General features: G+C 51.9%; 54 protein-coding genes (1 of these 54 only partly in view). 37 read left to right on the top strand and 17 right to left on the bottom strand.

Translation table 11 applies throughout. The features are described 5' to 3' along the window. The 3 genes in view from uvrC to CO251_RS02400 are tightly spaced (at most 48 nt apart) and all read left to right on the top strand, a layout consistent with a single transcriptional unit that may run on beyond the window. Window positions 1–1,366: the 3' portion of an excinuclease ABC subunit UvrC gene (gene uvrC / locus CO251_RS02410; protein WP_103374209.1), read on the top strand. The gene continues 503 nt to the left of window position 1, outside the view; the window shows 1,366 of its 1,869 coding nt (coding positions 504–1,869); its start codon lies off the left edge, out of view; it ends in the stop codon at window positions 1,364–1,366. A 48-nt stretch (window positions 1,367–1,414) separates the two neighbouring features. Continuing rightward, window positions 1,415–1,756 carry a phage holin family protein gene (locus CO251_RS02405; RefSeq protein WP_103374208.1) on the top strand — a complete coding sequence of 114 codons (342 nt, stop codon included), beginning with the start codon at window positions 1,415–1,417 and terminating at the stop codon, window positions 1,754–1,756. Continuing rightward, window positions 1,735–2,562, top strand: a complete 828-nt coding sequence (locus tag CO251_RS02400; RefSeq protein ID WP_103374207.1) for a Cof-type HAD-IIB family hydrolase — start codon at window positions 1,735–1,737, stop codon at window positions 2,560–2,562. Before CO251_RS02405 ends, CO251_RS02400 begins: the two co-directional genes overlap by 22 nt. Here the strand turns inward: CO251_RS02400 and CO251_RS02395 are convergent. Next, entirely contained in the window at window positions 2,559–2,783 is a 225-nt protein-coding gene (locus tag CO251_RS02395) for a hypothetical protein (protein ID WP_103374206.1), read from the bottom strand. The genes CO251_RS02400 and CO251_RS02395 overlap by 4 nt on opposite strands. A 154-nt stretch (window positions 2,784–2,937) precedes the next feature. Here CO251_RS02395 and rapZ point away from each other — a divergent pair, with 154 nt between their 5' ends. From rapZ to CO251_RS02295, 20 genes are all read left to right on the top strand, one after another. Continuing rightward, window positions 2,938–3,807: an RNase adapter RapZ gene (rapZ, locus tag CO251_RS02390; protein ID WP_103374205.1), complete on the top strand. Its 870-nt coding sequence runs from the start codon at window positions 2,938–2,940 to the stop codon at window positions 3,805–3,807. A gap of 1 nt (window position 3,808) precedes the next feature. Then, window positions 3,809–5,134, top strand: coding sequence for a YvcK family protein (yvcK, locus tag CO251_RS02385; protein WP_103374204.1), 1,326 nt, complete (start codon window positions 3,809–3,811; stop codon window positions 5,132–5,134). After that, window positions 5,095–5,949, top strand: a complete 855-nt coding sequence (gene whiA / locus CO251_RS02380; RefSeq protein ID WP_103374203.1) for a DNA-binding protein WhiA — start codon at window positions 5,095–5,097, stop codon at window positions 5,947–5,949. The genes yvcK and whiA overlap by 40 nt, the downstream gene beginning before the upstream one ends. A 209-nt stretch (window positions 5,950–6,158) precedes the next feature. Then, a complete protein-coding gene (locus tag CO251_RS02375) occupies window positions 6,159–6,512 on the top strand; it encodes an NADH-quinone oxidoreductase subunit A (RefSeq protein WP_103374202.1) in 354 nt (117 codons plus the stop codon). Then, window positions 6,503–7,018: an NADH-quinone oxidoreductase subunit B gene (locus CO251_RS02370; RefSeq protein WP_103374201.1), complete on the top strand. Its 516-nt coding sequence runs from the start codon at window positions 6,503–6,505 to the stop codon at window positions 7,016–7,018. Before CO251_RS02375 ends, CO251_RS02370 begins: the two co-directional genes overlap by 10 nt. Further along, window positions 7,015–7,476, top strand: coding sequence for an NADH-quinone oxidoreductase subunit C (locus CO251_RS02365; protein WP_103374200.1), 462 nt, complete (start codon window positions 7,015–7,017; stop codon window positions 7,474–7,476). Before CO251_RS02370 ends, CO251_RS02365 begins: the two co-directional genes overlap by 4 nt. Before the next feature lie 6 nt (window positions 7,477–7,482). After that, window positions 7,483–8,697 carry an NADH dehydrogenase (quinone) subunit D gene (gene nuoD / locus CO251_RS02360; RefSeq protein ID WP_369825226.1) on the top strand — a complete coding sequence of 405 codons (1,215 nt, stop codon included), beginning with the start codon at window positions 7,483–7,485 and terminating at the stop codon, window positions 8,695–8,697. Then, on the top strand, window positions 8,694–9,176 hold the full coding sequence (gene nuoE, locus CO251_RS02355; protein ID WP_103374198.1) for an NADH-quinone oxidoreductase subunit NuoE: 483 nt from the start codon (window positions 8,694–8,696) through the stop codon (window positions 9,174–9,176). Before nuoD ends, nuoE begins: the two co-directional genes overlap by 4 nt. Further along, entirely contained in the window at window positions 9,173–10,465 is a 1,293-nt protein-coding gene (gene nuoF, locus CO251_RS02350) for an NADH-quinone oxidoreductase subunit NuoF (RefSeq protein WP_103374197.1), read from the top strand. The genes nuoE and nuoF overlap by 4 nt, the downstream gene beginning before the upstream one ends. Further along, window positions 10,446–12,764, top strand: coding sequence for a 2Fe-2S iron-sulfur cluster-binding protein (locus CO251_RS02345; protein ID WP_103374196.1), 2,319 nt, complete (start codon window positions 10,446–10,448; stop codon window positions 12,762–12,764). The genes nuoF and CO251_RS02345 overlap by 20 nt, the downstream gene beginning before the upstream one ends. After that, the gene (gene nuoH / locus CO251_RS02340) at window positions 12,761–13,750 is read left to right on the top strand and encodes an NADH-quinone oxidoreductase subunit NuoH (protein ID WP_103374195.1); all 990 of its coding nucleotides are present in this window, start codon (window positions 12,761–12,763) and stop codon (window positions 13,748–13,750) included. Before CO251_RS02345 ends, nuoH begins: the two co-directional genes overlap by 4 nt. Before the next feature lie 14 nt (window positions 13,751–13,764). Continuing rightward, window positions 13,765–14,202 carry an NADH-quinone oxidoreductase subunit I gene (locus CO251_RS02335; RefSeq protein WP_103374194.1) on the top strand — a complete coding sequence of 146 codons (438 nt, stop codon included), beginning with the start codon at window positions 13,765–13,767 and terminating at the stop codon, window positions 14,200–14,202. 14 nt (window positions 14,203–14,216) lie between these two features. Continuing rightward, window positions 14,217–14,804 (top strand): NADH-quinone oxidoreductase subunit J, encoded by a 588-nt coding sequence (locus CO251_RS02330; RefSeq protein WP_103374193.1) that lies wholly within the window; start codon window positions 14,217–14,219, stop codon window positions 14,802–14,804. Continuing rightward, complete coding sequence (nuoK, locus tag CO251_RS02325) at window positions 14,801–15,103, top strand: NADH-quinone oxidoreductase subunit NuoK (protein ID WP_173677054.1); 303 nt, start codon at window positions 14,801–14,803, stop codon at window positions 15,101–15,103. Before CO251_RS02330 ends, nuoK begins: the two co-directional genes overlap by 4 nt. Window positions 15,104–15,155: 52 nt before the next feature. Next, window positions 15,156–17,021: an NADH-quinone oxidoreductase subunit L gene (gene nuoL / locus CO251_RS02320; RefSeq protein ID WP_103374192.1), complete on the top strand. Its 1,866-nt coding sequence runs from the start codon at window positions 15,156–15,158 to the stop codon at window positions 17,019–17,021. Between the two features lie 43 nt (window positions 17,022–17,064). Continuing rightward, window positions 17,065–18,507, top strand: a complete 1,443-nt coding sequence (locus tag CO251_RS02315; RefSeq protein WP_103374191.1) for a NuoM family protein — start codon at window positions 17,065–17,067, stop codon at window positions 18,505–18,507. Next, complete coding sequence (locus CO251_RS02310) at window positions 18,504–19,925, top strand: NADH-quinone oxidoreductase subunit N (protein ID WP_103374190.1); 1,422 nt, start codon at window positions 18,504–18,506, stop codon at window positions 19,923–19,925. The genes CO251_RS02315 and CO251_RS02310 overlap by 4 nt, the downstream gene beginning before the upstream one ends. A gap of 95 nt (window positions 19,926–20,020) precedes the next feature. After that, window positions 20,021–20,986, top strand: coding sequence for a polyprenyl synthetase family protein (locus CO251_RS02305; protein WP_103374189.1), 966 nt, complete (start codon window positions 20,021–20,023; stop codon window positions 20,984–20,986). A gap of 25 nt (window positions 20,987–21,011) precedes the next feature. Further along, on the top strand, window positions 21,012–21,641 hold the full coding sequence (locus tag CO251_RS02300; RefSeq protein WP_103374229.1) for a redox-sensing transcriptional repressor Rex: 630 nt from the start codon (window positions 21,012–21,014) through the stop codon (window positions 21,639–21,641). Beyond that, window positions 21,638–22,513 (top strand): DMT family transporter, encoded by an 876-nt coding sequence (locus CO251_RS02295; protein WP_103374188.1) that lies wholly within the window; start codon window positions 21,638–21,640, stop codon window positions 22,511–22,513. Before CO251_RS02300 ends, CO251_RS02295 begins: the two co-directional genes overlap by 4 nt. A gap of 10 nt (window positions 22,514–22,523) precedes the next feature. Here CO251_RS02295 and CO251_RS02290 read toward each other — a convergent pair whose 3' ends face one another. After that, window positions 22,524–23,990: an FMN-binding glutamate synthase family protein gene (locus CO251_RS02290; RefSeq protein WP_146038953.1), complete on the bottom strand. Its 1,467-nt coding sequence runs from the start codon at window positions 23,988–23,990 to the stop codon at window positions 22,524–22,526. A gap of 73 nt (window positions 23,991–24,063) precedes the next feature. Further along, window positions 24,064–25,734 carry an AarF/ABC1/UbiB kinase family protein gene (locus CO251_RS02285; protein ID WP_103374186.1) on the bottom strand — a complete coding sequence of 557 codons (1,671 nt, stop codon included), beginning with the start codon at window positions 25,732–25,734 and terminating at the stop codon, window positions 24,064–24,066. Between the two features lie 152 nt (window positions 25,735–25,886). On the opposite strand from CO251_RS02285, the gene cdaA reads away from it, so the two are divergent. The 4 genes from cdaA to glmS all read left to right on the top strand — a co-directional run bounded on the left by cdaA (window position 25,887) and on the right by glmS (window position 31,044). Continuing rightward, window positions 25,887–26,708, top strand: a complete 822-nt coding sequence (cdaA, locus tag CO251_RS02280; protein ID WP_103374228.1) for a diadenylate cyclase CdaA — start codon at window positions 25,887–25,889, stop codon at window positions 26,706–26,708. Then, window positions 26,705–27,646, top strand: a complete 942-nt coding sequence (locus CO251_RS02275; protein WP_103374185.1) for a YbbR-like domain-containing protein — start codon at window positions 26,705–26,707, stop codon at window positions 27,644–27,646. The genes cdaA and CO251_RS02275 overlap by 4 nt, the downstream gene beginning before the upstream one ends. Window positions 27,647–27,696: 50 nt before the next feature. Then, window positions 27,697–29,037, top strand: a complete 1,341-nt coding sequence (gene glmM / locus CO251_RS02270; protein ID WP_103374184.1) for a phosphoglucosamine mutase — start codon at window positions 27,697–27,699, stop codon at window positions 29,035–29,037. A gap of 192 nt (window positions 29,038–29,229) precedes the next feature. Further along, window positions 29,230–31,044, top strand: a complete 1,815-nt coding sequence (gene glmS / locus CO251_RS02265; RefSeq protein ID WP_103374183.1) for a glutamine--fructose-6-phosphate transaminase (isomerizing) — start codon at window positions 29,230–29,232, stop codon at window positions 31,042–31,044. 705 nt (window positions 31,045–31,749) lie between these two features. Here glmS and CO251_RS02260 read toward each other — a convergent pair. Beyond that, the gene (locus CO251_RS02260; protein ID WP_158246133.1) at window positions 31,750–33,165 is read right to left on the bottom strand and encodes a PLP-dependent aminotransferase family protein; all 1,416 of its coding nucleotides are present in this window, start codon (window positions 33,163–33,165) and stop codon (window positions 31,750–31,752) included. A gap of 270 nt (window positions 33,166–33,435) precedes the next feature. On the opposite strand from CO251_RS02260, the gene CO251_RS02255 reads away from it, so the two are divergent. Then, window positions 33,436–34,107 (top strand): YitT family protein, encoded by a 672-nt coding sequence (locus CO251_RS02255; protein WP_207654602.1) that lies wholly within the window; start codon window positions 33,436–33,438, stop codon window positions 34,105–34,107. A 165-nt stretch (window positions 34,108–34,272) separates the two neighbouring features. Then, on the top strand, window positions 34,273–34,416 hold the full coding sequence (locus CO251_RS17335) for a hypothetical protein (RefSeq protein WP_158246132.1): 144 nt from the start codon (window positions 34,273–34,275) through the stop codon (window positions 34,414–34,416). A 393-nt stretch (window positions 34,417–34,809) separates the two neighbouring features. Here the strand turns inward: CO251_RS17335 and CO251_RS02240 are convergent, their stop codons facing one another. The 6 genes from CO251_RS02240 to CO251_RS02215 all read right to left on the bottom strand — a co-directional run bounded on the left by CO251_RS02240 (window position 34,810) and on the right by CO251_RS02215 (window position 42,052). Next, a complete protein-coding gene (locus CO251_RS02240) occupies window positions 34,810–35,442 on the bottom strand; it encodes a cation transporter (protein ID WP_103374180.1) in 633 nt (210 codons plus the stop codon). Between the two features lie 313 nt (window positions 35,443–35,755). Then, window positions 35,756–36,427: a CatB-related O-acetyltransferase gene (locus CO251_RS02235; RefSeq protein WP_103374179.1), complete on the bottom strand. Its 672-nt coding sequence runs from the start codon at window positions 36,425–36,427 to the stop codon at window positions 35,756–35,758. A 413-nt stretch (window positions 36,428–36,840) separates the two neighbouring features. Next, window positions 36,841–37,797, bottom strand: coding sequence for a S9 family peptidase (locus CO251_RS02230; protein ID WP_103374178.1), 957 nt, complete (start codon window positions 37,795–37,797; stop codon window positions 36,841–36,843). A 174-nt stretch (window positions 37,798–37,971) separates the two neighbouring features. Then, window positions 37,972–39,858: an ABC transporter ATP-binding protein gene (locus CO251_RS02225; RefSeq protein WP_103374177.1), complete on the bottom strand. Its 1,887-nt coding sequence runs from the start codon at window positions 39,856–39,858 to the stop codon at window positions 37,972–37,974. Next, on the bottom strand, window positions 39,855–41,582 hold the full coding sequence (locus CO251_RS02220) for an ABC transporter ATP-binding protein (protein WP_103374176.1): 1,728 nt from the start codon (window positions 41,580–41,582) through the stop codon (window positions 39,855–39,857). The genes CO251_RS02225 and CO251_RS02220 overlap by 4 nt, the downstream gene beginning before the upstream one ends. Continuing rightward, window positions 41,582–42,052, bottom strand: a complete 471-nt coding sequence (locus CO251_RS02215) for a MarR family winged helix-turn-helix transcriptional regulator (protein ID WP_103374175.1) — start codon at window positions 42,050–42,052, stop codon at window positions 41,582–41,584. Before CO251_RS02215 ends, CO251_RS02220 begins: the two co-directional genes overlap by 1 nt. A gap of 141 nt (window positions 42,053–42,193) precedes the next feature. Between CO251_RS02215 and CO251_RS02210 the strand changes: the two genes are divergently transcribed. Continuing rightward, window positions 42,194–42,559, top strand: coding sequence for a hypothetical protein (locus CO251_RS02210; RefSeq protein ID WP_103374174.1), 366 nt, complete (start codon window positions 42,194–42,196; stop codon window positions 42,557–42,559). Between the two features lie 110 nt (window positions 42,560–42,669). Here the strand turns inward: CO251_RS02210 and CO251_RS02205 are convergent, their stop codons facing one another. Continuing rightward, window positions 42,670–43,272 (bottom strand): MerR family transcriptional regulator, encoded by a 603-nt coding sequence (locus tag CO251_RS02205; protein WP_158246131.1) that lies wholly within the window; start codon window positions 43,270–43,272, stop codon window positions 42,670–42,672. A gap of 243 nt (window positions 43,273–43,515) precedes the next feature. Between CO251_RS02205 and CO251_RS02200 the strand changes: the two genes are divergently transcribed. From CO251_RS02200 to mctP, 5 genes are all read left to right on the top strand, one after another. Further along, a complete protein-coding gene (locus CO251_RS02200) occupies window positions 43,516–44,802 on the top strand; it encodes a helix-turn-helix domain-containing protein (protein ID WP_103374172.1) in 1,287 nt (428 codons plus the stop codon). After that, window positions 44,803–45,531 carry an AzlC family ABC transporter permease gene (locus CO251_RS02195; RefSeq protein WP_103374171.1) on the top strand — a complete coding sequence of 243 codons (729 nt, stop codon included), beginning with the start codon at window positions 44,803–44,805 and terminating at the stop codon, window positions 45,529–45,531. Further along, a complete protein-coding gene (locus tag CO251_RS02190) occupies window positions 45,528–45,845 on the top strand; it encodes an AzlD domain-containing protein (protein ID WP_103374170.1) in 318 nt (105 codons plus the stop codon). The genes CO251_RS02195 and CO251_RS02190 overlap by 4 nt, the downstream gene beginning before the upstream one ends. A gap of 119 nt (window positions 45,846–45,964) precedes the next feature. Further along, on the top strand, window positions 45,965–46,156 hold the full coding sequence (locus CO251_RS02185; protein ID WP_103374169.1) for a DUF3311 domain-containing protein: 192 nt from the start codon (window positions 45,965–45,967) through the stop codon (window positions 46,154–46,156). 27 nt (window positions 46,157–46,183) lie between these two features. After that, window positions 46,184–47,698: a monocarboxylate uptake permease MctP gene (gene mctP / locus CO251_RS02180; protein ID WP_103374168.1), complete on the top strand. Its 1,515-nt coding sequence runs from the start codon at window positions 46,184–46,186 to the stop codon at window positions 47,696–47,698. Between the two features lie 101 nt (window positions 47,699–47,799). On the opposite strand, the gene CO251_RS02175 is transcribed toward mctP, so the two are convergent. The 3 genes from CO251_RS02175 to CO251_RS02165 form a co-directional block, all read right to left on the bottom strand. Then, on the bottom strand, window positions 47,800–49,014 hold the full coding sequence (locus tag CO251_RS02175) for an MFS transporter (protein WP_158246130.1): 1,215 nt from the start codon (window positions 49,012–49,014) through the stop codon (window positions 47,800–47,802). Between the two features lie 198 nt (window positions 49,015–49,212). Further along, entirely contained in the window at window positions 49,213–50,442 is a 1,230-nt protein-coding gene (odhB, locus tag CO251_RS02170) for a 2-oxoglutarate dehydrogenase complex dihydrolipoyllysine-residue succinyltransferase (RefSeq protein ID WP_103374166.1), read from the bottom strand. Window positions 50,443–50,453: 11 nt separating this feature from the next. Then, window positions 50,454–53,252, bottom strand: a complete 2,799-nt coding sequence (locus tag CO251_RS02165; protein WP_242968234.1) for a 2-oxoglutarate dehydrogenase E1 component — start codon at window positions 53,250–53,252, stop codon at window positions 50,454–50,456. A 281-nt stretch (window positions 53,253–53,533) separates the two neighbouring features. On the opposite strand from CO251_RS02165, the gene CO251_RS02160 reads away from it, so the two are divergent. After that, a complete protein-coding gene (locus tag CO251_RS02160) occupies window positions 53,534–54,274 on the top strand; it encodes a sulfite exporter TauE/SafE family protein (protein ID WP_103374165.1) in 741 nt (246 codons plus the stop codon). A gap of 24 nt (window positions 54,275–54,298) precedes the next feature. After that, window positions 54,299–55,207 (top strand): DMT family transporter, encoded by a 909-nt coding sequence (locus CO251_RS02155; protein ID WP_103374164.1) that lies wholly within the window; start codon window positions 54,299–54,301, stop codon window positions 55,205–55,207. A gap of 57 nt (window positions 55,208–55,264) precedes the next feature. Here the strand turns inward: CO251_RS02155 and leuD are convergent, their stop codons facing one another. The 3 genes from leuD to CO251_RS17330 form a co-directional block, all read right to left on the bottom strand. Continuing rightward, window positions 55,265–55,849 (bottom strand): 3-isopropylmalate dehydratase small subunit, encoded by a 585-nt coding sequence (gene leuD, locus CO251_RS02150; RefSeq protein WP_103374163.1) that lies wholly within the window; start codon window positions 55,847–55,849, stop codon window positions 55,265–55,267. Beyond that, window positions 55,846–57,318, bottom strand: coding sequence for a 3-isopropylmalate dehydratase large subunit (gene leuC, locus CO251_RS02145; RefSeq protein WP_173677052.1), 1,473 nt, complete (start codon window positions 57,316–57,318; stop codon window positions 55,846–55,848). Before leuC ends, leuD begins: the two co-directional genes overlap by 4 nt. A gap of 161 nt (window positions 57,319–57,479) precedes the next feature. Next, a complete protein-coding gene (locus CO251_RS17330; protein ID WP_158246129.1) occupies window positions 57,480–57,626 on the bottom strand; it encodes a hypothetical protein in 147 nt (48 codons plus the stop codon). Window positions 57,627–57,671: the final 45 nt, after the last annotated feature.

Here is a 57,671-nt window from a genome sequence, read left to right as displayed (position 1 = left end):
GGAATACCATATTGAAAGGTGTCCGGCACCGTGTCAAGGCTTAATTGACAAAGACAGCTACCGTAGCATGATGAAAAATGTTGAGCTATTTTTAGACGGAAAAGTTGATGCGGTAGAAAAGACGTTGGTGCAGCAACTGAATGACGCCGCTGCTCATTTGGAGTTTGAAAAGGCAGCGCGTTTTCGTGATCAAGTGAAGGCTGTGCGAGAGATTACTGCCCAGCAAAAAGTGTCGGCGGAGGCGGGACGCCAGCTTGATGCCATCAGCTGGGTGGTCAGCGCAGACGATGCCTACGTTCAAGTTTTTATGGTGCGCGAAGGGCGGTTGATTGGCCGGGAGTCATTCACTCTGACGGGCGTAGACGAAAACAATGAACACGAGATTGCCAAGGCCTTTCTCATGCAATATTATGACCGGGCCCGAGATATTCCGCCTGAAATTCTTATTGAACATTTACCGCCCGAGGTGGATGGCATTGATCAATGGCTGCGGGAAAAACGGGGAGGACGGGTGGAGTTAAAAGTTCCACAGCGTGGAGAAAAACAACGATTGTTGGCGATGGTGCGGCAAAATGCGGCATTGGCACGCGATGAAGCGTTGAGGCGTCTGGAAATTAAAGAGCGCGAACGCGATACAGCGCTATTGGAAATTCAGCATAGTTTAGGATTGCCTAAGTTGCCTGTGCGGATGGAGTGTTATGATATTTCGAATACGCAGGGAACGGAATCCGTGGCATCGATGGTGGTGTTTACCAACGGAAAGCCGGATAAGAGCCAGTACCGACGATTCCGCATTCAAACCGTTGAAGGACCGAATGATTTTTTGTCTATGAAAGAAGTTATTAGACGTCGTTTTCACCATCAAGCGGAGGATGCCAAACTCTTAGGAAAGAGTCGGTTTGCGACGACGCCGGAATTGGTTATCATCGATGGGGGGCGAGGGCAACTGGGATATGCCTATCAAGCGATGCAAGAGTTGGGTGTAGAAGATATCCCGGTATTTGGATTAGCGAAGCAGCATGAATGGCTGTTTGAACCCCAATCAGCGCAACCTATCATTCTCGACCGCGACTCTGCCGCATTGAAATTGATTATGCATCTGCGGGACGAGGCACATCGCTTCGCGATTACGTATCATCGTCAGTTGCGGACGAAACGCAACTTAGCATCGGTTTTGGATAGTATTCCAGGGGTGGGGCCGGCGCGTAAGAAGGTATTGCGTCAGACTTATGCTGATCTCCACGCCATGCGGCAAGCCACTGTGGAAGAGCTCGCTGCATTGCCTGCGATGACGCGTCCGGTGGCCCTAGCCGTGTATCAATATTTACATGAAGAACGGAGCACAACCGAGGACTCGACGTCGTAGCAGTGGCGGGGTACAACACTCGATGGCGACACAGAGGAGGTATGCGTCATGCGTTGGCTTACGGTATGGATTGCATCCGCTGTGGGGCTCGCGGTGGTCACGCATTTACATCTTGGCGTGCAAGCCGTCAGTGCGGAAAGTATTATTGTAGCGGCCTTGGTACTAGGGCTTGTTAACACAATTATTCGACCGGTCGTCAAGTTGTTAACATTGCCCATTAATCTTCTCACCTTTGGGTTGTTCGGATTAGTGATCAATGCGTTGATGCTATGGTTGGTGTCGGCGGTAGTTCCAGGCTTTATGGTCCATGGATTTGGCGCGGCGTTTTGGGGGGCGTTAATTCTTTCTATTGTATCGGGGGTTGTAGGATGGGTGATCAAGTACGGATAAAATTGTTGGTGTTGGACTTAGACGGCACCGCGCTGCGCCCCGATGGTTCTTTATCGACAGAACTTATTGAGCGTGTCGCGCAGTGCCGGGCTATGGGGGTTCAGGTGATGCTAGCGACGGGGCGTATGCTACGCTCGGCTATTCCTTATTGGATGCGCCTAGATCTTGGCAACGGCCCACTTATTGCCTATAACGGAAGCTTGGTCGCCGAAATCCCGAGTGAAACCCCTTGGTTTGCGTGGCAGCTCAATTCCCAAGTGGCGCATTTCGTGGTGCGGCGGGCGCTTGAGTGGGGGATTTTGGCGCAAGTGTATGTGGGCAATGAATTGTGGTTGTCGCGCGAAGATGAACGAGCTCAACACTATATCACGGTGAATCATATTCCCGGGGAAGTGAAACTGGGCGATGATATTCTGCGCTGGCCAGAACCTCCCATTAAAATTTTGCTGCAGGATGATCCGGAACGCCTGGATGAATTTCGCGTAGAAATTACTCCCGAGGTGCTGGGCCTTCAAGGACGGTTATTCAAATCGCAACAAGATTACCTAGAAATTGTACCTGCGGGTGTGGGCAAAGGGCCAGCTTTGGAAAAGGTCGCGCATCGATTAGGGATTGAGCGCGAAGCCATTATGGCCGTGGGGGATGCCGAGAATGATATCGACATGATACGGTACGCGGGCATTGGCGTCGCCATGGGCCAAGCGTCAGACATGGTCAAACACGCAGCAGACTATGTCACTAAACCCGTACAAGAAGATGGTGCCGCGTATGCTATCACTCATTGGATCTTACGCGATAACGACTAATGCCAACGGCTTAGGATCTGATGCCCCCAGGGCAAGCGCCAAATCAGGTAGAGAGTGGTTAGGGTCACAGTAATGATAAAGGCCCAGGCGAACTGCCGTTCCATTTGCCGTTCCCGGGCTGCTCGTTTCAAATCGGCTCGAGAGGTGCCCGTATTGAGATCGATTGGGTCTGTTTGAGTGGTTTGGTGTCGGCGCTTGCGCGACCATGCTTCTGTCGCCATGGACAAAGCCTCCTTGTTCTCCTTACCATCGCCTTTTGATGGGTAATTCGACATCATCTGGCGAATTTCCTGTATTAGAACGCAAAATATCGTGAAGAGCAAGAGGGTATTCGGTAGTTGGCGTGTAATCATTGAAAACGAGGGAGGTGACATGATGGAACCACCACGGCTAGTAGTCATTACGGGGTTATCAGGAGCAGGACGCAGTGAAGCGATGCGTGTGTTCGAAGATTTAGGCTATTTTTGTGTGGACAATCTGCCCCCAAATCTCATCAGCAAGTTTGCAGAACTACTGCATAAGAGCCCTGAGGTGCAAGGAGCGGCGTTAGTGATGGATATTCGGGGTGGAGTTTTCTTTCACCAATTGACCGCATCATTACGCGAATTAGAAGTGGTGGGATTGCCTTATCAGGTGCTTTATTTAGAGGCGGATGAGGAGACCTTAATTCGCCGATATAAGCTGTCCAGACGGCGCCATCCCTTAGAGGCCCAAGGCCGACTTGTCGAAGCTTTGCGGAAAGAAAAAAGGGCGCTCCAAGAAATTCGGGGCAAGGCGGATGTTGTTATTGACACTTCTGGCTTGACCCCATTGCAATTGCGTCAAAGAATTTCTGACATTTTTCGTTTGGATGCGGGTGCCTCATCGTTTCAGGTGCGCTTAGTATCTTTTGGGTTCAAACATGGCTTGCCTAAGGATGCCGACTTGGTCTTTGATGTCCGTTTCTTGCCTAACCCCTATTATGTAGACGATTTGCGAAGCAAGACGGGTAACGACGCCGCGGTCGATCAATATGTGATGCGCTTTCCCCAGGCCAAGGAGACGCTTGCACATCTTGATAACCTACTGACCTTTCTCATTCCTCAATTTCAGCAAGAGGGAAAACCCCAGATAACCGTGGGCATTGGCTGTACTGGCGGCCAACATCGGTCAGTGGTTTTTGCCAACCATTTAAAGGAATTGCTGCTTGAGCATGGCAGCCAAGCCTTGGTCGAACACCGCGATCTTGAGCTGCGGGAGGATTAACATGTGGCGTTTGTTGATTCCGGGTTTAAAGCTTAAACGCTTTATGGCGCTTATGGCCTTAGGGTTTATGACGTTGGGCATGGCATTGGCGCTCTGGGTCTTGCCTGCCTTGTTGTCCGGATGGCATCGGCCGGCGGTTGAGGGGACGCTTTTGCTAGTCGGTATCGTCAGCATTGTGCTCGGAGTCTATGGCTTGTGGCAATCTCTCAATGAGATGCTGGGATCTGATAGATGGGCCGGCCTGTTATATTCGAAAAGACAACTGGCGCGAGGACCGCATGTGGCCGCTTTAGGTGGGGGAACCGGCATGCCGTCGGTCTTACGTGGGTTAAAACATTACAGTTCCAACTTGACCGCCATAGTCACGGTGGCGGATGATGGGGGCAGCTCTGGGCGTCTGCGCGGCGATATGGGAATGCTTCCCCCAGGCGATATTCGGAACTGCATGGTGGCATTGGCCGATACGGAACCTTTAATGGAACAACTGTTCCAACATCGATTTCCCGCAGGAGAATTAAAAGGGCATAGCTTTGGTAACTTATTTTTGGCAGCCATGGAACAGGTATCTGGTGATTTTGTGACGGCTTTGCGCGAGTCAAGCCGTGTGCTTGCGGTACGGGGAACGGTGCTGCCAGCGACCTTAGAACATGTCACACTCGAAGCTCAATTGGTTGATGGAACGCATGTCACGGGAGAAAGTGCTATTGGCCATAGTGAAAAGCCGATCGAAAGAGTGTGGATGGAGCCCTCTGATGCAACACCGCTACGGGAAGCCGTTGAGGCAATTTTATCGGCCAACATGGTCGTGTTGGGGCCGGGGAGTCTCTATACGTCCATATTGCCCAATCTTTTGATTCCGGCGATTGCCGACGCTATTCGGCAAACCCAAGCCATTCGGGTATATGTCGCCAATATTATGACGCAGCCAGGGGAGACGGCGAACTTCTCCGTTCGTGACCACCTTGCGGCGATTGACAAGCATGTGGGGCCTGGCCTTATTGATATCGTGCTAGTCAATAGTCAGCCTGTCCCCGAAGACTTGTTGGCTCGCTACCGCAAAGAGGGGGCTGACCAAGTCGGAGGTGCTATTGACGGCTTGTCAGGTGCTGAACCGCTGGTGATCTATGATAATCTACTATTAGCAGGGCAAGTGGTTCGCCACGATCCGGAGAAATTGGCAACCGCACTCTTGCGAATTTTAATAAAATTTCGGCCTAAATGGGCTGAAGGCCGTTTAATGGACGCGGCTTGGTTGGAAAATCGTTTACGGGAGCGTCACCAGCCACGATGGGATGGTCTTATGCGCGACAAGTTAAGGCAGAGATAGCGCGGGAGACCATTGAATCTCTCCCCGCTTGCATGTGGGCGGAGTTGTGGGGTCTTGGCGGCTTTTCGCAACCTGACCAATGGCGCGATGGCCTAAAAATAGGCAGTGCTCTCATTGCGCGACGGGCATACCGATTGATGAAAACATTAAATCTTTCTCCGCGCATTATGGTTTACCGGGCGTCGCGCCGCATGCATTTTGTCATTAAGCCAAATCTTAACGTTGATAGCGTCAACGAGCAGAGCTTAATTTTGGGATGTGGACCCAGTTATTTGCGGGGCATGTTCTTAGCGCGTGGATATTTGGCCGATCCTGAGCGGGGAATTCATTTGGAATTCGGGCTTGATAGCGAAGCCCAAAGGGCCTTGCTTCTTCATGTGTTACTCCCGTTGCATCTGCGCCCCAAAGAAACGGTTCGCCGCGGGCGTACGGTGTTGTATTGGAAAGACCGCCAGCAGATTATTCGCTTATTAGCGCAGATGGGCGCGCATCAGGCGGTGCTGGAGTGGGAAAGTGCGCAAGTCATGAAAACCGTAAAAAACCGCGTCAACCGTCTTGTCAATTCGGAAACCGCTAACTTGCGGCGTTCAGTCGAATCGGGCATGGAGCAGGCGCGGATTTTACAAAAAAAGGTTTCCGATCCAAGCCTTCCACCGGCGTTGCGGGAACTAGCTTTATTGCGTATTGCCCATCCGGATTGGTCATTAAAGGAGTTGGGATTGGCGTTATCCCCACCTATTTCCAAATCTGCCGTGAATCATCGTATGCGGCGCCTGCTAAAAGGGCAAAATTTCGAAACGGACGGACAAAATTAGACGATGTGTGCTTTTTTTCACGAGAAAAGGCTACCGTTTTTTCGTGCAGTTTGCCATAATGGTGAATTGTTAGAGAAGTAAGACGATACGGGGATCCCGGTCGACGACGTTGTGACAAGAGCGTATAATCTGTTTGTGAATCCAAGAACGTTCCGTATTAGTTCCTTATAGTGGGAAACTGTGAATCGAAGACAGCGGGGGTGGCGGAGATGTTCACGAATTACACCGCACTATTGATCTATTTCATTGTCGCATTCTTGGTTGCGTTTGGCATGTCGTACACTTCGAATTTATTAGGACCGCAAGCGCCTGGCGGATTGAAAAAGGCGACCTATGAATCAGGTATCGCTCCTGAAGCGCCGGTTGGGTATTTCTCCGTGCGATTTTATCGGGTAGCGATGTTTTTTATGATTTTTGATGTTGGAGTCATGGCTTTATATCCGTGGGCGGTGAGTTTAACGACCTTGCGGCAAATAGGGTTTGAGAAGGCGCTATTCTTCCTGATTATCATCGCGTTTGCGTTTGCGTATGTGTGGAACAGGGGGGGATTCCAATGGGATTAAGTTCGGAGCAGAAAGAGGCTGAAAAGTCGCTATTGCTGACAACGGTTGAGAAAATGGGGCGCTGGGCCCAGAAATCTTCCGTATGGCCGGCGACCTTTGGATTGGCGTGTTGTGCGATTGAAATGATGAGTGTCACGAACTCTCGTTATGATTTAGCGCGGTTTGGTGCTGAGGTGTTTCGGGCCTCGCCGCGACAAGCTGACTTGATGATTGTTGCGGGGCGAGTCAGTCAAAAGATGGCGCCAGTTCTTCGGACGATTTGGGAGCAGATGCCTGAGCCAAAATGGGTCATTTCCATGGGCGCATGCGCCTCGTCAGGAGGTGTCTTTGATAATTATGCTATTGTGCAAGGAGTCGACCACATTGTACCGGTTGACATCTATGTCCCGGGGTGTCCCCCCAATCCGGAAGCTTTAATGTTTGGAATTCTCAAATTGCAAGAACAGATTATCAAGGGCATTCCCCCAAAGTATCAACGAATGGCAATGGAGGCTGAGACCCTGTGAATCAGAACGATCCCGACATTATGGCGCGACTGCATGACCAATTTGCCGACAAGATTGAAGACGTGAACGCGGTGGATCAACCAACCTTAATGGTGGCGCTAGATGATTTAATTCCCGTCTTGACCTTTCTCAAGACCCAGGAAAATTATGCGATGTGCCTCGATGTATTAGCCGTGGACTATCTACCCAGCCGACCGCGGTTTGAATTGGTCTATCACTTATATCAACCGTGGAAGCGTGCCCGAATCCGTGTAAAGACGCGGGTGGCCATCGATCAAAGCGTGCCGACCGTAACCACGTTGTGGCCGGGAGCCAATTGGCCAGAACGCGAAGCGTTTGATTTGTTTGGCATCGTGTTTTCCGGACATCCAGATTTAAAGCGCATTTATTTGCCAGAAGACTGGGATGGGCATCCCCTGCGTAAGGATTATCCGCTGACAGGAACTCGTATCGACTGAGAGGTGATGGGAATGGCTGCCGACAAGTTAGAATCGACACAGACAGTGGACCCCGGGCAAACGATGATCATCAATCTGGGGCCGCAACATCCAAGTACGCACGGAGTACTGCGGGTGCGTTTAGAATTGGACGGAGAGCGCGTGGTTCATGCAGAGCCTGTGGTGGGTTATCTTCACACGGGATTTGAGAAGACAGCGGAAAACCTTACGTATCAGCAGTGCAATACCATTACCGATCGTCTCGACTACTTAGCTCCTATGACCAACAACTTGGCGTATGTATTAGCCGTTGAAAAACTGTTAGGGGTTGAAGTCCCCAAACGGGCGCAATATATTCGCGTCTTATTTGCAGAATTAACGCGCGTGGCTAGCCATCTAGTGTGGTTGGGTACGCATGTGATGGACTTGGGCGCGATGAGTCTTTTTTTCTATACGATGCGAGAACGTGAGGTAATTCTGGACCTGATTGAAGATGCGGCGGGAGTGCGTATGAACCCTAGTTATTTTCGCATCGGGGGCTTGGCGTATGATTTGCCTGCGGGTTTTCACGAAAAAGTGCATGAATTTGTGAAGGATTTCCCTCGCTGGATGAAATCATACCGCCATCTGTTTGAAGGGAACCCGCTGATTAATGAACGGCTGGAAGGGATTGCGACGATAACCCAAGAACAGGCCCTTGCGTGGTCTGTTACGGGGCCGAACTTGCGGGCTACGGGATTGCCCATTGACTTACGGAAAGACGAGCCGTACTCCTCCTACGAAGATTTTGACTTTGATGTTCCCGTACGTACAGGTGCTGATGCGTATGCGCGCTTCTGGGTGCGTGTGGATGAGATTTACGAAGCGATGAAAATTATTGAGCAAGCCATCGATAAAATTACCCCGACCGGTCCTTACACGTCCAGCGATCGCAAGATTAGCTTGCCTCCCCGTGATGAAATTTACGGCAATATGGAGGCCTTGATTCATCAATTCAAATTGGTCACCCAGGGATTTGTGGTACCCGCTGGCGAAGTTTATCAAGCCGTTGAAGGTCCTCGTGGCGAGATGGGGTTTTATATCGTCTCGGATGGGGGGACGAAACCTTATCGGTGGCGCGCCCGTACGCCGTCTTTTTACAATCTGCAGACGATGCCCTTGATGTGCAAAGATGGATTAGTGGCCGATGTAATTACTGCGATTGGGAGTATTGACATTATGTTAGGGGATGTCGACAAATGAAGCCGGAGTGGAAAGAGTGGGCTCGGGAATTCAAAGAACAATATCCGGGTGCAAACTCGGCGTTAATGCCATTATTGCATCGCATTCAGGCCCACGAGGGTTGGCTGTCCGATGAAACAATCCATGATGTGGCAACTTTATTTGATTTACCAGAGTCCTATGTGGAATCCGTGGCGTCATTCTACTCATTGTTCTATCGCCACAAAGTAGGCAAAAATGTCGTTCACGTTTGTGTGGGCTTATCTTGCGCACTGGCTGGATCAGACCATTTAATGGAGAAATTAGAGCACCATTTGGGCATTAAAGAAGGACAGACAACAGCAGACGGTGAATACACCTTGCTCGAAGCCGAATGCCTTGCGGCGTGCAACGCAGCGCCAGTTGCCCAAGTCAATTTGCGGTATTTCGAGCGGGTTGACTTGGAACGACCGGAAGAAACACTGCTGGGCACATCGTCTGAAAAAGAGGTGACGCCATGAGTCAGAAATATTACCTCTTACGCAATCGTGAGATACCGAATATTGACCAAATGGCGGTCTACCAGGCACATGGCGGCTATGAAGCGCTGAAAAAAGCGTTAAACGAGTATAAGCCGGAGGAACTGGTCGATCTGGTTAAAAAGTCCGGCTTGCGTGGCAGAGGTGGCGCCGGGTTTCCGACCGGCATGAAATGGGGATTTCTTCCCAACGACGGGCGCAAGCGATATCTTGTAGTAAATTCCGACGAAGCAGAGCCCGGCACTTATAAAGATCGCGAAATCATTGAAAAAAATCCGCATCAACTCATTGAAGGCATTATTATTTCCAGTTATGCCACCAAAGCGCGTGAAGCCTACATTTATTGCCGCGGGGAATTCTTGTTCGGTGCGGAGCAGTTACAGCGGGCGGTCGCTGAAGCTTATGCCGCAGGCTATTTAGGGGAAAACATTCTCGGCTCAGGATTCTCGGTAGATTTGAAGGTGTACCGGGGGGCTGGCGCTTACATTTGTGGCGAAGAGTCTGCCCTTCTCGAGTCGCTGGAAGGGCGCCGGGGCAATCCTCGGTTGAAGCCGCCTTTTCCCGCCGTTGCGGGTCTGTATGGGGGTCCCACCGTGGTGAACAATGTCGAGACGATCACCAATGTGCCGGCGATCGTGACGTATGGTGCGGATTGGTACACCTCGATGGGGACGGCGAAAAGTCCAGGTTTGAAGATTTTCAGTGTCAGTGGACGGGTAGTGCGCCCGGACAATTACGAAATTCCTTTGGCTACGCCCTTGCGCACGCTGATTGATGACTATGCTGGGGGTGTATTGCCTGGCCGACGTATCAAGGCCGTTATTCCCGGGGGAAGTTCGGTGCCCTTGCTCTTGCCCGACAAACTGGATACACCGCTGGATTATGAGTCGGTATTGCAAGCGGGGTCCATGCTGGGCTCTGGTGGCTGCATTGTATTGGATGATTCTGTATGCATTGTGGGTGCGACGGCCCGCTTGGTGAAGTTCTACCGAGAAGAGTCGTGTGGTAAGTGCACGCCCTGCCGTGAAGGCACGTATTGGATGACGGATGTGCTCGAGCGGATTGAGCACGGATTAGGCACGGAAGAAGACCTCGATACGCTGATGGATATTGCCGATAACATTGGCGGCAAGTGTTTTTGCCCGCTCGGCGATGCGTCGCTTGGCGTGTTGGTGAGCGCAATGAAATTCTTCCGGGATGAGTTCGAGGCACATGTGCGTGAACATGCATGTCCGATGGGAGCGAAGTTATATGATACGGTTAACCATTGATGGTCAGGAAGTCACAGTGCCTGAAGGCACGATGATCGTAGATGCAGCAGCTCGACTGGGCATTGACGTCCCCGTCTACTGCTATCACCAGGCATTAGGTCCTTTGGGAGCTTGCCGCATGTGTCTGGTTCAAGTGGAGAAAATGCCCAAGTTAGTGACGGGCTGTACGACCGCGGTGACAGAAGGCATGGTCGTGCATACGCAAGGGGAAGCAGTGGAGAAAGGCCGCAAGGGTGTCTTGGAGTTTCTCTTGATCAATCATCCCTTGGATTGTCCCGTGTGTGACAAAGGGGGAGAGTGTTATCTCCAGGATTACACTTTTGAATATGGACCGGGGCGTGGACGGTTTCAAGAGCCGAAAATCCAAAAGGTGAAAAATGGACCGATTAACGACCTGGTTTTGATTGACCAGGAGCGTTGTGTGCTCTGTCAACGTTGTGTGCGGTTTATGGGGGAATACGTGGGCGAGCCGCATTTGCTGTTGGAAGGGCGTGGTGTAGAAACCGTTGTCACGACAGTAGAGCATCAACCGGCCACGAGCCAGTTTACGGGTAACGTCATTGACCTCTGCCCGGTGGGCGCGCTCTTGTCGGCCCCTTATTATCACAAAGGGCGACCATGGAACATTGAGCGCCATAGCACCATTTGCCCGCATTGCCCAGTCGGGTGCTCAAGCCTTGCAACGACCAGAGAGAGCCATATTATTCGGATGGAAGGGCGTCCCGTGCCCGATAGAGATTGGGGTTGGCTGTGCGATCGTGGGCGCTTTGGATATGATTTTGGATACCATCCCGAGCGCATTACAGACTCGTGGGTTCAACAAAAGACCACGTCGGCGGCGCAAGCCACGCGAGATGTGGCGGAATGGATGCAGCGTACTTTGACGCAGTATGGGTCTGGAAGTATTGGGTTTGTCTTAGGAGGCCATTTTACTGCGGAAGAAGCGCATTTGTTGCGCCGCTTTGCCCATGATGTGGCGCATACCGATCATATTGCAATGGTGCGTGATGTGAAGGGCTATCTACCCCTATCCCTTAATGGAACATTTGAGGATGTGGCGCAAGCGGACGCGGTTATCTTTGTGGGGGTTGACCCCTACGAAGCGGTACCCGTTGTTCACCTTAAGCTGCGGGATCGCCTGCACCATTTTCCCCAACTGCAAGTGATGGGCGTGGGGCCACGGCGTCTGACTCGCGAAACCATGCCAGGACAGGATTATCTGATAGACGCCGAAGACGAGGCTATTTTCTTTGCGAAAGCCTTAGCCTCCAGACTTCCCAACGACTCTAGGGTGCAAGCGTTAATCGCGTCTATTCAAGACTACTCGTTGCCCGTGAGCGATGCGGACTTAGAGGTCTTCGGACAAAAGCTTCTCGACGCGCAGCACCTGACATTGTTATGGGATGGAGAAAATTCCGATATGGCCACGGTCTTAAGCGTCTTGGCGGACGTACGAGAAAATCCGACCGCCGTGCTTCCGACCTACGGCCCGGTGAATTGGCGTGGGTATGAACAGGCGGGGATTGACCCGCAGTATGCGGCTGTCGAGGACCTTCTGATCAAAGTACGCAACGGCGACATTCATATGTTGGTGCTGTGGGGGGCTGATTTGTTGCGCGAGTTTCCGGACCGGAAGCTGGCCCAGCAAGCCTTAGAGAAGGCGGACTATGTGGTGTCAGCCCAAGTGGTGCCGCCTTTAGATATGCCCTATATTGACGCTTTATTGCCGGTGGCGACGTGGGGTGAAGTCGAAGGCACGTACGTCAATATGGAAGGCCGACTGAGTATCGGAGCGGCGGGGGTGCAGCCTCCGGGTCAAGCCCGTCCTACTCGGAGTTATGTGGTCAACTGGGCGCGTTTATTCCGCCAAGAATGGCAAGACGACGCATGGGATGTGTTTGATAATGCGGAGGGGGACGTATTAATCCGCGCAGATGCAGCGGTTGCATCTGAGATTACATTGACACGTCCAGCAACCAAGCCAGCCGATGGCGTTTGGACCGTGATTCAAGGGGCATGGGTGGTCGAAAACGGATTGCCTTCCGAAATTTTGGAGCCTCGTGAAACCGAATTTGTCGGGCGTATCAGTCCAGACGATGCCGCTCGTTTGCAAATCGGTGCCGAGGGGGGGTATGTGCAGGCCCAAACCTCGGAGGGAAGCGTTTTAATAGCGGTTCGGCCTGATCCCGCGATAATGGAACACACCCTATGGATTCCTCGTGGAAGCCGCCATGACTGGGCCCAACATCTAGAAGGGGTGCTGACATTGATGCGTCCTGAGGAGGTGCCAAGCGTATGATTTTGCAGCTCGTCATTCTAATTGTGAAAATCATTTTGTTAATTGCGCTGTTGATGTTAGGGTTTGCCTATACCACGTTATTCGAACGACGGTTGCTGGGATTCTTCCAGCTACGTCTAGGCCCCAATCGGGTAGGTCCTTTTGGACTCATGCAACCCTTGGCCGATGGATTGAAAATGGCCCTAAAAGAGGATTTAATGCCGGCATTGGCGGACAAGTCGGTATTCCGCTTGGCGCCCGTGTTTTCGCTCTTTGCCGCCCTGTGTGTCGATGCTGTGATTCCCTTTGGGGCTCCGATTCATCTCTTTGGAACGACGATTACCCTGGATATTGCGAATCCCTCAATAGGGCTATTAATTGCCTTCGCCTTTAGTTCTTTAGGGATTTACGGCATTGTGCTAGGCGGATGGGCTTCACAGAATAAGTATTCGCTTTTGGGAGGAATCCGAGCATCCGCTCAGATGATTTCCTATGAACTGGCCATGGGTCTTTCTGTCATGGGCGTATTGATGCTAGCGCACACGGCCAATATGGAAGACATTGTTCTCGCCCAAAAAGCGCATGGATGGTTTTTTGTACCGGAAATTATTCCGTTTCTCATCTATTACATTACCGCATTTGCCGAAACCAACCGTACCCCATTTGACTTGCCTGAGGCGGAGTCTGAATTGGTGGCCGGCTATCATACGGAGTATTCCGGGTTTCGCTTTGCGATGTACTACATTGCTGAATATATCAACATGATTACGGTTAGTGGCATTGCTGTGACGCTCTTCTTTGGAGGCTGGTTGGGACCTAGTTTCTTACCGCCGATTGTTTGGTTTTTGCTGAAGGTCGGGGTGTCGATGTTTGTGTTTGTCTGGGTGCGGGCAACATTTCCACGGTTTCGTTATGACAAACTTATGTCCTTTGGGTGGAAATACTTAGTGCCGGCTGCGTTGATCTATTTTGTCGCGACTGCAGCTTTTGTCTCGGGTGTCATTTGAAAGGAGGGGTTTCGATGTTTGAAGGCATCAAGGCTATGGCTCAAGGCTTGGGCTCCACATTCAAGGCATTGGGAGCGCCACGCGATACCATTGAATATCCAGAGAAACGCCGAGAGTATTCGCCCCGGTTTCGAGGCAAACACATGTTGGCGAAAGACGCCGATGGGCACGAATTGTGTGTCGGTTGTGGATTATGTGAGGCGGTGTGCCCCGCTCATGCCATCCGCGTCGTCGCGGCCGAAGCGGAGGAAGGCAAGGCTGTCTCATGGACCAATCGTTACGCGGTGGATTATGAAGTCGATCTGATTCGCTGCATTTTTTGTGGCATGTGTGAGGAAGCATGTCCGACCAATGCAGTGCGGTTGACGCCCTTTAATGAACTGGCAGCCAGCGACCGGTTGGACATGATTGCCGATAAAGAAGAATTACTCCATCCCCCTGTTAGGAAATGAGGTGACCATGGATTATGGTCGGAATAGGCATATTGGGCGTATTGGCGATTGCGGCGGCCATTGGCGTGATTACCGCTCGGCAGCCGGTACACAGTGCATTGTACCTCGTAGCCAACTTGTTATCGCTGGCGCTATTGTATCTTGACTTAAAAGCCGAATTTTTGGCCGCTGCGCAAGTTATTGTCTACGCTGGAGCCATCATGGTGTTGTTCTTGTTCGTGGTGACCTTGTTGACAGCGGGAAAAGAAGAGCACGAACTTCCCGAAGATCTCCCAGGTCAACGCGCGACGGCGGGCATTTTGTCCATTATTGTGGGGATTGTGCTGGTTGCGCTTGCGATCAAATATCCGGGGACGCAACTGAAAGTCGCGTTGCCCTCTGGCTTTGGCGGCTTGAATTCCACTGGCAAGTTGTTGTGGGGACCTGATTTTATTTATCTGGTGGGGGTCGCCATCATGCTCTTAACGGCAGCCCTTGGGGTCTTGGTGTTGAACCCTCCCAAGCGTGAACGTCTATTAGAAAGGCGCCTCGCGGCTCAAAAAGAACACGATGCTACCGCAGAAACTCGGAAAGGGGCCGGCAAGGAGGGGCAGGGCGCATGATTTACGTTAACTGGGTGGTCGCATTGGCCGCCATTATATTCACAGTGGGGACTATCGGGGTGATGTTTCGCCGCAACCCGCTAATTATGTTTATGGCGTCCGAGATGATGTGGAATGCGGCCGCGCTGGCCTTTATCGCCTATGCACGCCAGCTTCATGACATGAATGGTCAAGTTATGGCCTTCGTCATTATGGCGACAGCTGCGGCGGAAGTGGGGATTGGCTTGGCGATTATCGTCAGCGTATACCACAAACGTCACCGTCTTGATATTGATGAGATTTCCCGCTTGAAAGGATAGCAATCTCTAACGAAGGGACACGACAAAAGGTGTCCGGTAAGGAGCGGCTGATATGCAAGGTGTGGCAGAAATTGTGCTGTTGCCTCTGTTTGGTGCCATCACTATTGGCATGTTTAAAGGCATTATGCCCAAAAAGCTCCCGGGAGTCTGGGCGAGTTTGTTGGTAGGAGTTAGCTTCCTTATTAGTATTGCAGAGGTGCTTAAACTGTCGCGGTTACCGGTTCATCATCGGTTTTTGACAGGGACAGCATTTGCGTGGATTACGGGGTTTGGGCCCGCCATTCACTGGCGCTACTATTTGGATCCCTTATCGGGATTGTGGCTCCTCGTCATTACAGGCGTAGGCATGTTGATTCATATCTATTCGATTGGGTACATGCATGATGATGCACAAAAAGCTCGGTATTTTTCCTATCTGAACTTCTTTGTGTTTTCCATGTTGCTTTTAGTATTGGCAGGCAATCTTCTAGTGTTGCTCATCGGATGGGCATTAGTGGGGCTTGCCTCATATTTGCTGATTGGATTTTGGTATCAAAGGCCCTCGGCAGTTCGGGCTGCGAAAAAGGCGTTTGTGATGAACACTGTAGGAGACGTGGGAATACTTTTAGGGTTAGCCTTGTTGTACATTCACTATCACACCGTGTCATATCCAGGCCTCTTTCAAATATTTGACCACCAGAGTCCCACTGCGTTCTTTGAGTGGACGGCTTTCTTGTTATATCTCGGCGCGATGGCCAAATCGGCCCAGTTTCCTCTCCATATGTGGTTGGCAGATGCTATGGAAGGTCCGACACCCGTTTCTGCGTTAATTCACGCGGCTACAATGGTGACAGCAGGGGTCTACTTGATGGCGCGTCTTTACCCTTTACTGCGCATTGCGCCGGACATTGCGTATTTGGTGGCGGCGATTGGCGCGTTTACGGCAATCTTTGCGGCCAGTATAGCCATTTTTCAACGCGATATTAAAAAGGTACTCGCTTATTCGACGTTGAGCCAATTGGGATACATGTTTTTGGGAGTAGGGGTCGGTGCGTACACTGCCGGGGTCTTCCACTTTATGACCCATGCCTTCTTTAAAGCCCTACTGTTTCTTGCCGCAGGCAGTGTGATTCACGCGTTAGCGGGCGAGCAGGACCTCAACCATATGGGGGGGTTATGGCGTAAGATGCCATGGACGACATGGTCGTTCTTGGCCGGCACCTTGGCGATTTCAGGTATTCCTCCCTTTTCAGGGTATTTTTCAAAGGAAGCCATTTTGGGAGAGGCTTTTAACTTAGGACACCCGTTCTTATGGGCGATCGGAGCCATTACAGCGGGACTTACTACATTTTATATGTTCCGACTCTTCTTTCTCGCGTTCTTCGGGCGTCCTCGCAATCAAAAGCTCTATGATCATGCGCACGAGGCTCCTTGGGTGATGACCGTACCAGTCGTAATCCTCGCGGTGCTGGCGACCTTTGGCGGGTTTCTTAAAGGATGGCTGAACCAATGGTTGGCTCCGGTCTTCGCTTTATACGCGGGAGCGCCGCATGCGGGATTGGAATCGGGACCCTTGTGGACAACAGGGGTGACTGTAGGGTTAGCCGTCATTGCCTTTATCGTGGCGTACATGCTTTACATCCGCAAACAGACACCGGTCAATGCCGCCTCAGAGCATGGAATTGGCCAATGGGCCTACCATGCATGGTATATGGATGCGGTCTGGACAGCAGTAGCCGTAGTTCCTTTCAAGAAAATCGGCAACGCAGTCATGCAGGCTGAGACGGGCATTTTGGCTACGGTCAAAGGCATCGGAACGGTAGTCTGGGACTGGAGTCAAGACTTAAGGCCTTTACAAACAGGGTATGTACGGCGGTATGCACTGTCGATGATGGTCGGTGTCGGAGCCATCTTGGTGTATTACCTTATCCGGGTGTAAAAGCCGGTCTCGGTCATTGCAGAAACTGTGAGGAGGCTGTGAGATGGTTTTGGTGTGGTTATTGGCGATTCCGCTGGTTGGCAGTATTCTTGCTCTTGCCAGTGGCGACCGCGGGGCAAAGTTCGTCGCCGTGGGGCTGAGTCTCGTCGAAATTGTGGCGTTTATTGTGCTCTTGGCCCATGGCCCGGTTACGCTCAATGCGCCATGGATTCCCGACTGGGGCGTGCGCTTCCATTTGGGTGCGGATGGCTTATCCATGTTTTTGATCGGGTTGACCACCGTTATGACGACAATGGCGCTCTTTGCGTCATCCCCGGCGTATCCAAAGAGTTATTTCTTTTGGATTCTATTTCTGGAATTTGGCATGGTCGGGGTCTTTGAATCTCTGGATCTGATGTTGTTTTACGTGTTTTGGGAAGTCATCTTGATTCCGATTTTCTTTCTCTTGACGGGATACACGGGCAGCCATGGGCGGGCCACAGCAATGAAATGGTTGATTATGAATTTGGTTGGAAGTTTGTTTATGCTCATCGGCATCATTGCCGTGGCGGTCCTGCATGCTCAACCGTTTGGCACGTTGACATTTGAAATTAATCAGTTGACCCACGTTCCCATGTCTGCGGCCGTAGCGCCATGGATTTTTGCTAGCTTCTTCCTGGCGTTTGCGATTAAGGCGCCCTTATGGCCCTTTCACGGCTGGATGCCGGATTCGTATTCGGAAGCACCAGCCCCGGTTACCGCCTTATTATCGGGAGTTATGTCCAAGGCGGGAATTTACGGGTTCTTGCGTATCATGTTACCGATCTTTATGCCTCAAATGCGGCATTACCAAACGGGTCTTTTGATTTTAGCGGCCATTGGATTGATCTATGGAGCGTTCATGGCGCTGCGGCAAAAGGATATGAAAATGGCGGCGGCTTATGCCTCATTATCCCATATGGGTATGATGGCTCTGGGCGTGTTTTCGTTAACAGAAGCTGGCATTTTGGGGGCGACATTTTTAATGGTCGCGCACGGGCTGATTATCGGGGGCCTGTTTGTGGTGCTTGGCTTTACGGAAGAGCGAACCAAGACCCGTGATATTGCGGCTATGGGGGGACTCAATGACGATGCGCCCAGGCTCGCTGTGTACTTTTTATTCTTTGCTTTAGCCGCTTTGGGATTACCAGGATTGCCTGGATTTACAGGGGAGTACCTTATTATTCAAGGGTTGGTGGCCCACGACATGGCTTTTGCTGTGATTGCGGGCGTCGTGTTGGTGGTCGCCGCGTGGTATATGATTCGACTTTTTCAAGGCGTTATGCAAAGTGTCCGCCAAGGTCCCAAGATTTTTGATTTGAGTGCGGCCCAAGTGGGATACATTGGCACACTGGCACTCTTAGTGGTGTTGTTGGGGGTCTGGCCGGCGGGCATCACCAGCCATGCAGCGCCAACGTTGTATCACGCCGTGCATCTGTTGGCGACGAAAGGAGGCGCTGCATCATGAGCGCGACATCCATGATGATGCCAGAATATCTCATCTTGGCCACCCTACTCATCGCGATGCTGGGTATTATGGTGAGCCGAGCGCATTCGACCTTGCCGTCGTGGCTAGGCTTATTAGGCAGTCTTGGAGCATTATGGGCGACCGTGGATATATGGACCCATCATCTCAAACCCGAAGTTCTTTTTAATCAAAGTGTCAGTATTGATACGTATAGTTTGTTCGTGAATGTCTTAGTACTCATTGCGGCAGGATCGACGATTCTCTTAGGATGGCAGGCAGAACGCCATCATGACGAATTTCCCGTTTTAGTCCTGCTATCGGCGTTAGGGATGATGCTGTTAGGCATGTCCGCAAACTTGGTGACCTTGTTTTTAGGAATTGAGATTCTCTCTTTACCTCTCTATATCTTGGCTGCATCGCACCGTAATTCCTTAGGAGGTGAAGCAGGCCTCAAGTACTTGTTGCTGGGGGCGTTTTCGTCCGGTATTTTACTCTTCGGATTGGCGTTAATTTATGGGGCGTCGGGAAGTATGAACTTCACGGACTTTGCCAGCGCGGTGAGTAGCCATTCCCCTATTCTCGGTGCAGGCCTCGTCTTAGCCTTGGTGGGACTGTTATTCAAACTGGCGATTGTGCCCTTCCATATGTGGGTGCCGGATGTCTACGAAGGGTCTCCAGATTCTGTGACGAGTTTTATGGCGTTTGGCACCAAGGTTGGAGCGGCAGTTATTTTACTCCGGTTTTTAGCGTACGGATTTTATCTATCGCCGGATTCATGGGGACCGATTCTGGGATACTTGGCATTGTTAACCATGATAGTAGGAAATTTGGTGGCGCTGACCCAAAATGATCTCAAACGCTTATTCGGGTATTCTGGGATTGGCCATGCGGGATTTTTGCTGGTAGGCGTCGCTGTTCACAGTGTTGTGGGAGCGCGGGCGATGTTGTTTTATCTCTTGCCATACGGCCTGGCCGTGATTGGGGCCTTTGCCATCATCACTATGATCTCGAATGGCGACAACAATGTGACCATTGATGATTTGCGGTCCTTAGCCTACAAAAAGCCATGGGCTGCGGCACTTTTTATTGTGTTCATGCTATCGTTCGCCGGGATCCCTTTGACAGGGGGATTTATCGGCAAGTTTTATCTCTTGCAAGCGGCGTTGTTTGCCCATCAGCCCGGATTAGCGGTAGGACTGGTTGTCGGAACCTTTTTAGGACTGGGCGCTTATCTGCGGCCCTTGCAAGCGATGTTTCGGCGTGACGGTCAGGATCAAGCGTTGGCCGGTTGGAATGTGAACTGGGCACAAATTGTTGTGCTCGTTGTCGCGGTCGTCGGCACGATTGGCATTGGGGTCTATCCGACACCGGTTGTACACTGGGTGAATCAGTCTGCCAACTTTTTCTGGCTGCACTAAATGAGAATTTCATTAAGAACCTCTAGGGATGTGCTACACTGAAAAAGATAAGTGGCGCACATTTCATACCCTTCTCAGGTAGAGAGGAGATTATTTTGGAGTTTTTCTCATTGGTGGAGCCGCATCTCGCACAGGTCAATACGATGCTGGAAGAACAATTGTTGACAGATAATGAATCCATTCACGAAGTGGCGCAGTATCTTCTCTTAGCAAGTGGGAAACGCTTACGGCCAGCGCTCGTCCTTCTGGCGGGGCAGTTTGGAAACGAAACTGCCTCCCAGCAACAGCGCCGTTTGCTTGAGGTAGCAACGGCTGTGGAAATGATCCACATGGCCACATTAGTTCACGATGATATTATCGATGATGCGGTCCTCCGGCGTGGTATTCCGGCTGTCAGGACGCAATTTAGCAACGCTGTCGCGGTGCTCTCCGGGGATTTTCTCTTTGCCTTGGCATTCCGTCTCTTTTCTCAAGCCGGCGATTTGGCTATTGTAGAATTAGCAGCGAAAGTCGTGCATGTGATGTGCGTCGGGGAAATATACCAGAATATGGATCATGGACGAATCGCCACGGAAGAAGCGTATTGGAAACGGATTGAGGCGAAAACAGGATTCTTTTTAGAGACGAGTTGCCGCTTAGGGGCGATTGCCACTGGAGTTAGCCAAGACGTAGAGACGTTACTCGGGCAGTATGGCCATCATATTGGACTTGCTTATCAAGTGGTCGATGACTTGCTCGACTGGCTAGCAGATCCCGAAAAATTAGGGAAGGCAGTCATGGAGGATGTGGGGGCTGGCGTTTACACCTTGCCTATCATTTATGCCTTGAAGCAGCCCGCCTATAAAGATAACGTGCAAGAGATCTTGTCTTCGCCAGATCCGGCTCGTTATGTGGAAGACTTAAGGCAAATTCTTGTGCGTAGTGGAGCGCTGGAATATTCCAAGAGTCAAGCCGAACATCATATCGCTTTAGCGTTAGATGTGTGTCGGCAATTGCCGCCTGTTCCAGCTCAACAGGCATTGCAAGAGCTGGCGGAATTTGTTTTGGCGAGAGAGTATTAACGGTGAGTGAGAAGGAGCGATGTTGTTGCAGCGGATTCCTGATGCGGCCATCCGGCGTCTGCCGGCTTATCTGCGGTGGTTGACCGAATGCCAACAAGAACGGGTAACCTCAGTGATGCTTGGGCAAGCAACAGGCTATTCATCGGAACAAGTGCGCAAGGATTTGGCCTATTTTGGCGCGTTTGGCACCCGGGGTGTGGGATACGATGTTGCGGCGTTGCGAGAAGAAATTTACCATATTCTGCGGCTCGACCGGGGCGTGCGGGCGATGGTGGTTGGAGCCGGGCATTTAGGCACGGCACTGGTACGTTATGTGGACCAAGGCCATCAAGATGTACAGATTATGGCGCTTTTAGACAGTAACCCTGCGATTATTGGATCGCAAGTGGGGTCATTACGAGTCGAGTCTGTTGACCGTTTAGAAGAGCTCGTGCATGAATTCGGAATTGGCATTGCGGTATTAACGGTACCTAAAGAAGCGGCGGTAACGGTCGCGGATCGTTTAGCCCAAAGTGGTGTCCGTGCGATCTTGAATTTCGCGCCGGTTGCTGTGTGTACACACTATCCGGACGTTTTTGTGCAGCCGATTGACTTAACCTTGGAATTGCAGGCTCTTTCGTATTTTGTGGGCCAGAGAGAACAACATACATTATGAATCGACGCGGCTTTGTGATCAGTATGGCTCTTGTGGTCCTGAGTTGGGGCCTCAACTATGTTGTGACTAAAATCGGCGTGGGGCATTATCCACCAGCCGATTTTGTATTTTGGCGTTTTTTGGCCACTGCAGTTCTCACGGTTCCTTGGATGATGAGGCAATATCCAACAAGCCTTGTGGCGGTTGTGAAATTATTAATTCTTGGGGTCACAGGCGTCACTTTATATCAGCTGTCCTTTACGACCGCCTTGCATGATACGCTGGCCGCTAATGTGGCGTTTTTATTCGATTTGTCGCCCTTGATGACCTTGGTGGGCCAACGCCTGATGCGCTTGCGTCCTTCGGGCCCGCAAATGTTTCTAGGGGCCGGCATTTCATTAATCGGGGTCTTACTATTAGTGGGCGCTTCTACGGGAGGAACCATCTTAGGGGATGGCTATGCATTGCTTGCCGCCCTGTTATGGGCTCTCTTCACACTGTTGACTGACCGTTTTCATCTGCCCATCTCGGGAATTGCCTTGACAGGATGGATGAGTGTGTTTGGCACTATCGGCATATTACCGTGGATGAGATGGAATCAGGTAGTGCCTCATGGTATGGACATTTGGGGTCCCTTGGCCTATACGGTGGTGTTTGTCACCATTATGGGACTCTCACTGTGGCAAAATGCTGTGATGGCTGTAGGAGGCGGAAAAGCCAGCTTGTACCTGTACGTCATACCAGTGATTGCCGCAGTCGCGGGGTGGATTGTTTTAGGAGAAAAACTAGGGTTGCTTGAAGGCGTAGGGGCTGTGCTTATTGTGTTGGGGGTTACGGTAGCGGAAGGGGTGTGGCATTTCCGCCGCGTGGGCAAACACCCCGCGGCAGAATAAGCCACGCGTTTTATTGAACATCAGGTGGTACGTCGTGGCGGAACTGAAATGATGGAGGCTCCGGAAAAATGCCTGGTTGGCCAAGCCACGGACGGACGATACTGCGGACTTTCGCCATTTGGGCGGTCCACGGATCTAGGGCTACCAGGTCGTGCCGGTTGACGTCGTGAACGTCGGTTTTACCTAAGGCCTGAACCCCATAGCGCATTTCGTCGCAAGAAGAGCGTAGGAAATGCGCCAGATGGTTGGCCGCACGGTCCACATCGAGCTCGTGCTGATGCTGGCCTTTGTGGTACAACAAGTCTTCAGGTGGCGCAAACGGTAGGACTTTGACCGCCTCGGCGGCCGACAGCGCCATTAAGGCTGCATAGCCTATATAGACGGCGTCAGCGCCGATGGCCATGGCCTTAAGATAGTCTCCGGGGCTGCGGAGGCCGCCTGCTGCAATAAGGGAGATCTTATCGCGAACTCCTTGTGATTTGAGATATGCGTCGGCCTCAGAGATTGCCGCCATGGTTGGCAGGCCAAAATCATCTTGTAAAATGGGGGGACCGCTATGGGTTCCCCCTTCTCCTCCGTCAAGAACGAGAAAGTCCACAGACGCCTCTAATAACACTTCCAAATCATCTTCCAACCACCCAGACGGCGCTAGTTTCACGCCAACAGGCACTCCGTGGCGACCCTTGAGTTTTTGCACCAATTGCACAAAATCCTTTGGCGACTCGACGCCCCGTAGACGGGCAGCCACGACGGCGCGGTCGCCGTCTTTGAGTCCAAAGTATTTTTGCATCTCTTTGTCGACGGAATTCGTAGCCATCGCTGCTCCCGCTTGAGCGCCTTGGCCAATTTGAATTTCAATGGCATCGGCGGTATCAAGATATTCCGGATGGTTTTGCGCGGAGAGAGGCCACGTACCGCGATGATATTGGACAATGAGGCGTTTGGCTGTGTCGCGTTCTTCTGGCAGGTAGGCTTCGCCGGTATTGGTAGCTGTGCCCGCCGCATTGGCACCCATGGCCAGAGCGATTTTAGTTTTGAGGGATAAAGCGCCCCCGTAGCTCATACCAGCAATTAATAAGGGAATATCGGTTGTCAAAGGATGTTGCGATTTGGGCCCAATGATAGTGTGAAGCGATACATCTTCTCGCCTACGGGTGGGCATGCGCGCAATTTGGGCGGGATTAAACACCAACTGTTCCCAATGCGAAAACGTTAGGGGTGTTCCCATGGGACGTCCAATGGCGGTATCTTGCGTGGCGCGTAGCGAGTTTTCAATAAAAATCTGGGGATTGGCGCGGCGCATGAGGGACCAGGCAGAGGTTAGGCTGGTCATGTAGCGCGTCGTGAGCGCCTTTTTGAGAAATCGGTCGGACAAGGCATTGAACAGAGACATTTCCAAATACGGCATTAACAACGCAACGGCAATGCTGAACAAACTCAATGCGAAAAGGGTTGCCCCAAAGATCTGCCAAAACACCAATTGTCAGCCCCTCTAACAGCAGTTTAGGCTGTTAGAATGCCCCGCGTTTGCGCATTTATGCCAATTTGAATTAACGCCATCGCCGGACGGATCCATAAAGGAACGCTAGCCCTGCGAACCCATAGAACGTGTCACCTAGTAGCGGATGGTGATAGATCACAAGGACACTGGCTGTTAGCGTAAAACCCACCACATACAGGGCTTGAATGACGCCTTGTAACGTGCGGTTTAATTGCCGCAAATGGTACGCACCTTTTTTCCATTCGACTTGGGCTTCTACTTCTCCGTTCTCGACTTGTTTTAACACGCGGTGCGATAAATCGGGGAGGTCGGCTAAGGTAGTGACAAAGTGCGTGGCAGTCCGCTTGACAAAACCCAGGCTACCGCCTTGGTCTTCTGTGACGAAGCGTTTGGCATAGGGGGCAAACAATGTGACGAGGTTGATATCCGGATCCAAGCCTTCCGCTAAACCGACCAAGATGGCAATGGCCCGGCCTAAAAAGGCAAAGTGTCCTGGCACTTGAATCGGCTGGGTACGCAGGAGATTTTCAAAGTCCCGCAAAAGGGCGACTAAATCTAACGATGTCAGTTCATCTAATGTTTCCGCATAATAGCGGTCGAGGAGATATTGAATTTGCCTGCGGAGCTGAACACTATCGGCTTCGGGACGGACCATTCCTAAGGCTTCCATGCTGGCAGCGAGTTCCGACGGATCGCGTTTGGATACGGCAACAAACAGTCGTCGCAGTTGCTTGCGGGTGGGGACGTCCAAAATCCCAATCATGCCATAATCCAAGAGGACCAGGTCCCCATTGCGGGCTACCAACAAATTGCCTGGGTGGGGGTCCGCGTGAAAGATACCCGACTCCATGACCATATGTAAATAGAGGTGAATAGCATGTTCTGCGATCGTGGTGGGGTTCAGCCCTCGGGCGAGAAGCTCATCCCGTTGGTTGATTTTAATACCGTCACAATATTCCATGGTGAGCACTCTCGTCGTCGAGAGCTCAGGATAGGTTTTGGGCACAATGACCCATGGCAGGTGTCTAATGTCTTCGCGGATCAGTTCGGTATTTTGTAATTCCTGTTGATAGTTAAGTTCTTCGATGACAATCCGCCGAAATTCGCGGAGCACTGTATACAGGTCAAAGGCACGCCCAAAGCGGGTAAAGCGGGTCGCTAATGTGACCACGATCGTCAAGGCTTTGAGGTCCGCTTGAACGGTACCGTCAATATAAGGACGTTGGACCTTGACGGCAACCGGGGTGCCGTCAGGAAGTACGGCGCGGTAGACTTGCCCTAGTGATGCTGCGGCCAAGGGGACTTCGTCAAAAATGAGAAAGGATTCATGCAAGGGCCCTAATTCTTGTTCTAAAATAGGGCGGACCTCAGCCCAAGGGGCTGATTTGACGTTGTCTTGGAGGGCTTGCAACTGTTCAATGAACGGCTGGGGCAACAAATCGACGCGGCTCGAGAGAAATTGCCCAACCTTAATTAACAACCCTCCTTGCTGTTCGGCCGTTTGGCGAAATTTAATGGCTTCGCGCGTATAGAGGTCGTTCCAAAACGCTTCTTTTTCCGCGGTGTCGGGGCGGTTTTTTTGAAACACGGCCGCCCAACTGATCCGGAGCACGATGCTCACGAAGAGGCTGACGACGCGGTAGATGCGGCGTGCCACGGTGACGGCGCTTAAGCCGTCAGATGGTAAGGCGCGTTGGTAGCCCGGCGAATTCGGCGTCAAATTTTTTCCCCCTCGCGGCTAGTCTATCATAGGCTGCTACGATGTGAATCCGAAAATTGGTATTAGCCTAAGATGCATGGTGTTGGGCTAAGAATATGGTACGCTAAATAGGATGGATAGATATTTGGGGTCTGGTAAGCGGGGTGGAACCGGTGTTGTCATTTGTCCAGAATATGTCGTGGTCGTCATGGCTCCTGTCCGTAGTGGATATTTCGATCGTCGCTTACGGTCTCTATCGATTTTTTTTGTTAATTCGGGGTACGCGAGCGGTTCAGCTGATTAAGGGTATTATTATTCTTTTAGTGGCCGTTCCTGTGTCCAGTTGGCTCCATCTTTATACCACCCACTTTCTGCTGCAAGAAATTCAGGTCATGTTGGTGGTGGCGATCCCGATTATCTTTCAGCCGGAGTTGCGCCGGGCATTGGAGCACATCGGACAAGGACGATTTTTTTCTGAAGGCATTCTCTTGCACGAAGAAGCGGATATCGCTCATGCGATTGACGAATTAGCCCGGGCGTGCGACCATCTCTCACGAAACCGAACGGGGGCCCTATTTGTTTGGGAGCGCACGACAGGACTTAACGAATATGCGGCGACCGGGACCTCGATCGACGCGTTGGTGTCTGCTCCCCTTTTAGAAAACATTTTTGTGCCGAATACGCCACTACATGATGGGGCTTGTATTATCCGTGGTGACCGGGTGATTGCCGCCGCAGCATTTTTGCCTCTCACGGACAGTGCGCAACCTGGTAGTGAATTGGGAAGTCGCCACCGTGCGGCCATTGGCATCAGCGAGCAATCTGATGCCGTGGTGGTGGCTGTCTCTGAAGAGACCGGTTGGATTTCTGTGGCGCTAGAAGGGCAATTGTACCGCCGGTTGGAAGATCGCGCCTTACGCGAAATGCTGACACGATTACTGATTGCCAAACCTCATACGTCCTTGAAAATTTGGCGGAGGGGCGTGAATTCATGATGGACCGGCTTCTAGAAAACAACACCATTTTGAAAATCCTATCGGTGGTGGTCGCGCTGTTTCTTTGGTTTCAAGTGACGTCCACCAATTCTCATGTCGTGGGCGATCGGTCTATTGGCCCGGTGCCTGTGGAATATAATCCCCCCTCGAAGGCCGATCTGACGGTGATGTCCATGAACTATAAATCGGTGTCGGTTCAGGTTAAGGGGCCGATTGCCACGGTGGCTAAAATTAATCCCCAATCATTTTCTGCGTTTGTCGATATGAAAAATATTACAGCCAGTGGGACTTATTCATTGCCTGTCCGTGTGTCAGTGCCCGCGGGCACGAGTTTCGTCAATGTCGTTCCCAATCACGTCACTGTCGTGATTGACCAAATGGGGACTAGACATATGAATGTGACGTTGAAAGCGGTGGGGACGCCCGCTCCTGGTTACGAATTGACCCAACTGGCGACGAATACGCAAACGGCGGTGGTGTCAGGCCCTATGTCTGATTTGGACAAGATTAAAGAGTTGGTCGCTGATATGCCGGTGGGCGGACGTACAAGCAGTTTTCAAGAACAAGTGATTTTGATGCCGTTAAATAGTGAAGACCGATTAGTGTCCAACGTACAGGTCTCGCCAACCATGGTTACGGCACAGGCCTCCATCAAAAAGCGGCCTCCCGAAAAAACCGTAGGGGTTGTTGCTAAAATATCGGGCTATCCCGCTCACGGCTATGCCGTGTCGACCATTGCGGTGCATCCCGCATCCGTCGTCATTACGGGGAGCAAGTCTGCTTTGTCTCAAATATCCGTGATCTATACGGTGCCAATCTCGGTCTCTAACGATAGCGCGTCCGTGTCGTCTGCCGTGCCCTTGGCTTTTCCTACAGGAGTGAGTGGTGTGACGACGCAAGACGTCAATGTCCACGTCACCATCACGAGGGCTGGATAATACACTAGAAAGCAAGAGTTTAGGACACAAGCCTGAAGGGAATGTAGCCGATGTCATTGTTTGGAACAGATGGGGCCCGTGGGGTTGCCAATGAAGAACTCACGGGTCGCTTAGCTATGGAGATTGCGCAAGCAGCGGCAAGCCAGTTGTCTCCTGGCTCAAAGGTCTTGATTGGCCGCGATACGCGGGTTTCGGGACCCATGTTGGAAGCGGCGTTGACCGCCGGATTTTTGTCGTCCGGGGTCGACGTAGTGCTGGTGGGGATCTTGCCGACGCCCGCTTTAGCGTATCTTATTGGGAAAATGGGGGCGCAGGCGGGGGTGATGATTTCGGCGTCTCATAATCCTCCGCAATACAACGGCATTAAGCTTTTAGACCATATGGGAAGAAAGTGGCCCGTGCAGCAAGAAGATAAGGTAGAGCGCACGGTACTATCTCAAGAGTTTGCCTTAGGTCAGGCCCATAAGGTCGGACGTCTTTTCCACTATGAGGAGACGGCTGTGGCGCATTACCACCGGTACTTGGAGTCTTTGTTTGCAGGGATGATGCCGGATTTGCATGTTGGCATCGATTTAGCACATGGGGCTGCTATAGCAACCGCAGAAAAAGTTTTATCCAGCATGGGAGTGCATGTGCATGCCTTGTTTGCTGAACCCGAAGGCCATTTAATCAATGTGCGTTGTGGGGCGACGGATCCGCAGAGCTTGCGTCAGCAGGTATTGGCCCAGCATTGGGATCTCGGATTAGCATTTGACGGGGACGCTGACCGGCTGATTGTGGTGGATCATACCGGGCACATTATCGATGGCGATGAAATATTGTATGTGCTGGCGACCGGTCTCAAGGCCCAAAACCAGCTTGCTCGCAATACCGTTGTCGCCACCGTTATGTCTAATTTAGGACTAGAGCGGGCTCTTGAACAAGAAGGGATTATTCTTGAGCGGACGCCGGTAGGGGACCGGTGGGTGGCGGACCGGATGCGCGAGATCGGAGCGTCAATTGGAGGCGAACAGTCCGGGCATGTCATTTTGTCCGAATATGCAGCCACGGGCGATGGGTTGCTTACGGCCTTGGCGTTATTGGCGGAAGTGCGCCGCAGGGGTCAGCCTTTGGCAGATATGGTACGTCCTGTGGAGCGTTATCCGCAGATTTTACGCAATGTGCACATTGACAAAGAGACAGCATCCTGGGAGAGTATACCCGGGCTCTTGTCTCTCGTTCAAGCTGCGGAGCAAAGCTTGGGACGCGAGGGTCGAGTATTTATTCGGCCATCAGGCACAGAACCCCTCTTGCGTATAATGATTGAAGGCCGTGATCTTGCGGAAATTGAACTTTGGGCTGACCGTCTAACGTCGGTCGTGCAGAGTGCTTTGGAGTCGGCCAAGGCATAATGTCACTATGCCCGTGAGCGCCAGGACCTTTTGCCATAAGGCAGAAGGTTGACGAGGTGAGGGATCTCGAATTTCTCGGCGGGTGACCTCCGGCTCCCCGGCAGTCGTCAAATCACGAACAAAGGCTATCCGCAAGGATAGCACAAACACGTGTGGCCGGGACCGGCTCCTGAATATGGAGGCGATCGATCAATGTGTGGAATTGTTGGGTTTGTGGGAGAACAGAATGATGCCCTCCCATTTATTTTTTCTGGGCTTAAACGGTTGGAATATCGCGGATATGATTCGGCGGGGATTGCTTTGGCCGCGCAAGGAGGTATTGCGATACAAAAGGCGCGCGGCAAGCTCGCTGCATTGGGGGAATTGTTGGGCGCCATGCCGTCGGGGGTTCCTTGTGGCATCGGACATACCAGGTGGGCGACGCACGGCCGTCCCACGGATATTAATGCCCATCCTCATACGGATTGTCATGGAGAAATTGCCACCGTTCACAACGGTATCATTGAAAACTTCCAAGAACTGCGTGCGGAACTCATCGCATTAGGGCACCATTTTCTATCCGATACGGATACGGAAGTCATTCCCCATTTGCTGGAAGAGTATGGGGGAGCCCAGGATCTCGAAGGGGCAGTGCGGACCGCCGAAAAGCGACTTATAGGGGCATACGCATTTTTAGCGATATCATCTCGTCAACCTGACCGGATTATCGCGGTCCGTCGCACCAGCCCTTTGATTATTGGGTTGGGCGATGGAGAAAATTATTTGGCGTCGGACTTCAGTGCGTTTTTGTCGGCCACCCGTCAAGCACAAGTCTTGGAAAATGGGGATATGGCGGTTGTCACGCCGCATACAGTGCGAATTATGAATTTGGCTGGGGAAACGGTCGAACGGCCGATTATGACGGTCGATTGGGACATCCGCCAAGCGGAGCGCGGGGGCTATCCTCATTTTATGCTAAAAGAGATTATGGAACAGCCAGATGTTTGGAGCGATTGTTTGTTAGGGCGCATTCAGGGGGACCGGGTAGTGCCGGAACAAATCGGTCTTACTCCGGAGTATTTGCAGCGCGTGAAGCACATTCAAATCATTGCGGCCGGCACTGCCTATCATGCTGGGCTGATTGGTAAGAGTCTTATCGAGAGCTTAGCCCGAATTCCGGTCAATGTGGACGTGGCCTCCGAGTTTCGTTATGCCCACCCCGTTATGGAGCCGGATACCATGGTCATTGCCATTTCGCAATCCGGCGAGACCGCCGATACTTTGGCGTGTTTGCGGCTGGCCCGGGAACTTGGCCACTTTACGTTTAGTATTACCAATACAGTAGGATCAACCGCGGCGCGTGAGTCTGATGCGGTCGCCTATACGTTAGCGGGGCCAGAAATTGCGGTCGCGTCGACCAAAGCCTACACGACTCAGATCCTTGTATTGACTCTGATTGCGCTGGCGCTTGCAGATATCCATGGCCATCCGCGACCGGACTTAGTGCGCGGCTTGTTGCAACTGCCCTTGTTAGGACATCAGGTCTTGGACGTCATGGAACCTGTCAAAGATATGGCGGAGCGTCTGGCTAGTGGCCATGATGTCTTTTATATCGGCCGTGGACGGGATTATGCGTTGGCTATGGAAGGGCAGTTGAAAATTAAGGAGATTTCGTATCTCCATGCCGAGGCGTATCCCGCAGGAGAACTGAAACATGGTACGCTGGCCTTAATTGAAGAGAATACCCCGGTCGTCGTCATCATGACGGAAAGGGATGTAGCGGACAAGACCGTCTCTAATATTCTCGAGGTCAAGGCGCGTGGGGCCGAAGTCTGGGGCATAGTGGACAGTTCGCTGCCCGTGGGGTTGCCCATTGATCACCGTATTGATGTGGCGGTCGATCTGCCCGAATTATCACCGGTTCTGGCAGCCATTCCTTTGCAGCTGCTCGCCTATTATACGGCGGTAGCACGTGGAGAAGACGTGGATCAGCCACGCAATTTGGCCAAATCCGTGACGGTGGAATAAGTTGTATTACCGTGTACGGCAAATGTTAACGCAAAATAAGGTCTTCCCTGAGTAAAATAAGTTGTTCCGTGCAGCACGGGTGGATTCGGGTCAAAAGCCTGAATTCGCCCGTCTTTTTTAATGCCTGAGAGCGATGGGCGGGGGAAACTCAGAGCAAAAGTTTGAGGGGGATCAGACGCGAAAAAGGCCGATATAACAAGGATTCCTCGACCATGCCCGATTAAAAATGCAAAAATTATCGACCAAATCTGTCCTCCCTGCGTCCTCAAGCCCTGCCTTTCTGCTCGCGCCAGCGAACAACTTCATTTTACGCAAAATCGATGAATCAGGAAAAATTGCGGAGAAAAACGGGTGGGGAAAGGCATGACCTACGGAAGAAATTCATTTGACGGTTACAGCTCGGGTTGAGTCAAATGGCCGGAATCCTTAGCCATTCTCATCGAGGAGCACGCTGACTCTGACTCTATGGCGGACTTCGTCGTCGGGTAGACTGATCTCGGTGTACAACAACGTCAGCCATTCCCGCGAATGACCGCGCCGAAGGCGGATACACACGCGTTTAACGGGCAGGAGTTCCCGAGCAGGATCCTGGCGTGGGCCGGTTGATGCTGGTCAGCTTTTTGCGTGCTCAATAAGGTAAAATCGGACGGAATAATCGTCTGCCATCGGTCCGGCCCAGCTCCAGCCCACTGACCAGCGGTCTCCTTACAGGACCAGATCCCCGTTGATGGCGTCTTTGAGCCGAGCGAGACCCACCGCCGCCTGTCCGGGTGATAGCCGTGCATAATTGAGTCGCACAAAGCCGTCGTCAGCACCATATAGCCGGCCTGGGGCGTAAGTCACACCGACATCCACAGCCCATTTAATCCGTACGTGGTCGGGCACCGAGCCGCCAACGTTCAGCCAGAAATGGAGCCCTCCCTCGGGCGGTGTCCATTCCGCTCGCAAGTCAGCGAAACCTGAAAGAGCCCGATGGAAAGCGTCCCGACGATTTCTCAAGGCGTGTGACACGGCTTCGACGTGACTGGGCCAAGCGGGGCTTGTCAGGGGTCCCGCAGCAAGGGCTTGGACGAGACTGGGGGTCCCCGCATCAATTTGTCTTCGAATCTCGCCAAGACAGGTAATGATGGCCCTGGGCCCAGCGATCCAACCGATGCGCATCCCCGGCGCCACAATCTTTGAAAGGCTGCCTACGTACAAGACGGATGCCTGCTCGGCCAAACGAAACAGGGGAGGCGGTGCTTGAGGAGTGCCTGCCACCCGCAGATGTGCGAAGGCATCGTCCTCAACAATGGGTAGATTCCAGGTGCTGCAAAGTGCGATAACAGCTTGACGTCGCGCCAAACTTAATGTGGATGCGGTAGGATTGTGATAGGTGGGATTCAGCCAGACCATGGACGGCCGATGGTTGCGGATGATATGCGCCAGTGCGTCCGGCATAATTCCGTCGCCATCCATAGGGATGGGTAAGAGGCGCTCCCCGGACGATTGAAAAAGTGCCTGCGAATAATAAAAAGAAGGCTTTTCAATAGCGATCGTATCGCCGGGATGCAATAGACCCCTGGCTAGAAGATAGAGTGCCTGCTGGGCACCAGCGGTAATCAGCACGGATTCGGGATCTAGGTCGATATCCAGATGACGCTTCATTTCAAGGCCTACTGCCTCACGGAGAGATGGGAGCCCGAGTTGCTTCTCGTAGCCAAGCACCTTCTTCAGTTCCACGTCCGCCAAGAGGCGTTGCAAGGTGGACACTGGCCAAAAATCCGACCCGATATCCCCCTCCGAGAAATCCCATCCACCAGCTCGCTGACGGGACTCTTCAATTTGGCGAGCGAGCGGGGCCAGAGGCCGGAATGCGGCTCGCTCCATATAACGAGGCCAATCTGGTGTGATGCCCCAAAGATCGCCACGCACATAGGTACCGCTGCCTTGTCGGCGTTCTACCAGACCCCTTGCCTGGAGTTCTAGATAAGCGGTGGCTACGGTACTACGGTTAAGCCCAAGTTGCTCCGCAAGATTCCGTTCCGGCGGCAACCGCGTTGCTGGCAGCCAGACTCCTTCATGAATGCTGCTCACAAGCCATTCCACCAGTTCCCGTACTGTTCGCGGTTGATTACTCATGACGCACATCCTTCCGAAAAATGGCCGGTAAATTGGCATTAAATTGGCTGGTGTTTATGATGCCTATTGTTCCTATAATAGCATCTGCCTGCACCGACCCGATGTCAGTCTTTAACGAGAATCCTGTAATGAGCGACTAGACCTGTAAGACATGGCAGAGTCCACCAACCTGGTGATGGTACAGGAAAGGTTCGACAGGGGGGGCGAAGCGAACCTCCTTGAAAGATTGCACAAGGCAGCAAAAAACAAAACATGAAGTAGGAGGCTACTATGGCACGAATTTTGGCGCCAATCATTGTGTTATTGGTGCCTCCAGCATCACGAGATCGACTTCGACGCCGCGTGGCACAACTGCTGATCGGACTTCTGCTCTATGGCGCAAGCGATTCATTCCTGGTTCTAGCGCACTTGGGCATTGATCCGTGGGACGTCTTTCAGCAAGGGCTTTCTTTGCACACGGGAATCGCCATCGGGACTTGGTCGATCCTTGTTGGAATGGCCGTGTTGTTACTGTGGATTCCGTTGAGACAGCGGCCCGGCCTGGGGACGGTCCTAAATGTGGTCGTGATTGGGGGAGTAATGGATCTCGTCCTTTCCCACGTCACACCGCCGAGTGGCCTCTTTCCGCGTATCGGTGTACTCCTCCTCGGCGTAGCGATTAACGGTGTGGCTACAGGCTGTTACATTGGTGCTGGTTTGGGACCCGGTCCGCGAGACGGGCTTATGGTGGGGCTGGCGAACCGCGGGCTATCACTTCGGCGTGTCCGGACAGTGATCGAGGTCACGGTGTTAGCCGTAGGTTGGGAACTAGGAGGAAATGTTGGCTGGGGGACGCTCCTCTACGCGCTTGCAATCGGCCCGCTGGCACAAATTTTTATCCCTCTCTTCACCGTACGGCCATTGCAAACGGCTCCTATCATATCCTCGGCAACCGCAGAGTGAGAATCTATGCAACGAGGTTCAGATAATTTGGCCCATTTGGACAAACTTTACAGATGTTAGATCTTTGGGTGGGCTACCCGCATTGTAGATGCCCACCAAACACCGTTTGATTTTCTGGACTTCACGTTCTTCTGATAGGTCCCCGGCTCGGAGGGGCGTCTGCTCTTGACCCCGGAATCGGACGCCGTGGAGAAGTTCAAAGACCGCATCCGGGGCCTCACCCATCGCACGCGCCCAATGCATGTGGCGATGGTGATTAGAGACCTGCTCTTGACCGAACGGGTGCGCAAGGCTCTTCTTCGCCCCTAATAACCTGCTCTAGATCGACTTGTTGCGAGACGGTGCGAATCGCAGCCTTTCATTCCTGTCGGCGACCAAGTAATTATTGCGTGGACCGGCGGCACCTATGCAGTGGCGGCTTTTCACTGACCCGCTTTCAACCGCCATGCCATCGCGCTCGGATTATTAAAGGGCCATGTTCCGGCCAAAAACCCATAACGTGCCGATCCCCAACACGAGATAGCGAATCCTAATGGAAACGCGTCTCCAAGGCGTAAAAAACCATCATAAGCGTGACGATCGTCGCCCCATAGGCCCCATAGACGGTGAGCATCGAGAATCTACTTCCTTGATGGCGACCATGTTATCGATAGGGAGGATTGTTGCCAAAACGGGCGAAATTGGGTAGGGAACATCTCGGCTCTATTGGCGTGCTGAGTCCGCCGTTTCCCGCACTTCTTCGAAGGCATTCCAGGCGTCTCGGGCCACCCAATAGGCGATGGCGAGAGCGGACACAGGATCCATCCATGTCCACCTTAAGGCCCATACTCCCAGTGTACCACCTAATCCCGCCCACGCCATATACGCACAGGTCCAACTTTCTGTGGCATCCGCCTTTAGTGCGGTGCTCTTTAACGCGATCCCTAATTTCAGTTTTTGGCGGGCAAATAGCACCATGAGGAGGCCAGAAATGATCATCACGATAATTCCCAAAGGACTTGGACGTACAGTGCTTGACGTGACCAGCGCCCAGAGAGCCCCGCCGATTAAATAGAGCAAGAGCAGCCCTAAGAGCCCAACGGTCCATCGCGCGGTTTTGGCTTCCGCATGGTCCACAGCAGAGTCGTCAGCGCCACGGGCTTCGATCCGTAATCGCCAGACGAGGAGACTGGCCGATACGAGTTCAATCAGACTATCCGCTCCAAAACCCGTGAGCGCCAGCGAATGGGCTCTATAACCTGCCTCGAGAGATAAGATGGCCTCAACCACCATCCATAGGATTGCGGCGATTTCCCACGCTAGTGCTTGGGTGATGTGTTGAGCTCGTGTATGCATGAAATAGTAGTCCTCCCCATGTAATGACAAGACCTTAAGGCGAACTGGATGCTCTTATAATATCCGAACAGCCATGGACAGGTGACCGCGATACCTTCAACGTTTCGGATTGAGGTGATTATTTCTTGTGGGGAAGGTATGTCGTGCTTTTTAACGATATAGAAGCCTTTCGGTGGAAAATCTACTAGACAAAAGAATAGCGTCGTTAACCTAGGGTATTGTCCGTATCTGGTAGGACGGGATGGCGAGGCCACTTGCGTGATGATTATTCGGGTACAAGCTCTTATGGAATTCCGGAAGCTAGGATACGGCGTTAGCGGGACGGCAGTGTTTTTCGCGGCAAGTGCTCTAGCATTGAAATCAGATCGTCCGTGACGGCGGTGGTAAAAAGAGCTGCGTAATCGCGGACCGTGGCCTCATCCAACTGGCTGTAGTCAATGCTCAAAAGCGTCGCGATAACGTGATCAGGGAATCGGTACCGCAGAATTCGAGCGGGATTGCCGGCGACAATAGCATAGGGAGGAATACTGTGGGTGACGACGCTGCGCGCGGCGACGACAGCCCCTTGACCAATGGAGACCCCGGAGAGGATCATGGCGTCCATCCCCAGCCAAACATCATCGGCCACTTCAATGGGGCCCTTCGTTAAGGCTTCGAAGGGCCTTTGATGAAGCACCATGGTTTCCATCGGATATGTGGATAGCCGGTGGTAATCATGATTACCACCCAGCACAAACTGCACTCCACGAGCAATGGAGACATAGTGGCCAATAGTCAGGTGTTCGGATGGATCGCCCCACGTATGAATTTGCAGTGGACCATAGGTATGATGTCCAACGGTAACCCGATCGATCGGAAAGACATTGACCGGTAATGTGAGATTGTGGGGATTGCGCTGGCGCCATCGGACTTGCATTGTCAATAACCGCCAATGAGATAATCCTGTCCGGCGTATGCGCTCCCATGTGAGTGACCAGCGGCCCATAGCATCTCCTCGGGATGAGTGTATGTCAGAATGGTATCGCAGTTTGAGGTAAAGGACAACCGCTATTCGGCGCGACAGTGTTAGGGGAGCGCAATCAGTACGATGATATCAATCGAGCCCAAAGGAGTTTATGCATCAGAACCTTATACCCATAAATCAGGAATCAGCTGCTCAGGCTAAACGGGATGCCCTAGAACGTCTGCGGAGAGCCCGTGAAGTGGAAAGCGGTTTGGCGACCATGGGGCGGCGTTCCTAAATTTAGGGAATTACGGATTGTGCACATGCAGCAGGGCGTCGAGTTCCTTGGAAGCTAAAGGAGAGGTAGTCATACCAATAGGCTCATTGCTCTATATTTTCGGAGCCGTCCTCCTTTATTGGTAGAGCCGACTTTGTCCCTTTGAAATGCCTGATCATTAGGGGTTCCATAAGGTTGTCTTGTCATGGCAAACAGTATGAATCCAGTTTGCAATGTCCTGTATGACTTGTTCATCGACATGTTGTGCAATGCGGTACTCCTTTTTTGCTTTGCGAATCTCTCCACAAATAGTCGGCATGAACAGATGATTTAGGTTTGGGTAGAGCTTGAATGTGACATTGGGTTTATCGCATAGTAGTGTTTGATAACCCCCGAAGTCCTTTTCAATGGATAGATGAAAATCTTTGTTACCTTGCAAAATCAGCACAGGTTTGTCTAATGCTTTAAGGTAGTCAGAGGATGGATGTTCTCCCATTTCTTTAAAGTAAAAGGCCCTTGTATATTTTCCGAACAACTTCATCAATTTCGCCTCGTCGTCGCTGAGGCTATAGATTTTTCCAAACTTAGCAGACAATGCGGCAATCTGTTTGTTTGCGATCCCTTTCAAGAAACGATTAAGCGAGTGCAGAACCTCATTATTTTGATCCATCAGGATTTCTTCAAGTTTGCGTGGCGAACCGGCCATGATGATGATCCCCGCGAATTGCCCGCCTTCTGCGTCGATTCGAGGAGCTAACATTCCGCCTAAACTGTGACCAATGATAAACACCTTGTGTGGATCGATCCGTGTATCGTTGCGCAGTAATTGAGCCGCCAAGATGGCATCTTCGATGGTTTCTTCCCGCACGGAGATATTAACGTCAGCTTTCATTTGTTTTCCGTATACGAAGGTTCTTTTGTCATAACGTAAGACCGCAATGCCTTTTGCCGACAAACCTTCTGCGAGGTCTCGAAACGGATAATTGTTTCCGACTTTCTCATCCATATTGCTCGGACCAGAGCCGTGAACCAATACAACCGCTGGATATCGCCCATTTGTCGGGTCAGGAATGGATAACATGCCATTAAGCGGATGGGCGGTTGCCGCCCCAATAACAACGCGTACATTCGTCATGGCTCTTCTGACCCCCTTGAAACACAGACCCAGTGGGAACCTGCGCTTTAAGCATGTCTTGTACGAATCTTCCACGGTAAACCGTACCTATAAGAGAACAGGGATGCTGACTGCCGCTATCCTCAAAAGCATCGCCACATTCTTGAGATACAGAACGTGGCGATGGAATTGGTGTTAAACGGCAACCGAACTGCTTGGTTTGAATTGGCTGTTATAGAGTTCTGCATAAAATCCCTTTAAGGCCAACAACTGCTCGTGCGTGCCTTGTTCCACGACTTTGCCATGATTCATCACTACGATCACGTCTGCGTCTTGGATTGTGGAGAGACGGTGTGCGATAACAAAACTGGTCCGTCCTTGCATCAGGTGATCCATGGCCTGTTGAATCAGGATTTCGGTCCGCGTGTCGACACTGCTAGTCGCTTCGTCCAAAATGAGAATGGCTGGATCGGCTAAAATGGCGCGAGCGATCGTCAACAGTTGCTTTTGGCCTTGTGAAATATTAGAGGCTTCCTCGTTAAGCACCGTATCATACCCTTCGGGGAGCGTGCGAATAAAGTGGTCGGCCTGCGCAGCTTTGGCAGCTTCGACAATCTCAGCATCCGTAGCCCCTTCGCGTCCGTAACCAATGTTGTCGCGAATTGTGCCGTTGAATAGCCACGTGTCTTGCAAGACCATGCCAAATAAGTGATGCAACTGATCACGTGATATCTGTGTGATATCGATGCCGTCGATGAGAATGCGGCCGCTGGTCAGTTCATAGAAGCGCATCATCAGATTGACCAGTGTGGTCTTACCAGCCCCAGTCGGGCCAACAATGGCCACCGTTTCGCCAGGGCGCACCTCGAGGTTCATATCCTCAATCAATGGGGTGTCAGGTTGATAGCGGAAACTCACATGCTCAAATTGAATGTGCCCCCGGGGGTGCGTAAGGACCTCCGTATCCTGAACATCGTCTACTTGTTCAGGTTCATCCAGAATTTCAAACACGCGTTCAGAGGAGGCGATAGTCGATTGGATTACGTTGGAGATACTGGAGAGTTGGGTAATGGGCTGCGTAAATTGGCGCGCATATTGAATGAACGCCAGGATATCGCCAATCTGAATACGACGGCGAATGACAAGAATGCCCCCAATGACGCTGACAAGCACGTAACCAATATTGCCAATAAAGTTCATGAGCGGCATGATAATGCCGGTGATGAACTGGGCTTTCCATGACGCGTCATATAAGCGTTCATTGATTTCGTCAAATTTGGCTAACGCTTTGTCTTCATGGCCGTAAGCCTTGACGATGAGGTGTCCGGTGTACATCTCTTCAATGTGGCCATTGAGCTCACCGAGTCGGCGCTGACGACTTAAAAAGTATGCTTGGGACCTTACGGCAATGGTTCTCGTGACATAAATGCTAAGCGGCAGAGTAATGACAACCGTTAAGGTCATAAGGGGACTGATCGTCAACATCATAACAATCACCCCAAGAAAAGTGATGACCGCCTGAATTAACTGCGTCAGGCTTTGCTGCAGGGTGCTGCTGATGTTGTCGAAGTCGTTCACAAACCGGCTCATGATTTCCCCGTGGGGATGCTTGTCGAAATAACTAATGGGCAATTTGGTCAACTTTTCGTTGACTTGCTTACGCAAGTCATAGACCGCCCGTTGAGCCACACCTGCCATCACGTATTGTTGAAAATAGTTAAACAGTGAGCTGAATAAATACAGTCCTCCGAGAATCCAGACGAGATGGCCAATTTGCTGAAAGTTGACGCCGCCTCCTGGCATGCCCAGCAATTTGCGGCGGATGCCGTCAAACAGATCAGTCGTCGCATCTCCCATAATTTTAGGGCTGATAATGGAGAATACGGTCCCCAAAATCGTCGCAATCAAAACAAGGAGTAACCGCAACCAATAGGGGCGGAAATAGACCAGCAAGCGCATCAAGGTGCTCTTAAAGTTCTTGGGTTTTTGCACAATCATGGCCATACCTTGAGGGCCGCCACCAAACATTCCGGGTCCGCGCCCCGCAGGGGAGGATGGGTGGTGTTTGTCTTCAGTGCTCATGCAATGACCTCCTCAGCATGTTGCGAACGGACAATGTCTTGGTAGATAGGGCATGTAGCCATGAGTTCGCGGTGCGTTCCAATGCCAACCAGTTGGCCTTCGTCGAGTACAATAATTTGGTCCGCGTCGATGACGGTGCTGACCCGCTGAGCGACAATCAGGACTGTTGAGGTATCAAGCTCATTTTGCAAGGCCCGTCGCAGCTTTGCATCGGTTTTAAAATCTAAGGCCGAGAAGCTATCGTCAAAGATATAAATTTCTGGTTTGCGGACCAGAGCCCGGGCAATGGACAAACGTTGTTTTTGCCCGCCCGACAAATCAGCGCCGCCCTGAGAAATGATGGTGTCAAACCCTTGGGGCATTTCCGCAATAAATTCTGTGGCCTGGGCAACGTCAGCTGCATGTTCTACAGCCCAATCGGATGCGTCTTCGTCGCCATAGCGAATGTTGTCGGCAATCGTCCCAGAAAACAACACGGCTTTTTGCGGCACAAAGCCAATTTTTTGGCGTAGGACATGCTGATCCATATCCCGAACATCGATGCCATCGACCAGCACGCGTCCGTGGGTGACATCGTCAAACCGGGGAATTAAGTTGATAAGGGTCGTTTTGCCTGCGCCCGTTCCGCCAATCACCGCGGTAATCTGTCCGGGATGAAGCGTAAATGAAATATGGGAAAGCACCATAGATTCGGCCCCAGGATATTGAAAACTGACATCCTCAAACACCACTTCGCCCGTGGACTGTGTAGGCAATGTGGGGACGGCCGGATCGAGAACCGTGGGTTCGATATCTAAGACTTCGTTTATTCGCCGTGCAGATGCCTGGGCCCGAGGCACCATGAAGAACATGGCGGAGACCATCATGACCGAGAACATTATCTGTGTAACGTATTGGATAAACGCCATCAAACTTCCGACCTGCATGGCGTTATCGTTAATCAGTTTGCCTCCAAACCAGATAATCGCCAAAGTCGAAAAGTTGATAATCAGCATGAGCAGTGGCATCAAAGCGGCCATGATCTGATAGACATGGATGGAAATATCGGTTAGTTCGATATTCGCCTCGTTAAAGCGATGGACCTCGTAGCGGACTCGTTGGAATGAGCGGATGACGCGTACGCCTGTCAGGTGTTCTCGCAAGACGCGGTTTAATTGGTCAACTTTCCCCTGCATGGCACGAAAGAGTCCAACACTCCGGCCAAGGACGGCATAAATGGCAAGACCTAACACGGGCATGATGACCAACAAGATTAGGGACAGACGCGCATCGGTGTAAATGGCCATGATGATGCCGCCTAGGGCCATTAATGGGGCCATGACCATCATGCGCAAGAGCATGTTGACGAATTGCTGAACTTGCATAATATCATTCGTGGTGCGAACGATGAGAGACGATGTGCCCAATGTGTCAAACTCTTTCAGCATAAAGGTTTCGACATGAGCAAAGACTTTGCGGCGCACAATTTTTCCGAAGCCTGCGGAGGCTTTGGAAGATAACAGGCCGGCTGCGACGGAGCACACCACGCTAAACACCGTCACGGCCATCATGAACTCGCCGACATGGATGATGTAGGGGATGTTGCCTTTGACCACGCCGTTATCCACAATTTTGGACATTAATTCCGGCAGGTATAAGGTCGTTAACGATTGCAAAAATAGCAATACGAGTATCCAGATGACCGACTGACGATACGGACGGAGAAAACGAAGGATGCGACGCATCAGTGAGCTCCTCCTGTGGGCAAGCTTTGGTGTTCGTGATAATACGCCAGCACCTGGCCTAATAAGTGCGCCAAGGTGGTGCTTTGTTCGGGACCAAGATAATCAATCAGTCCGTCAAACGCGTCGGATACGGCTTGGCGCGCCTGAATATAAGCCTCTTCGCCATGGGATGTCAGACGAACGCGACTTACCCGCCGGTCTTCTTGATCGATGTGGCGTTCGACCAGACCGCGTTCCTCCATTTCGTTGATGAGTTGAGTGACGGTTGGGGTGCTTACACGGAGTTGGGTACTGATAGCGCTGACCGGTATCCCAGAGCCGTCGCCTGGACTATCTTTCTTAATGCAAAATAAGGCGCGGGCATCACTGGGACGTGGACCAGTCCCGTGCCAATTTAACCAGTTGAGCTTACGGACCCGCATGAACGCTTCGAACAGTTGTTGGCTGATTGGATTATCACTGATGGGCATTGCTGGCCTCCGACAACTATTTTGTTAGGCAACCTAATTATAGAGAATAGAGTCTGTGGGGTCAATTCCGCATAGCCATGAAGATCCGTACGTAAGAATACTAAAAGTCCAGGTATTGGAGCAAACGGGGAGAACTGTGACATGTCGAAGAATGTGCGCCTAACAAGTCTTTATGTCTCGTTTGGAACCGCGGTCATGACGACAGTCGCACTGTCTCAAGTTACCTCCAATTTGATGGTGCTGTTTGTGATATTGATGGGCGCAACAGGTGCTGTGTTGGGGTTTTGGGCTGCTTTAACGAAACATCTTGATGCTATGGCCTCCATGAGTGGTGCGACAGCTGGGGGAGTCATGGGGGCTTTGTTAAGCATGGCTATTACCGTTACGTGGTTGCATCCGATGCACAGTCATCAGGGGATGATGATTATGGGCGATACGATGGCCCAGATGGCCGGAGCGGCTTTGGCGGGGTTTTTTGTTCCCGAAGCGACCCACTCGTCGAGATGAGAAGGGATGCGCCCAGGGTGAAAGATGTCATAATGCTAAAGTGTAGTGACACGTCAATGTGTGGTCCCACATAGAAACGCCCGGTCTTGTTTCCCGGGCGTTTCTCCCTACTAACTATTGACAGAGGCTTGCGGCGGGGTTTTATTCCACCATTTTTGCCACCATGACTTAGGTTGCTCTGGTCTTGATTTCATCATATCCCGCATTTGCGACATGATGAATTGATCGCGCTCCCGCGCGAGTCGCATATTTTTCGTGTCTTGCGTATCCAAGTGTGACTTGAGTGACTCAAAGGCTTCGGTTAGCGCTTGGACATCTTGTGCGTGATGTTGATCAAGCTCTGCCTTAATCTGCTCTAAGGACAGCCGCATGGCTTGGATTTCTTCTGACTGTTGATAGAGTACTTGGACCATCGCTTGTGCCACCTGTTGAGGGGCCGCCGAGGGAGACTGCTGTGCCAATTCGGTGTCGGTGCTGACATTGCGAGGAAAAAGACGCGAGAGTGTTTCGTCAACCATGGTGGCGGTTTGTCCGTTGCGCAGGCCATCCGCAATCGTCCGGAAAACCTCTACCGCCTCGTCGGGATAACGCCGTCCCCGTCCCTTGCCGACAACCGGAACGTACGCACTAAATCGGTCTCGGTAATAGCGAACGGTGCTTTCTGGGAGATCTAGCCGAGAAGCAATTTCTGCAATCGTTAAGGTATCCATCATATCCTCCTTACATTTTGTCCCAACAATACCAGTAAATACCATTTAACGTGAGAACGCAAGTAAAAGCTGCGGTTCGCGACCGCAACGACGTAAATTTTTTGTTAGGGCTGGTCAGCTTTTTGGCGCTGCTCTCATTCGCGTAAAGGGCAACGAACGCAAATAGTCGGCGATAACTATAGCGAGATAAGCAAAAGAAATCGACTAGCGATTAATAAATTAATCCAAGGATGATATAATGAACGCATGGAGACAAAAAATTTTTTAGATAGTGTGGCAAACAATCTCGAAAGGTTGCGACACGCGCGGCAATGGAGCAGTGCGGAATTAGCCAAACGAGCGGGAGTGGCCAAAGCGACGGTTTCGCAGTTAGAACGTCGATTAGCGAATCCCACGTTAGAAACCTTGTGGGCATTAGCGAACGCCCTTGGAGTGCCATTTAGTGCGTTAATTGAGGATGAGCCGGTCAAGGGGATAAGAGCGGTCGTTGAAGAAGGGACCATTACGACCTTGCTGGCCGTTTACGGTCCGCCGTTGACGGAAGTCTACCACATGGATATGCGATCGGGAATTGCGCGGGATGCTGCGCCGCATCCGCGAGGGGTGCGAGAAACGGTGGTGGTGCTTAGCGGACGAGCTGAAGTGGGTTCGGAAGACTTCCGATTTCTGTTAGAGCGAGGGCAAAGCACATCGTTTGCTGCAGACGTTCCGCACTTTTATCGTCCACTGTACGAGGACTGTGCCTTAGTCGTGTTTGTGTTCTATCCCGCGTCGCCTTTGGGGCTGCAATGGGAACAAGCGCGACACCGATGTCACAATGCTCCTGACGTCTATGAGGGGGATATCGAGGGGGACCTACTTGATGCGATAAGGGCCGATAACCGGAGCAATGAGCGGTGTCAGACATTTGTGGTGTCGACTCATGAAGACGGTCTGCTGCATTACTATGTGCTGCCTTTAGGACGATGGGTGGACAATCAAAAAGAGTCGATATTAGAAGAAGAAACTCAAGAAATTTTGGGCCCTGGGCTGCGGGTCAACACGGTTCAGGATCCGGATTTGAATACTGTGCGAGACGTACCGTGGATTCTTGTGAGGGATTTTGAGCCAACAGAGGCCGCCTTTCACGTATTGGCAGAGGCGTTGGCGCCCAAAGGTCGCCTTATTGTGCGCGTGACAGTTCTTAATCCTTACCAAGGACGACGCGGCTATGTTCGCGAATCCGTGCTTTACGCCGCGTCAAGGCGCCTCAGTCAATGGGATAAGGAGAAAGTTGTCGATAATGATCTAATGCGGCAGGCGTTAGAGGCCTTTGTCCAGGCCTGGCGTTGGAACGATGTGCTGACATCTCGCACGTTTATGAAGCAGTGGGTTACAACACCCAAGCGGCTTGACGGGCCGCGTCTTATAGAAATGGCATCGCATGCGGGATTTCAGTTAATTCGGCATCGACTCGTTGAGGGTATGATAAGCCACACAGAATGGGGAGCGGGATCTTATGTTGTGGTGTTTGCGCGCAGGGGAGGTGCTTAATTGAAGACTTTGGATCGAAGGCCAAGCACATCGCAAGCCCTTCCGGAAGGGCTTGCCATTGTTTTAGGGTATCTGCCCGCGTCCATGGCGTTTGGCATGGCGGCTCGTCACTTTGGTATACCCACGTGGGGAATTCTGGCGATGTCGGCATTCATTTACGCAGGAACGAGTCAATTTGCTTTGGCAGGGTTATGGGCAGGGCATGCCCCGCTATGGCTTGATGTGGGGACGGTCTGGCTTATCAATATGCGCCACGCGGTCTATGGTCCGGCATTGACCATGAGGCAATCGTTAGCGCGTAAGATTTTTCCGCTGTTGACAGGATGGGGATTGACCGATGAGGTATTCGCCGCTTTGGTGCGTTATAAGCAGGCATCATTGGCGCATTATGGGCAAGTCACCGCGATGGCGTATGGTGCATGGTTGACAGGCACGATGGCGGGCGTGTTGTTTGGGACAGTGATACTGCGTCAGGTTCCGTCCGCTTCTGAGGCTTTGGCATTTGTGTTGCCCGCCTTATTTATTGCTATTTTATGGCATTGGATTACACCGTTGCCTGGTCAATGGGACCGTATGGCCATTGCCGTCGTCGTTTTGACAAGTGTTTTCTATGGGGGAATGCGCATAAGTCAAATGGGCAGTCTGGCTGTTCCCTTAGCGGCGGGCAGTGCGGCTAGTGTGGTGACCGTCTACGGTTCTTGGGAGAGGAAGCAGGGAGAAGAATCATGACATTGGCCGTTGTGGTAACCTTGGCGGCTTTGGGAACATGGGCAGAGCGCGTGGTGCCGTGGCTATGGGCGATTCGTGCGCATGCCCAACAATCTCCCGTATTGCGGTCGTTAGACGCATTTGTCAGAGCTTTTGCTCCAGCGGTGGTGATGGCGCTTTTGTTATCGGCATTATGGGCGTTTCCCATGAGGTCGTTGATGGGGGCTGTGCCGATTGCTATGGCGATGACGGTGATTTTCGCATGGAGATTTCGCTCCTTAGCCCTAAGTATTGTGGCGGGAATGGGGGCGTTTTGGTTGGTTCACGTGTTGTAGTATATGCCTAAAACTTGTCCTTAGTAAAAAATTGCGGTTGTCGCAATTCCACACATTGACGCTTATTCTCTTTAGTGGCACAATTCTCTCACCGTTATAAAAGGAAAGGGGGTGAGGGTATGCAAGTACGTCCGAAAACCGGGTGGTATTGGCTGTTTGTCATTCCGTTTATTGCGACCTTGTGGCCGCCATTTTTTGCGTCCTATCGGCCAACACTGGCGGGGTTTCCTTTTATGTATTGGTATCTTATCCTTTGGATCTTCTTGGTTTCGCTGTTAAGCGGAATCGTCTATTTCATTGACAATCGATAGCACAGACATAAGAGAAAGGAGCGTCCCATGTACTGGTCGGCATTTATTGTTTTTCTTATCTTGTTCATTTTAGTGACCGTCCTAGGCTTTTATGCGGGCCGCTGGCACCGTGGCGACTTGGACCTCATTGAAGAGTGGGGATTAGCGGGACGTCGCTTTGGGACGTTCGTGACGTGGTTTTTACTGGGTGGAGATTTATACACGGCGTATACCTTTATTGCTGTTCCAGCTTTAGTGTATGGAGCAGGAGCGTTTGGTTTTTTTGCTGTGCCTTACACGATTGTGGTGTTTCCGATTATGTACATTATCATGCCGCGTTTGTGGCGTGTTTCAAAACAGCGCGACTACGTGACGGCGGCTGATTTTGTACGCGGACGCTTTGATAGTTCGCTCTTAGCGTTGGCGGTGGCGATTACAGGGATTTTAGCCACGATGCCATACATTGCGCTGCAGTTAACCGGTATTCAAGCTGTTTTGGCGGCGATGGGCCTATCCGGGCACGGCATCATGAAGGACCTCCCGTTGATTGTGGCATTTCTTATTTTGGCGGCGTACACATATACCAGTGGATTGCGGGCTCCAGCATTGACCGCTATTCTTAAAGACTTGCTGATTTACGTGACGGTCATTGTCGCTTGTATTGCCATTCCCATGCAACTCGGGGGTTATGGGCATATTTTCCACGTGGCGGCGCAAGCGTTACCACCTAAAGGCAGCGTGATTTTGTCGCCGAAGTTATTTAGTGCGTTTGCGACCTTGGCTTTGGGTTCGGCCTTTGCCCTGTTGCTTTACCCGCACGCCGTGACAGGCACATTAGGGGCCAAAAGCGGTCGTACCATTCAGCGTAACGCCGCGTTATTGCCACTTTATTCCTTGGCGCTGACGTTCATTGCCCTTTTGGGGTATATGGCCATTGCTGCGGGAATTCATACGACGGATACGAGTTTGGTCGTGCCGTTGTTGTTCTTAAAGACGCTCCCGACATGGTTTGCAGGCTTTGCATTTGGCGCGATTGCGATTGGAGCCCTAGTCCCTGCCGCTATCATGGCGATTGCAGCTGCGAACTTGTTTACCCGTAATATTTACCGGGAATACTTTGCGGCTGCCAATGGGCCTAACCGCGAAGCGCAAGTTGCGAAGATTGTGGGCCTAATCGTGATTATTGGGGCGTTGTTCTTTATTGTCGTAATTCCCTTGCAGTATGCGATTTACTTTCAGACTCTTGGAGGCATTTGGATTTTGCAGACGGTGCCAGCGATTATGTTTGGATTGTATACGCGTTGGTTCCATCGCTGGGCGCTATTCCTGGGATGGCTGGCGGGTATGGTCGTGGGCACAGGCATGGCGGCAGCCGAATCCTTTAAAACCTCCTTATATCCGTTGCATCTTGGCCATTCCGTTATCTTGGGCTATGCGGGTATCTGGGCTATCATTGTCAATATCGTACTCACATTCGTGTTGACACTGATTTTCAATGCCATGCATGTGTCAAATGGCCGCGATGAAACCAAAGAAGCGGATTACACGACCGAACCGGCATAATCTGCAAAGGGCAGTCATTGACATATGACGTAAAAGGGCCCGGCCAACGGCCGGGCCCTTTTATACGTATTGTGCATTGAAACCAGACGACTCAGGCGCCTTTACTGGGGAATGGATTTTAACCGTAAAGCGCCTATGACTCCTAGAAGAAGTAGAACTCCTATGACCGTAAAGGCGGGAACTAACCCAAAGGTTTTGGCAATTAGTCCGGCGCCAAAGGCGCCGATGCCACCTCCCACGCCTAAAATGAGACCCCGTAGGGTCAAGACGCGCGGCCGCATGGCCTCAGGTGTGGTGCGCTGAATCCAGGTGATAATGGAACCGTTGAAAAAGACATTCAACAATCCACTCACAAAGAGAATCGACAAGGCGAGGATAATCTCGTGAACATGAGAGACGGCGAACATGGTCAGGGCCATTCCCGCAAAACCGATAAGCATCAGGCGCCGGTAATTCTCGGGGCGGAGCCAACGCTGAAGGCCTCGGCTTCCGAGCATAGCGCCGAACGCAATAGCGACAAGTGCCCACGAGTAATGGGCGGTCGGCTGATGCCATAAGGATCGCATGGCAGGCGCTGTGAGCACATTTGCGCCGCCTAACGCCATCATGGCGACAATAGAGATGGCGGTTAAAATCATCAAAGTGGGTGCACTGCGGTAATATTGGATGGCCTCAACAATACTCCGGAGAAAGGTCCCACGCTGATTTTTTGTCGTGGGAGCCCAAAACGAGGGGCTGGTCTGAATGGAGTAAATCGCCACGGCGGAAATCATAAAGGTCAGCGCATCGACTCCAAATCCAAACGTGACGCCAAATTTTAAAATGAGAAATCCCGCGGCAATGTATGAGACAACTTGAGCCGTCGATGACCACAATTCCATTTGGGCATTGGCACGGTCGTTGGTGTCAGGATTCCCGGCGAGGGACGGTTGCACGGATCGGATGACCGGACGATAGAACGTGGCTAGCGAATACATGAGAAACATCGCGACCGTAGCCCATGACAGAGAATGAATGAGAGGGATGCTCAAGACTAAAATAGCCCGCAGAAGATCCCCAGCGATGAGTACCATCCTTTTGTTCAAACGGTCGATAAACCCGGCTACGACGCCGCTCCAGATAACGCCTGGCCAAAAGACCATGGATAACACCAGACCAAGGGCCGCCGGATTATGACGAGAGACGTCGAGAGCAAAAATCGCTATGGCGACTTCAGTAAAATCGTCTCCAAAAATCGAAAAAGTTTGTGCAATAATGAGCCGGACGACAGAACGGGGTAAGGGCGTGTGCTGGACCGGTGCTGGGTTCGACGACAAGATCTTTCCGATCTCCTTCCATGGACATAGGTGGCATGAATCTTCCCACGACATCATACGCTAAACGCGGCGTCTATTGTGTCGATTGCTGTCTTTCTTCCAAAATAGTTGACGTAATCAAATAAATGCGGCAGTGATACAAAAGCCCGTGCCAATCATGGCACGGGCTGGATAGATGGCCTCGTAATGAAGGATTATTTAACCTTCAAGCAACAAAGACTCTGGATCCTCGAGTAATTCCTTAATTAAGGCTAAGAAGCGTACGGCCTCGCTGCCATCTACAATACGGTGGTCATAGGACAAGGCGAGGTACATCATGGGGCGAATGACGATTTCTTTGTTGACGACGACCGGCCGCTCTTCAATTTTATGCATACCGAGGATAGCGACTTGGGGTGCGTTCAGAATGGGAGTCGACAACAACGAACCAAACGTTCCGCCGTTGGTAATGGTAAACGTTCCCCCTTGCAGGTCGGCGATGGATAATTTGTTTTCACGAGCTTTCGTGGCTAGTGCGGCGATTTCTTTTTCTAGCGCGGCGAAGTTGAGCTCATCAGCATTGCGGACCACGGGGACCACGAGCCCATTGTCCGTTGATACGGCCACGCCGATATCGTAATAATGCTTGATAAGCATGTCCTCGCCATCAATTTCCGCGTTCAAACGCGGAAAGGCCTTCAGCGCGCCGATGGAGGCTTTGGTGAAAAAGGACATGAAGCCAAGGCGTATGCCATGTCGCTTTTCAAAGGCATCGCGATGCCTTTGGCGAATATCCAAAATCCGGCTCATGTCAACTTCGTTGAACGTCGTCAGCATGGCCGCTGTATGTTGCGCACTGACTAATCGATTGGCAATCGTGATGCGGCGCCGTGACATTTTGATGCGCTCGGTGCGCCGGTCTTCGACTAATTCCGTGTCCGTCGACGGAGTCGGCGCCACAAACGGCTTTTCCGTAGCGGGCGTGGGGGCTGTCCGCATTGTTTGGGCTTGAACGTAAGATTCGACGTCACTATGGGTGACTCGTCCCTTATTGCCACTGGTAGGTACCTCGTTGATGTCGATGCCCTTTTCATCGGCCAGGCGCCGCACGTCGGGCGTGGCGCGGACTGGGGTAGAGGCAGGAGCTGGGGCGGACGCTACGGGAGCCTCTGGGGTCGGCTCAGGTTTCGGGGCTGGTGCAGCAGGCTGGCTTCCTGCGGGGGCGACCGTAGCCAAGATGTCGCCCACAACTACGGTATCACCGCTGGGTTTGAGAATTTCGGCGAGCACACCATCTTCATTAGCGGTGATTTCTAGATTGACTTTATCCGTTTCAAGTTCTACGACGGCATCACCGGCTTTGATGATGTCCCCCGGTTTTTTTAACCATTCGCCCACTGTGGCTTCTGTGACGGATTCTCCGACTTCCGGCACCGTAATCTGTGTCATGAGTCTTCCTCCTAACGGCTTATCGCTTCTTGAATAATACGGTGTTGCTCCGCAGCATGGCGTTGCGCATAACCTTCCGCTGGCGCAGAATGAGCTGGCCGACCGACATAGGTCAACGACAGGCCATGCAAAGACGGTGCGGCGGTCGTGGCCACATAGGTCCATGCCCCCATGTTTTGCGGCTCTTCTTGCACCCAGTAGATTTCTTTAAGATTTGGCAAGGACGCCACTAAATCCGAGAGTTCGGCCGCCGGGAAGGGGTACAGTTGTTCTAAACGGGCCATGGCTAACCATGGTGTGCCTCCCTCCACCTCTTGGGCCGCTTGCCGTACTTCAATCCCAATTTTACCAGAGCTAAGCACAAGGCGCGTGATCTCTGCAGGATTGGCGACCGGCATGGCCCATAAGGCTTTAAACGACCCGTGCGTCAGTTCCGCAGCGGCTGAAGCTGCTTGAGGATTGCGCAGCAAACTCTTAGGTGCCATAACGACCAGTGGACGAGGACGCTTACCAATCCAAGCGGCTTGAGAGCGCAGCAAGTGGAAATACTGGGCCGCAGATGTTGGAATCGTTACCCGCCAATTCTCGTCCGCTGAGAGTTGCAAAAAGCGTTCAAGACGGGCGCTGGAATGTTCAGGCCCCATGCCTTCATACCCATGGGGTAAGAGCATAATCAACGACGAGGTTTGCAACCACTTAGAACGTCCCGGTCCGATAAATTGGTCAAAGAGCACTTGAGCGACATTGGCGAAGTCTCCGTACTGGGCTTCCCAAAATACCATCGTTTCAGAGGCTTGCGTGCTGTAGCCGTATTCGAACCCTAGCACAGCGGTTTCCGACAACGGGCTATTCGAAATGAGAAACGATGCCTGTGCTTGGGGCAAATGATCAAGAGGGCAATACTTTTCCCCGGTTTTTACATCATGTAGCACTAAGTGCCGTTGACTGAAGGTGCCACGTTCAGAATCTTGCCCGGTAAAGCGGATAGGCGTCCCCTCGGCCAAGATTGTAGCCATCGCCAAAGTTTCCGCCAGGGCCCAATCGACACCTTGTGGAGCGGTAAAGGCTTCTTGGCGTTTGGCTAAAATACGGTCCAATTTAGGGTAGACATGGAACCCGGCCGGGCGTTGCAACAAGGCCTGATTGATCGATTTGAGCAATTCCTCAGACACCGGGGCTGGCTCTGGGTTAATGGGATCTTCGGGCATTACCCCTCGTTTCGTGAGCACGGCTTCTCCCCGTGTCAGGGCTTGGTATGTCGAACGAAATTCCTCTTGGATGGCTTCAATAATTTGTTCAACAGCTTGATGGGTGACAACGCCTTCGCGTTCAAGTTGTTGCGCATAGACTTCCGCGGGCACAGGATGCGCTTGAACCGCTTCATAGAGCAATGGCTGCGTCACACTGGGATCATCACCCTCATTGTGACCCCATCGACGATACCCGACGAGGTCAATCAAAAAGTCTTTATGAAACTTCTGTCGGTAAAGGTGCGCCATTTTTGTCACGCCGAGACACGCTTCAGCGTCATCCGCATTGACATGGACAATGGGGATTTCAAAGCCTTTGGCAAGGTCGCTGGCATATAACGTACTGCGTCCTTGATCGGGTTCTGTGGTAAATCCCATGACGTTATTCGCGATAATGTGCACTGTGCCCCCCGTGTTGTAGGCGGCCAGCCGGGATAAGTTTAAGGTTTCTGAGACGACTCCTTCTCCGGGGAAAGAGGCGTCACCGTGAATGAGTACGGCTAACGCGTTGTCAGGGTTTTGAACGGGCAGTCCTGGCTGTTCGCGAGAATCTTGAACCGCTCGGGCCATGCCTTCTACCACAGGGTCAACAAACTCTAAATGGCTGGGATTGTCTGCGAGCGTTAGATGCATTTCCACCATGTTCGATTCTTGCATGACCTTACGTGCACCCAGATGGTATTTCACATCACCGGTCCAGCCAAAATTGATGCCTGATGATCCCGCGGAGGGGACGAGGTCTTTGTTGGGCGCACTATGAAACTCTGCAAATATATCAGCATAGGGCTTGCCTAGAATATGGGCTAAAACGTTCAGACGACCCCGGTGGGCCATGCCGATGACAACATTGCGAATGGCGGTTGTCGATGCGGACAAGTGAATTAGTTGATCCAACATCGGGACCATCGCATCGGTGCCTTCAATAGAAAATCGCTTTTGACCGGGGAATGTATGATGTAAGAATTTCTCAAATTGGTCTACCGCGATGAGGCGCCGCAATAATGCGCGCTTTTCAACGGCCGAAAGGTGAGGGCGCACTTGGTTGGAGTCCACGTAGTTGTCCAGCCATTGTCGTTCTTCTGGATTATGCACATGGCTGAATTCATAGGCTAATGTACCTGTATAAAGAGAAAATAAGTATTGAATCACATCCCATCCTGTGCGCAGTTCGGGTCCACATGTAGGCCACAGACTTTGTGCCGGAATGCGCTGCAGTTTTTCCGCCGTGAGTCCATAGGTTTCCAACTGCAACAAAGGAGAGCTGGCCACGGAGGTGTCTAACGGATTTAAGTGCGCTTGCAAGTGGCCCAGGTCGCGAATATTACGGGCTAATTCCGTACCTTGCCGGATGATGTGGAGAGTTTCCTCATCTACCCCTTCCACCACGGCATCGGGTTCAGCCAAATCCATAGGTGGCGGACCCCATTCCGCAAAAAGATTGCGCGTCGCCTGGTCAACAGATTCTGGATTGCGTAGATAATTTTCATACAGCTCAATAATATAGCCAGCATTCGGTCCATAAAAGTCCTGCCATGATGTATGGTGCACGCGAGCCGCCATGATTTCCATCTCCTTCTTACCCTTTGTGAGGATAACCCGAACCCCAGAAAATATCCTCGCCTCGAAAAATCTTCCAAGACGCAGTGCTCTACAGCGCCCTTGTTCGGTTCTTACTATACTGGTCCAATGCTATTCTGGCTAATGACTGTTTTCTATGCGAAAGTAAACTTTTGGTTATGGTAGAGCTTTTAGGGTGCTCGGTCAACTTGTCAGATATTCGCTGGTCGCGTAAAATTTCATCATCTTTACTAAGCGTGTTTGAAAGACATGGGAGGGTTCTAATGCATTTTGGTTACTTTGCGGCCAACCCTTACCTGTGGGCCTTTCTGATTGTCCTGGCAGCCTTCGGCATTCGAGGCATGTTAGGGTTCGGTTCCGGCCTGATTTCGGTATCGTTGTTGATTTTTTTTCTGCCGATTAAACAGGTGGTGCCGGTCGTTTTTCTATTGGATGGGGTCGCGTCGTTGGCGCTTGGTTCCTACGATTTTAAGGAAATTCGGTGGAAGGAAATCCCTTGGTTGTGGCCTTTTACCATTCTTGGACTAGTCGTAGGGGCGTGGATTTTAAAAGCCGAATCGGCTCAGAGTGTGACGTTGTTGCTCGGGGTGTTTATCCTTTTGTATGTGCTGTACGCGGCGCTCACGCGCCCGGAACGGTTACCGCAAGCCCCGCGGCAGTGGGGGGCGCCCTTGGGATTTTTAGGAGGCGTAATTGGTAGTCTCTACGGTGGAGGCGGTCCCTCGATTGTGGCTTATTTTCAAATGCGGCATATGGATAAGCGAGCATTTCGAGCAACCTTTCAATTCATCGCAGTGACTGACACGGTGGTGCGTGGCTCGTTATACTTTGCTTTAGGACTCTTGAGTGCCCAAACCGTTGTGACCTCCGCTTGGCTTCTGCCGGCCGTAGCTTTAGGGTTAGTGGGGGGCAATATTTTGCACTTCCGGATTGATGCTAAGAAGTTTCAGATTATGGTGTTGCTAGTGTTGGCCTTTGCGGGTCTTCGACTCGTCGTGGCTTAAAGTCGAATTCCGGGGGAAAGAGGAATGCGCGCTCACCTCTTGCGTACGCAGCAGTATCCAGACTTATTATCGTTGCTGGCGATGAATCTGATATGGGCGGGAACCTACCCAGCGACAGGACTGGCCTTAACTGCGGCGAGTGCCACATTTCTTACGATGTTTCGACTCTTGGCAGGGGCCTTGGTGTTTGCGCCTTTTCTTTTCAGAGGACGCCCGTGGACCGCGTCTAAGATTGTGCGAACCTTAGGGCTTGGGGTCATTGGGTTTTCTTTGCCGCTTGTGCTGCAGACGCAAGGATTAAGGGCGTCTACACCCGCGATGGCCGCGATTTCGATCGCGTTAGAACCCTTGTTGACGGCATTAATGGCCAGTCTGCTTTTGAAAGAACGGCTACCCAAGGCACGCAAATGGGCGTTGGCTTTGGCGGCTGTGGGGGCGTGGGCCGTGGCCGGCTTTCCTCGCCCAGGAGTTCAAGGCTACGGGATGGGTGATGGATTACTGGTGGCCGCTCTGGGGTGTTTTGCCATCTATAACGTGTATTCTTCATCGCTGAGTCGTATGCTTTCGCCACAACAGGCCACAGCAGCAACGTTTGCCGGTGGATTCTTAGGAACGGTTCCGCTGTGGTTAGCCACCGGAGCACAGGTGCCCCATCACTGGAGTGGACCCCCTTTGTGGGCGGCTTTGTATTTGGCGGTGTTGGGCACCGCAGTGGCGTATTTTCTATGGATGTTGACCGCATCTCGGATTCCTATGGCGATTATGGCGTTATTTCTTTATATACAGCCGGTGTTGGGCGTGGTGCTATCGGCTTGGATTACGCCTGAGCCTATGACAGGATCGTTTTATTTGGGGTCTGCGGCGATTTTGCTTGCGTTGTATCTGGGACGGGACGTTATACCTGCAGCACCGCTAGACGAGCAAGCCATGTAAAGGTCTTTTTTACGAGGGAAGAAGCAGGACCTCCTTTAGGGGGAGGTCCTGCTTTTATTAGCCATGTTGTACTTCGTATTGAGCAATGAGGTCTTCATGCTGTAACGTGCGGCCGATATCATCTAATCCTTCGACCAAGGTTTGCTGGAGATACGGATCAAGAGAAAATGCATAGGTTTCTCCTTGATCCGTCCGGATTTCTAGGTTTTCGACATCGACCGTAAGGTAAAATGGTTCCGCCTTTTCGGCTTGCGCCATTAAGTGCGTAACCGCGTCTTCGGCCAGAATGAGCGGCAACATGCCGTTTTTGAAACAGTTGTTATAGAAAATGTCCGCAAAGGAGGACGCGATAATCACGCGGAAACCGTAATCCGCTAGAGCCCACGGAGCATGCTCCCGCGACGAGCCGCACCCAAAGTTGCTACCGGAAATCAAAATGCTAGCACCTGCATATTGAGGACGATTTAGCACAAAATCCGGATTGGGTTGGCCCTCTAGGTAACGCCAGTCGAAAAACAGAAATTCGCCAAAGCCTGTGCGTTCGACCCGTTTGAGAAATTGCTTGGGAATAATCTGATCCGTATCAACGTTGGCCCGATGCAGGGGGGCGACCAAACCGCGATGTTGGCGTAATGGGGTCATAGCGATGCCTCCTCTTTAGATACCGTGCGGACATCCACAAAGTGGCCAAATAACGCTGCGGCGGCGGCCATTTCGGGACTGACCAAATGAGTTCGCCCGCCTTTGCCTTGGCGTCCTTCAAAGTTGCGGTTAGAGGTGGAGGCGCAGCGTTCGCCGGGTTCGAGAATGTCTGGATTCATGCCCAGGCACATACTGCAACCGGGTTCTCGCCATTCGAATCCCGCTTCCTTGAAAATGACATCAAGTCCAAGCTGTTCGGCTTGCCGTTTGACTTGTCCTGAACCAGGCACGACCATGGCGCGTACATGGGGATGAACGTGTCGGCCTTTGACCACTTCGGCAGCCCGTTGCAAGTCCTCTAATCGGCCATTGGTGCACGAGCCAATAAAGACGCGGTCAATGGCAACATCTGTGATGGGCGTGCCGGGTGTCAGACCCATATATTCCAGTGCATACTGAGCGGATTCGCGCTCTGTCGGATTGACAAACGTGTTGGGATCGGGAATGGTTTCGTCAATACGGAGCACCATGCCGGGACTTGTCCCCCACGTCACCAAAGGAATGAGGTTGTCCAGTTCCACGGTCACCGTACGATCATAAGAAGCCCCGGGATCCGTAGCGTAGCTCAGCCAACGGGCCGCGGCCGCATCAAAGGCTTCGCCTTGGGGTGCATAGGGGCGACCCTTTAAGTAGTTGATCGTTGTGGCATCGGGGGAAACCATACCGGCTCGTGCGCCTGCTTCAATAGACATATTGCATAACGTCATGCGCTCTTCCATGCTGAGTTCATGGACCGCGTCACCTGTGTATTCAATGACGTAGCCAGTGGCGCCAGACGTGCCGATTTGCCCGATAAGAGCCATAATCATGTCTTTCGGCGTCACCCCAAAGGGGCGTTTTCCCGAAAAGTGCACGGCCATGGTTTTTGGACGCGCTTGTACCAAGCATTGTGTTGCTAAGACATGCTCGACTTCGCTCGTTCCAATGCCAAAAGCTAAGGCGCCAAAGGCCCCGTGCGTGGCAGTATGGCTGTCGCCGCACACAATCGTCATACCTGGTTGCGTTAACCCTTGCTCGGGTCCAATAATATGCACGATGCCTTGATCGGGGTGGTGTAAATTAAATAGTCGAATCCCAGCTTCCACGCAGTTTTGTTCCAATAAGTCCATCTGCCGACGTGCAATGGGATCAGCCACCGGCACGGAACGGTCCGTGGTGGGAACATTGTGGTCCATGACCGCAAAGGTTTTGTCAGGCCGTCTTACCGTGCGGTGATGCATTCGCAGACCTTCAAAGGCCTGTGGTGAGGTTACTTCGTGAACTAAGTGCAGGTCAATATAGAGTAATGCAGGTTGACCCGGCTCTTGCATGACAACGTGATCTTCCCAGATTTTTTCGAATAATGTTTTTGGAGGCAGCGAAATCACCTTCTTTGTTATTGATAACCTCTCCACACTGTGGAGGAGCATAGAGTAAAAACGAGGCAGGTAACGGACGGCCTATCATAGGCAGTACCAAGTATTAAGACGACTGCTACATCGTCGAAACACCCATTATTGCACCGAGGTGTTCAGAAAAATATACACTGTTCGTGAAGCAATGCCAAGGGAAAGAGAAACCAGGACGGCAATTACTGTTGCTCGTCCTGGCTTAATCCAGTAATTCGCAGAAACCATTTCCCGAAGACAGCAAAGACAAGAGTGACCACAACGACTGCCACAATTATAATGGGAACCGTGGCATGACTATTTAATGCTTGTGGAATTGATGGCCACATTGGGTATCCCTCCCAACTGAAAGAATACAACGGGCGTGCCGCCGC

This window comes from Sulfobacillus sp. hq2 (assembly GCF_002903155.1).
GTDB lineage: Bacteria > Bacillota > Sulfobacillia > Sulfobacillales > Sulfobacillaceae > Sulfobacillus > Sulfobacillus thermotolerans.
This window is presented reverse-complemented; position numbering and strand designations above follow the sequence as displayed.

Bases quoted from the DNA above. Each gene is read 5' to 3' on its own strand.
- CO251_RS02405 (WP_103374208.1), top strand. From the start codon at position 1,415: ATGCGTTGGCTTACGGTATGGATTGCATCCGCTGTGGGGCTCGCGGTG.
- CO251_RS02400 (WP_103374207.1), top strand. From the start codon at position 1,735: ATGGGTGATCAAGTACGGATAAAATTGTTGGTGTTGGACTTAGACGGC.
- CO251_RS02395 (WP_103374206.1), bottom strand. From the start codon at position 2,783: ATGGCGACAGAAGCATGGTCGCGCAAGCGCCGACACCAAACCACTCAA.
- rapZ (WP_103374205.1), top strand. From the start codon at position 2,938: ATGGAACCACCACGGCTAGTAGTCATTACGGGGTTATCAGGAGCAGGA.
- yvcK (WP_103374204.1), top strand. From the start codon at position 3,809: ATGTGGCGTTTGTTGATTCCGGGTTTAAAGCTTAAACGCTTTATGGCG.
- whiA (WP_103374203.1), top strand. From the start codon at position 5,095: ATGGGATGGTCTTATGCGCGACAAGTTAAGGCAGAGATAGCGCGGGAG.
- CO251_RS02375 (WP_103374202.1), top strand. From the start codon at position 6,159: ATGTTCACGAATTACACCGCACTATTGATCTATTTCATTGTCGCATTC.
- CO251_RS02370 (WP_103374201.1), top strand. From the start codon at position 6,503: ATGGGATTAAGTTCGGAGCAGAAAGAGGCTGAAAAGTCGCTATTGCTG.
- nuoD (WP_369825226.1), top strand. From the start codon at position 7,483: ATGGGAATGGCTGCCGACAAGTTAGAATCGACACAGACAGTGGACCCC.
- nuoE (WP_103374198.1), top strand. From the start codon at position 8,694: ATGAAGCCGGAGTGGAAAGAGTGGGCTCGGGAATTCAAAGAACAATAT.
- nuoF (WP_103374197.1), top strand. From the start codon at position 9,173: ATGAGTCAGAAATATTACCTCTTACGCAATCGTGAGATACCGAATATT.
- CO251_RS02345 (WP_103374196.1), top strand. From the start codon at position 10,446: ATGATACGGTTAACCATTGATGGTCAGGAAGTCACAGTGCCTGAAGGC.
- nuoH (WP_103374195.1), top strand. From the start codon at position 12,761: ATGATTTTGCAGCTCGTCATTCTAATTGTGAAAATCATTTTGTTAATT.
- CO251_RS02335 (WP_103374194.1), top strand. From the start codon at position 13,765: ATGTTTGAAGGCATCAAGGCTATGGCTCAAGGCTTGGGCTCCACATTC.
- CO251_RS02330 (WP_103374193.1), top strand. From the start codon at position 14,217: ATGGTCGGAATAGGCATATTGGGCGTATTGGCGATTGCGGCGGCCATT.
- nuoK (WP_173677054.1), top strand. From the start codon at position 14,801: ATGATTTACGTTAACTGGGTGGTCGCATTGGCCGCCATTATATTCACA.
- nuoL (WP_103374192.1), top strand. From the start codon at position 15,156: ATGCAAGGTGTGGCAGAAATTGTGCTGTTGCCTCTGTTTGGTGCCATC.
- CO251_RS02315 (WP_103374191.1), top strand. From the start codon at position 17,065: ATGGTTTTGGTGTGGTTATTGGCGATTCCGCTGGTTGGCAGTATTCTT.
- CO251_RS02310 (WP_103374190.1), top strand. From the start codon at position 18,504: ATGAGCGCGACATCCATGATGATGCCAGAATATCTCATCTTGGCCACC.
- CO251_RS02295 (WP_103374188.1), top strand. From the start codon at position 21,638: ATGAATCGACGCGGCTTTGTGATCAGTATGGCTCTTGTGGTCCTGAGT.
- CO251_RS02275 (WP_103374185.1), top strand. From the start codon at position 26,705: ATGATGGACCGGCTTCTAGAAAACAACACCATTTTGAAAATCCTATCG.
- glmM (WP_103374184.1), top strand. From the start codon at position 27,697: ATGTCATTGTTTGGAACAGATGGGGCCCGTGGGGTTGCCAATGAAGAA.
- glmS (WP_103374183.1), top strand. From the start codon at position 29,230: ATGTGTGGAATTGTTGGGTTTGTGGGAGAACAGAATGATGCCCTCCCA.
- CO251_RS02260 (WP_158246133.1), bottom strand. From the start codon at position 33,165: ATGAGTAATCAACCGCGAACAGTACGGGAACTGGTGGAATGGCTTGTG.
- CO251_RS02255 (WP_207654602.1), top strand. From the start codon at position 33,436: ATGGCACGAATTTTGGCGCCAATCATTGTGTTATTGGTGCCTCCAGCA.
- CO251_RS02240 (WP_103374180.1), bottom strand. From the start codon at position 35,442: ATGCATACACGAGCTCAACACATCACCCAAGCACTAGCGTGGGAAATC.
- CO251_RS02235 (WP_103374179.1), bottom strand. From the start codon at position 36,427: ATGGGCCGCTGGTCACTCACATGGGAGCGCATACGCCGGACAGGATTA.
- CO251_RS02230 (WP_103374178.1), bottom strand. From the start codon at position 37,797: ATGACGAATGTACGCGTTGTTATTGGGGCGGCAACCGCCCATCCGCTT.
- CO251_RS02225 (WP_103374177.1), bottom strand. From the start codon at position 39,858: ATGAGCACTGAAGACAAACACCACCCATCCTCCCCTGCGGGGCGCGGA.
- CO251_RS02220 (WP_103374176.1), bottom strand. From the start codon at position 41,582: ATGCGTCGCATCCTTCGTTTTCTCCGTCCGTATCGTCAGTCGGTCATC.
- CO251_RS02215 (WP_103374175.1), bottom strand. From the start codon at position 42,052: ATGCCCATCAGTGATAATCCAATCAGCCAACAACTGTTCGAAGCGTTC.
- CO251_RS02210 (WP_103374174.1), top strand. From the start codon at position 42,194: ATGTCGAAGAATGTGCGCCTAACAAGTCTTTATGTCTCGTTTGGAACC.
- CO251_RS02205 (WP_158246131.1), bottom strand. From the start codon at position 43,272: ATGATGGATACCTTAACGATTGCAGAAATTGCTTCTCGGCTAGATCTC.
- CO251_RS02200 (WP_103374172.1), top strand. From the start codon at position 43,516: ATGGAGACAAAAAATTTTTTAGATAGTGTGGCAAACAATCTCGAAAGG.
- CO251_RS02190 (WP_103374170.1), top strand. From the start codon at position 45,528: ATGACATTGGCCGTTGTGGTAACCTTGGCGGCTTTGGGAACATGGGCA.
- CO251_RS02185 (WP_103374169.1), top strand. From the start codon at position 45,965: ATGCAAGTACGTCCGAAAACCGGGTGGTATTGGCTGTTTGTCATTCCG.
- mctP (WP_103374168.1), top strand. From the start codon at position 46,184: ATGTACTGGTCGGCATTTATTGTTTTTCTTATCTTGTTCATTTTAGTG.
- odhB (WP_103374166.1), bottom strand. From the start codon at position 50,442: ATGACACAGATTACGGTGCCGGAAGTCGGAGAATCCGTCACAGAAGCC.
- CO251_RS02165 (WP_242968234.1), bottom strand. From the start codon at position 53,252: ATGGCGGCTCGCGTGCACCATACATCATGGCAGGACTTTTATGGACCG.
- CO251_RS02160 (WP_103374165.1), top strand. From the start codon at position 53,534: ATGCATTTTGGTTACTTTGCGGCCAACCCTTACCTGTGGGCCTTTCTG.
- CO251_RS02155 (WP_103374164.1), top strand. From the start codon at position 54,299: ATGCGCGCTCACCTCTTGCGTACGCAGCAGTATCCAGACTTATTATCG.
- leuD (WP_103374163.1), bottom strand. From the start codon at position 55,849: ATGACCCCATTACGCCAACATCGCGGTTTGGTCGCCCCCCTGCATCGG.
- leuC (WP_173677052.1), bottom strand. From the start codon at position 57,318: ATGCTCCTCCACAGTGTGGAGAGGTTATCAATAACAAAGAAGGTGATT.
- CO251_RS17330 (WP_158246129.1), bottom strand. From the start codon at position 57,626: ATGTGGCCATCAATTCCACAAGCATTAAATAGTCATGCCACGGTTCCC.